Source organism: Flavobacterium phragmitis, assembly GCF_900112575.1.
GTDB classification, from domain to species: domain Bacteria; phylum Bacteroidota; class Bacteroidia; order Flavobacteriales; family Flavobacteriaceae; genus Flavobacterium; species Flavobacterium phragmitis.
Genome location: NZ_FOMH01000001.1, coordinates 493,229 through 550,899 on the forward strand (window position 1 = coordinate 493,229; position 57,671 = coordinate 550,899).

Below are 57,671 nucleotides of genomic sequence, written 5' to 3' on the forward strand. Positions count from 1 at the left end.
AGCCTCAAGAATTTTTTCACCATCCATTAATAGGATGTTTTGGAAAATACCGTGAGTCGCAGGGTGAGTTGGACCTAAATTTAGTACAGAAAGTTCGCTTCCATCTTCGTTTAGTCTCTCCTTAATTATTTTAGCATAACGATGCTCTGGTGGTAATAATAGTTCTGACATTTTATAATGTTGAATTATTTTTTAGCAATTTGATGTTGTTCTTCCGAAGAATCGGTCATCCTTATCTGTTCTTCCGCTGTCTTCCAATGGGAATTCTTTTCGCATTGGGTGAGACTGCATTTCGTCCATATTTAAAATACGTTTCAATTGAGGATGTCCTATAAAGTTAATCCCGAAGAAATCGTAAGTTTCTCTTTCCATCCAGTTTGAACTCAAGAAAATATTTGAAACCGATTTAATTTCTGGTTTTTCACCGTTTAAGAAAACTTTGATTTTTAATCTTTTGTTTTCGTACCAGTTGTGTAAATGATAAACAACTGCAAACTGACGCTCACTTTCATTATCCGGATAATGAATACCGCATAAGTCAGTTAAGAAATGAAATTTTAATTCTGGATCGTTTTTAAGGAATAGAATCAACGGTGTAATTTTATCAGCTGAAGCTTCTAAAGAAAAAATATCTCTTTCTTGCTGAAAGTTGAAAACATCGTTATTAAATGTTTCAGTAAGTTTATCTTGGATCAGGGTGTTTTCTAAAGCCATCTTATGAGATATTATATGAAGCTAATAATTCTTGATATTCTGGTGAGCTTCTTCTTCTTACAGATTCGCTTTTTACCAGTTCCTGAAGTCTCATTACTCCATCAACAATTTGTTCTGGTCTTGGCGGGCATCCCGGAACGTAAACATCAACCGGAATTACTTTGTCAATTCCCTGAAGAACAGAATACGTATCGAATACTCCTCCTGAAGAAGCGCACGCTCCAACAGCAATTACCCAGCGAGGTTCTGACATTTGCTCGTAAACTTGTCTTAAGATAGGTGCCATTTTTTTAGAAATGGTTCCCATAACCAATAACATGTCTGCTTGTCTCGGTGAGAAACTCACACGCTCAGAACCAAATCGAGCTAAATCGTAATGAGATGCCATAGTTGCCATGAATTCGATACCGCAACATGAAGTTGCAAAAGGAAGTGGCCACAATGAATTGGCTCTTGCTAAACCAACAACATCACTAAGTTTTGTAGCGAAGAAACCTTCACCAGTAACTCCTTCTGGCGGTGAAACCATATTTACTTTTGAATCGCTCATTTTTATTTTAGATTTCTGATTTTAGATTTTAGATTTTTTTGAAATCGTAAAAGGTAAAATCAATTTTTTAAATCAGTATTAATTTAATTAAGTTTAAATTCTAAATTTTAATTTCAGACGATTAATCTAAAATCAGAAATCTAAAATCTAAAATCGTTTTATTCCCACTCTAATGCTTTCTTTTTGATGATGTAGAAGAAACCAACTAAAAGTAAAGACATGAAAACAATCATTTTTAACATTCCTTCAATTCCTAAGTCTTTGAAGTTAACTGCCCAAGGATAAAGGAAAATAACCTCTACGTCGAACAATACAAATAAAATAGCAACTAAGAAGTATTTTACAGAGAATGGAATACGAGCGTTACCAACAGATTCGATACCACATTCGAAATTTTGATCTTTAACTTCAGAGGATCTTTTTGGCCCTAATTTTCCAGAAATAATGATTGTTCCTACCACAAAACCAACAGCTAGAATAAACTGCATTAAAATAGGAATGTAACTGTATTGATCAGATTGCATAAGCTTCGTTTTTTTACTTGAAAAGTGAGCCACAAAGATAACTTTCAAGTCTGTAAAACACAAGCTAAAAAAGGTTTTAAGTAGGGTGCAGAACGACGTTTTTGCCTAATTTTTATTGATTATAAATAACGCCCAAGAATTTTAATATTTTTTTAAGAAATAGCTCAAAAAAAAACGTCCCGATACTTCGGGACGTCTTCTGAGACCATTCAGAGGCAAAAAAAATAAATTGCTATATTTTTCTTAGATTACTGCTACTTTAGCAGCAACTTTCCCTTTTCTTCCTTCTTCTTCTTCATAGCTTACACGGTCACCTTCGCGTAATTCTTCCGCGTTAATTCCTGAAGCGTGAACGAAGATATCCTTTCCTGTTTCTTCGTCTGTAATGAATCCATAACCTTTAGACTCATTGAAAAATTTTACTGTACCTGTACGCATTGTAATTGTAATAATAATTTATAATAAAACAAATGTAACATATAAATTCATACAAAAGACATATACCTGTTAAATTTTTGTAAAAATTATTGATTTACAGTGTTTTTACGTAGTTTATTACAGCAATTTGTTTATAGAACACCAATATTTGAGAATCATTAATTGTAAGAATATAAAAAAGACTAAATTGTAAGAATTTAATAATTTGAAAAATGACGCGATTAAGATTTTTCTTAACATTTGGTTAAAGCAAAAAAGACGCTGAAATTTCAGCGTCTTTTTCTATATTTCGATTCAATTTGTAGTTTAAATTGTGTCAATTTTAATTTTTAATTCTTTCAGTTGTGCATCATCAATTGCAGCTGGTGCATCAATCATAACGTCACGTCCAGAATTGTTTTTAGGGAAAGCGATAAAATCTCTAATCGTTTCTTGTCCTCCTAAAATGGCAACTAATCTATCAAGACCAAAAGCCAATCCTCCGTGAGGTGGTGCTCCAAACTGGAAAGCATCCATTAAGAAGCCAAATTGTGCTTTTGCTTCTTCTTCAGTAAATCCTAAATATTTGAACATTAATTGCTGAGTTGCTTTATCGTGAATACGAATAGAACCTCCACCAATTTCGTTTCCGTTTAAAACCATGTCATAAGCATTTGCACGAACTTTTCCTGGTTCTGTTTCCAGTAATGCCATATCTTCTGGTTTAGGAGACGTAAATGGGTGGTGCATTGCATGATAACGACCACTCTCTTCGTCCAATTCCAATAATGGGAAATCTACCACCCATAATGGAGCAAATTCTTCTGGATTACGCAATCCTAAACGGGTTGCCAATTCCATACGAAGTGCAGATAATTGCGCTCTAGTTTTGTTTGCAGGTCCAGAAAGAACAAAAATCATATCTCCAGGATTTGCTTCTGTAGCTTTTGCCCAGTTTGCCAAATCATCATTGTCGTAGAACTTATCTACAGATGATTTGTATGTTCCATCTTCGTTGCATTTTACATACACCATTCCAGATGCTCCAACTTGTGGGCGTTTTACCCAGTCAATTAAGCCATCGATTTCTTTACGAGTATAATTTCCTGCTCCTGGAACTGCAATTCCCACAACTAATTCAGCTGCATTGAAAACTGGGAATTCTTTATGTTGTGCAAATTCGTTTAATTCGCCAAACTTCATCCCGAAACGAATGTCCGGTTTGTCATTTCCGTATGTTTTCATGGCATAATCGTAGGTGATTCTTGGGAATTTGTCTACTTCAATGCCTTTAATTTCTTTTAATAAATGTCTTGTCAAACCTTCGAAAACATTTAAAATATCTTCTTGTTCTACAAATGCCATCTCACAGTCAATCTGAGTAAACTCTGGCTGACGGTCTGCACGTAAATCTTCGTCACGGAAACATTTCACGATTTGGAAATATTTATCCATTCCACCTACCATTAATAATTGTTTGAAAGTTTGTGGAGATTGGGGCAAAGCATAAAACTGTCCTTCGTTCATACGGCTTGGTACAACGAAATCTCTCGCTCCTTCCGGAGTTGATTTGATTAAATAAGGCGTTTCAACTTCGCAGAAATCTAAATTAGATAAATATTTGCGAACTTCCATCGCTACTTTATGACGGAATAATAAACTGTTTTTTACCGGATTTCTACGAATATCCAAATAACGGTATTTCATTCTGATGTCTTCCCCGCCGTCCGTTTCATCTTCAATAGTAAATGGAGGAGTAAGAGCAGTGTTTAAAATTGTTAATTCAGAAACTAAAATTTCGATTTCACCTGTTGGAATATTTTTGTTTTTAGCTTCACGCTCAATAACAGTTCCTTTTACCTGAATAACAAATTCTCTTCCTAGAGTTTTTGCCAATTCAAAAACAGTTTTATTAGTACGACTTTCGTCGAAAATAAGTTGTGTGATTCCATAACGGTCGCGTAAATCGACCCAATTCATAAATCCTTTATCACGTGATTTTTGAACCCAGCCCGCAAGTGTAACTTCGGTATTAATATTTGAAGCGTTTAATTCGCCGCAATTATGACTTCTATACATAATCTCAATTTTAGACTGCAAAAGTAAATACAAAATTCAAGATAATATAGTAAAGTGATAAACTTGATGTATGGAATTTTAAATATTTTGTTAATTCTTAAATTACGAAGCTTTAAATTCTTTAGATTTGAATCACTAATAAACTAATAATAATACCCATGAAAAAACTTTTTGTTGCAGGTTTGGTACTTTTTAATGCTTTGAATGTGATTGGACAAGGCAAAAGTACGGTTAAGTTCACTGCTAAAATCGCAAATAGAAATAGCGACACTTTGGTCATTAAAGGAAAGGATAATTTTAAGCAAGTAATTCCAATAGATAAAAAACAAGTATTTGCAGCAACTTTTGAGGCTCCAAAAGGATTTTATATGTTTTCTGACGGAACAGAATCTTCTAATTTATTCTTAAAACCAAATTCTGAAGTCAATTTGACTATGAATGCGAAAGAATTTGACGAAACGATAGTATATAAAGGTAAAGGAGTAAACGAAAGCAACTTTTTAGCGCAGCAAGCTTTAAAAGATGAAAGTTTTCAAAAAGATGCTTTTTCAAAAGAGTTAGGAGAGTTTACAGCTTTGCTTGATGCAAAATTAAAAGCAGATACCGAAAATCTTGAAAAGGGAGATCTTGATCCAGAATTCAAAGTGGCTATGAGACGAAGCATCGAAGGCTTTAATAAATATGCTGCAGAAGAATATGATAGAGCTGCAAAAGCGAATAAAATGGTTGGGAAAGCTTCTCCAGATTTTGATTACGAAAATTTTAAAGGAGGAAAAACAAAATTATCTGATTTAAAAGGTAAATATGTTTACATCGATCTTTGGGCAACTTGGTGCGCACCTTGTAGAGCTGAGATTCCATATCTTCAAAAAATTGAAGAAAAATATCACGGCAAGAATATCGAGTTTGTGAGTATTTCTATTGATAAATTAAAGGATAATGAAAAGTGGAAAAAATTCGTAACCGATAAACATCTTGGTGGCGTACAGCTTTTTGCTGATAAAGATTGGGAATCTGAATTTGTAGTTAATTATGGAGTAACTGGAATTCCTAGATTTATTTTAATTGATCCTCAAGGAAATGTTGTGAAGTCTGAAGCACCTAGACCATCTGATCCAGAGCTTGATAAACAACTAAGTGCACTATTGAACTAAATTATTTACGAAATTTATAACGTTCTCGTAGAAAACAAGTTTTTTCTAAAACACCAGTAAAACCAGTGCCTAGGCACTGGTTTTTTAGTTTTCTGTAGTTTTCCAATGTTAAGTTTTTAGTCAATGTTACCAAATTGTTAAGTAAAAGTTTTTTTAATGTAAACTATTAATTATATTTGATAACAATTTAGTAACATTCAATAACATTTAATACCTGACGATATGAAAAAGTGTGTGATTTTAGCGGCTGTATTATTCTCTGGAATTCTAACAGCACAAGAAGGTAAACCTGAATTAGAAGCTGTTGGAAATAAAGTAAAAGCAACTTACTATTATGAGAACGGTAAAATACAGCAGGAAGGCTTTTTTAAGGATGGAAAATTGGACGGTATCTGGGTGTATTATGATGAAAATGGAAATAAAAAAACCGTTGGAGAGTACACAGACGGACTAAAAACTGGAAATTGGGTCTACTTTAATGAAAACAGCTTGAAAGAAGTTGCTTATGTAGATAACAAAGTTAGTTCAGTTAAAAACTTACAGAAAAATGCTTTAGCAAACAGAAACTAATCAAGTTTCGAAAATTATAAAGAACCGCTTTTTTTATAAGCGGTTTTTTTATGTCTTTTTTTGAACGAAAAATATAAATCTCACAAAGAAACTAAGTCCGAAGATCATTTTATAGCTTCTGGATTTAGAGTCTTTACGAGATTTAAAAAAAAACTTACTGTCTTTGTGCCTTTGTGGCCAAATACGAATTGGAGTATGTTGAGTTCTTTTTAAGAAACTACTTTTTTAGGTTTTAAATGGTAAGCAACATATAATGAAGTGGAAGCCAAGAAAATCCAGAAAGCGTCAATAAAGAAAATCTGAATTTTGTTGTGCATAAACGATGTCCAAAACCAATCTCCAGAAACAATTCCGTTTGTGATTGGAATAAGGAAACCTAAAATACTTCCAGAAATCAAGCAGAATTTATTGGTAAAGCCATCATTCTTTTTAATGATAAAAAAGATTGTTAGCAATAGCCATCCGCCAAAATAAAGTCTGAATAGATTTGCCTGGCTTAAAGGATAGAAAATCTTGCTTCCAATAAAAGCTAAAGCAGTAATTGGATACATACTCAAACAAATTGCCAAATAAATACGGACAACGGCATTGTTGAAACGTCTTTTCTTTTCGGGCATATTGTTTTTCTGTCTCGCAACCAGCCAAATCATAACTCCGGAAATGATTACAAAGCAAGTTATAATTCCCAGCAAAAAGCTTACTATTCTTAAAGCGTATCCTCCATAATCGCCAAAATGTATTCTGTATAAAACATTTTTTACAACATCTAAATAACTGGTTTGAGAGATGGGATTTTTTTTGGCAATTTCTTTTCCATCAGCAATTCGATAAACTACTTTACCAATTCCAGTAAATTTTTTGTGACTCAAAAGTTCTCCTTCAACCAAAACGTGCATATTGGCATCGCCGTAATTTTGGATAAAAACACGAGTGATTTCAAAATCAGACCAGTTCTTTTTTGTTTTCGCAACCAGTTCGTCGATATTAAATGGATTCGCCAGTTTTTTGTTTTCAAACTTATAATCTGAATCGGTGTATTCTAATTCTTTATATAATTTATCCTGATCGCCATTGTATAAAGTCTTTACAGCTGGCGCTACAAGCAACAGTTTAATCATAAAGAAAGCTCCAGTAACAGCATAAACAAATTGAAAAGGCAGACCAATCATTCCTAGTGCAGTATGTGCATCTGTCCAAAGTGTTTTTAATTTTTCTTTTGGTCGGAAAATATAAAAGTTAGAGACTATTTTATTCCAATGCAACAATACTCCAGTTACAACCGCAAACAAGAAAAACAACGCTACAAAACCAGAAAGATAATATCCTACAGGATACGGAATCTGGGCAAAGAAATGTAAACGATATAAAAGTTCTCCCAAAGAATAAGATTCTTCGTAAGTAAAGGATTTAAAGTTTTTTGGATTTAGGTAGAAAAATTGACTGTCACGTTGTTTTTTGGGAGCTAAAGTATCTTTAGTTCCTTCCATGTAAACATTGACTCTTTCTTCGTTAGAATGTTTAGAGATGGTGATATTTCTGCCGTGTAAAACATATTTTTCATCCAGATGCTTTAACGCTTTATTATAGTCTAATTGGATTTCTCTTGTAATTGCACTAGATTCACTTCTTTCCCAATTGATGATTTCATCTCTAAAAAAAGAAAAAGATCCAGCAAAGAAAATTACAAAAAGAGCCACGCTGATAACGATTCCGCTGACAGTATGTGTGTGAAAATAGATGTTGTAATGACGGTTGTTCATAAAATATTATTGTGCCGTATGGTTATAAGTTTGACCTAAATAAATAAAAAGACAAAAAAGCAGTGTCAACAGAAGGTAAATTCCCCATATTTTCCAACCGCTTTTAGCAAGAAATGCAATTATCATTAACGCTACCCAGAGAATAAAACCAGTAAAAGCCATGGTGATAAGTACATTTGCACGATTAAACCAAGCAGCTAAAGCTAAATGAAAAGTAACAGAAACAAAGTATCCTCCTAAAATAGCAGCTGTAATTTTGGAAAAGCGTGGCCAAAAAGCAGGATTTAAATATTTTGAATTCGCTGGCATATTGTAATTTAAAAATGATATTAGTTATAGTAAAGTTCTAGTAGCGCAACAAAAATTAGCAGGGCTAAAAGTACTTTGCTGTTTACTTTTTTTAATGGTTGAAGAATAACGATTAAGCTTCCAATAGTCATTAACTGAATAAAAAACATCAAAGTACCACAACCTAAAGACTGTGTAAAAAGCCACATTATATAAGCGGTTAATAATAATGTTAATCCGATAATTTTAGTTGGTTTTGGATTTTTCTGCATCCATTTTTCAAAACCCAAATCATAGGACAAAACCGCTCTTTTTGAAGTGTAATAAAGAGTATAAAAAGCTAGAAAAACAAAAAGACTGGCAATTGTAATCATAATCTTTAAAATTTAAAAAACACCTTTCTCCTAAAAGAAAGGTGTTTGAAATGTTTTTTATTAAAATCTGTATGAGAAACTTGCAACCACGCTTCTAGCATCTTTAGGGTGAACTGTTGACCATCCATCGTAAATGTCTTCATTTGCAATGTTGTTGACTTTTAATGTTAAAGTGTATTTCTCAGTTCCATAAAAGATAGAAGAGTTTAGTACTGTATATTCTGGAATTGTAAACACTCCAGCTACAGTTCTGTTCATGATTTTATTGTCGCTTGCATAGTTACCACCAAAACCTAAACCAAATCCTTTTAACTCACCTTGTGTGAATTTATAGCTAGCCCAAAGGTTTGCTAAATTCTGTGGTCCAGCACTTTCAGGTCTGTGATTTACGAAATCTGGCAGTCCTGCAGTTAAAAGAGCATCGTTATAACTGTATCCTAATACAATGTTTAGGCCGTCAATTGGGTTTGCAACAATTTCTGCTTCAAAACCTTTGTTTCTTTGTGCACCGTTATCATAACTAATCGTAGTTGTTGCTCCATAATCGGTGTAAACCATATCTCTTACTTTAGTATCATAGTAGCTAAAAGTAGCGTATAATTTTTCTTTGAATACATTTAATTTTGTACCCACTTCAAATTGAGCGGCATGTTCTGGTGAGAATGTTCTAGGTGTTCTAGTTCCATCAGCAGCGACATCAGTAATTGGTGATGGGTTTACAAAACCATCCATGTAGTTAGCAAAAATTGAAACTTTATCAAGAATTGGCTGGTAAACTAAACCAAATTTTGGAGAGAAAGTAGTTTGGTTAAAATCATCAGATTTTGTTGTTACATCTCCTGAATTCATGAAACGGTCTATACGTAAACTTGCCATAGCAGAAAGGGCAGGCGTGATATTGATTACGTTAGATACATAAGCACTAAAAACTTCTTGTTTTTGTTTGGTGTTGTTTACAGGAACCGTGGATAATGCAGCTTCAGCATGAGCTTTTGATAAATTACCATTGTCTCCATTTGTGATATAGTCATTAGGATCTGTAATTCTATATACATTTTCGTTTACAGTTTGTAAAGGATCATTTCCAATATAAATAAGACTTTCATTGTAAAGATATCCAGATCCATTATCAACTTGCATTCTGTTGAAATAATCTAAACCAGCAACAATTCTGTTTCTTAAGTTTCCAATTTTAAAATCGCCAATAAAATTTTGCTGAATATCGGTTGTTAATGTTTTAGAATCATTATTTGTAAATGATCTTCCAAGAACAATTCCGTCATTAATGCCACTAAAATTGCTTGTGATTTCATATAGATAAGCATAGTATCCTAGTGATTTCGCAGAACTTCTTGCAAGAACTGTTTGTGAAGTCCATTGGTCAGAAATTTTATAATTCATCTGTCCCTGAAGACTATACGATGGTGTTTTAAGTGTTAACTGATTACTAGTGTAAGAACGTTTGTTGTCATATCTCAATTCGTCAATGTTGTGAACGCGAAGAGGAGAAAAACGATCTAAAAACAACATAGTAGGATTTGTACTTTCACTGCTTAAAAACTCAGTATTAACTAAGAATGATAATCTTTCATTCACTTCATAAGAAAGAGAAGGAGCTACAAATAAAGATTTTCTAAAACCTGCATCTTGAAAACTATCCTCATCATGATAAGCAGCATTTATACGAAAGTTTACTTTATGTTCGTCGTCAAGAGGAGTGTTAACATCTGCAGTAACTCTGTTTAAACCGTAGCTTCCGGCAGTATAACTTATTTCTCCTCCAAAATGGTCATAAGGTTTTTTTGTAGTGATGTTGATTAAACCTCCGTAAGAGATTAAACTGCTTCCAAATAAAGTTCCGGATGGGCCTTTGATTACTTCAATTTTATCAATATTAGCAGGGTCTAAACTTCCGTTAGATAAACCTGGAAGTCCATTAATCATAGTTGGTTGAACAGCAAATCCTCTTAGAGAGAAATAACCAGCACCATCTCCGCCACGGCCAGTTGATGCCCAAAGCTGTGTTAAGCCTGGAGAGTTTTTAAGAGCATCATCAAGGTTAGTTACAACTTGTTCTTTTAATAACTCGCTGGTAATAGTAGTGTAAACCTGTGGGTTTTCAAGATTTTTAAGAGGTAATCTTGATACTTGCTGTGTTTCTTTACGTGCCAATGGGTTTTTTCTATTCCCATTTACTACGATTTCATTTAGTTCCTGAGAATTTTCACTGATTCTAAAGTCTTCTATAATAGAATCACCACTATTTAGGCTAACGCTTTTTTCTTTTGAAGAGTATCCAATTCCAGAAACTTTAATTACATAGTTTCCAGGTTTGATGTTTTTAATTTCATAGAAACCATTTGCATCTGTAACTGTTCCTATTTTAGTTCCTTTTAATACTACAGAAACATTGTCTGCAGCTTCATTATTTGTTAAACTAATCTGACCTTTGATGGTTGCTTTTTCTTGGGCTAAAGCTGATACGCTAGTCAATAAAGCAAAACAAAAACTCAAAAAAGAAATGGTAAATCTATATTTCATTTTATTTAGAATTGATTTTAATAGCGCAAATGTAGTAGTTGATTGCTAATAATACAAGCTATCCTTATTTATTCTAAATAAAATTTTTTTCAAAGGGTAAAATTTACGTTAATGTAAAAAATTAACAGCTTAAGCTAAAATTAAGACAGTATTAAGAAAAAAAAACCTGTTCAAATTGATGAACAGGTTTTTGAGTATTGTTGAAAATTATTACAATTACAATTCTAAAGCACGTTTAGCATCGCCATTCATTAATAATTCTACTGGATTTTCTAAAGCTTCTTTAACAGCAACCAAGAAACCAACAGACTCACGTCCGTCAATAATTCTGTGGTCGTAAGAAAGCGCTACATACATCATTGGGTGGATTTCCACTTTTCCATTTACAGCGATTGGACGCTCGATGATGTTGTGCATTCCTAAGATTCCTGATTGAGGAGGGTTGATGATTGGAGTAGATAACATACTTCCGAAAACTCCACCATTTGTGATTGTGAAAGTTCCTCCAGTCATATCGTCAACTGTAATTTGACCGTCACGAGCTCTTAAAGCTAATCTTTTGATTTCAGCTTCAATTCCACGGAAAGTTAATAATTCAGCATTACGAACAACAGGAACCATTAATCCTTTTGGTCCAGAAACTGCGATTGAGATGTCAGCAAAATCATAAGCGATTTTGTAATCACCATCCATCATTGAGTTAACATCTGGATATAATTGTAAAGCTCTTGTAACTGCTTTTGTAAAGAATGACATGAAACCTAAACCAAGACCACCATGTTTTGCTTTGAACGCATCTTTGTATTCGTTACGAATTTGGTTGATTGGCGTCATATTTACTTCGTTGAAAGTAGTAAGCATAGCAGTTTCATTTTTAGCTGAAACTAATCTTTCTGCTACTTTACGACGTAACATTGATAATTTTGTACGCTCAGTTCCACGGCTTCCACCAGTTGGAGTTCCCATAGAAGGTACTGCATTTACAGCATCATCTTTAGTAATTCTTCCGCCTTTACCAGTTCCTGTTACAGTTGCTGGAGCAATATTTTTCTCGTCTAATATTTTTCTTGCTGCTGGAGATGGAGTTCCCGCTGCGTAACTTGTAGCTGCAGGAGCTTGTGCTGGTTCAGCCTTTGGAGCCTCAGCTTTTACTTCAGCTTTAGGAGCTTCCGCTTTTGGCGCTTCTGTTGCTGGAGCTGCTGCTGCACCATCTGCTGGTTTAGCTGCATCTGTATCAATTAAACAAACTACAGCACCTACTGCTACTGTATCACCTTCTTCAGCTTTTAGTGTAATTACACCGCTCATTTCAGCAGGTAATTCAAGAGTAGCTTTATCTGAATCAACTTCAGCAATTGCTTGATCTTTTTCTACATAATCTCCGTCTTTTACTAACCAAGTTGCAATCTCAACTTCTTTTATTGACTCCCCTGGTGATGGGACTTTCATTTCTAAAATCATCTTATTTCTTTGTTTAAGGTTTTTATGGTTTCAATCCCGATAGTTATCGGGATTGAAACTTGAAACATTTTTTTATTATCTGAATAAATTTTTATCGAATACCATTCTAATTGCATCTGCGTGACGACGTTTTGCACGTGTGTAGCTTCCTGATGCAGGAGCAGAATATGCTTTTAATGAAGCTAATCTCCATTTTACAAGATCAAAGTTCATTAACATAAAACTGTAAGCTCCCATGTTCTTAGGTTCTTCTTGCGCCCAAACATAATCATCTGCATTTGGATACTTCGCGATGATTTCTTTAATCTGCTCAACTGGGAAAGGGAATAATTGCTCGATACGAACAACTGCAACGTCATTTCTTCCGTTGTTTTCTCTTTCAGCGACAATATCATAATAGAATTTACCTGTACAGAAAACCAAAGTTTTTACTTTCTTTTTATCTACAGTATTGTCATCAATTGTTTCTTGGAAGCTTCCATTTGCTAATTCATCCACAGTAGATACGCATCTTGGATCACGTAGTAAACTTTTTGGAGAAAAAACTACTAACGGTTTACGGAAGTTTGTTTTCATTTGTCTTCTCAACAAGTGGAAGAAGTTAGCAGGCGTTGTACAATCTGCCACATACATATTATGCCTTGCACAAAGTTGTAAGTAACGTTCCATTCTTGCAGAAGAGTGTTCAGCTCCTTGACCTTCGTATCCATGAGGCAATAACATCACGATACCGTTTTGGTTGTTCCATTTATCTTCTCCACAAGAAATATATTGGTCAATCATGATTTGAGCACCGTTAGAGAAATCTCCAAATTGTGCTTCCCAGATGGTTAAGGCTTTTGGGTTTGCTAATGCATATCCGTAATCAAAACCTAAAACTCCATACTCAGATAAAAGAGAGTTGAATACGCCAAAGTTTCCTTTTTTGTTTTCAATTCCGTTCAACAAAATTACTTCTTCTTCAGAATCTTCCACTTTAACTACAGCATGACGGTGAGAGAAAGTACCACGCTCAACGTCCTGACCAGAAATACGAACATCAAATCCTTCTGTTAAAAGAGATCCGTAAGCCAATGCTTCTGCAGTTCCCCAGTCTAGTGTATTGTTGTCGTATCCAACTTTTCTGTCTGTAACAATTTTAGTGATTTTGTTGATGAACTTTTTGTCTTCCGGTAAAGTTGAGATTGTGTTGATGATAGAATCTAATCCTTCTTTAGCGAAAGTAGTATCCACTTTTTGAAGCATTTGCGTATCTGTTACCTGAACAAATCCTTCCCATTCGTTTTTCATGAATGGCGTAATGATAGTCAAATCTTTTTTACGAGAAGCTTCTAAGTTTTCTTCTAAAGCAGATTTGTATTGTTTTTCTAAACCATTCACATAAGAAGCATCGATTACGCCTTCAGATAATAATTTCTCAGCGTAAATGTCTCTTGGGTTTTTGTGTTTAGCAATGATTTTGTATAAAACTGGCTGTGTGAAACGAGGTTCGTCACCTTCGTTATGTCCATATTTTCTATATCCTAACAAATCAATAAATACGTCACGTCCAAACTGCATTCTGTAATCTAATGCAAAAGATACAGCATGTACAACGGCCTCAGCATCGTCAGCATTTACGTGTAATACTGGAGATAAAGTTACTTTGGCAACGTCTGTACAATAAGTAGAAGAACGAGCGTCTAAATAGTTAGTTGTAAATCCAACTTGGTTGTTGATTACAATATGGATTGTTCCTCCAGTTTTGTAACCGTCTAATTGTGCCATTTGAATGATTTCATACAAAATACCTTGACCTGCGATAGCAGCATCTCCGTGAACGGCGATTGGTAATACTTTAGAGAAATCATCGGCAAAATATTTATCTTGTTTTGCTCTTGTGATGCCTTCAATTACAGCTCCAACCGTTTCTAAGTGAGAAGGGTTTGGTGCTAAATTGATGTTGATGCTTTTTCCTGATCTTGTTTTTCTGTCTGCAGTAAGACCTAAGTGGTATTTTACGTCACCGTCAAAATATTCTTGATCGTAATCTTTTCCGTCAAACTCACCAAAGATATCTTGAGTAGATTTCCCGAAGATGTTTGCCAAAACGTTCAAACGACCACGATGAGCCATTCCCATTACGAATTGTTCAACACCTTTTTCTGCAGCTTGCTCAATTAAAGCATCTAAAGCTGGGATGATAGATTCTCCACCTTCTAATGAGAAACGTTTTTGTCCAACGTATTTAGTGTGAAGGAAGTTCTCAAAAGATACAGCTTCGTTTAATTTATTTAAGATAGTTTTCTTTTCTTCTGTAGAGAAATTTGGCTGATTAACATTTACAGACAATTTATCCTGAATCCATTTTACAACGCCAGGATTTCTAATATACATATATTCAATACCAATATGCTGGCAGTAAATAGTTTTAAGGCGGTTTACAATATCTTGTAAAGAAGATGGTTGCATTCCGATTGTCTGAGCAGCATCAAAAACAGTTGAAAGATCAGCCGCAGATAATCCGAAGTTCTCGATATCTAAAGTTGGCGAAGATTGTCTGCGGTCACGAACAGGATTTGTCTTCGTGAATAAATGCCCGCGCGTACGGTATCCGTCAATTAATTTCAGAACGTTGAATTCTTTTTTTAGTTTTTCTGAAACCTGACTGTAATCTGTGTTATCGCTAGTCACGTACTCAACGATAGTTTGCACTGGATTTTCGTCGTTATAAGTTGTTTGTCCAAAGTCGAAACCTTGAAAGAAACTTCTCCAGCTAGGCTCAACGCTGTCTGGGTTAACTAAATATTGATCGTATAATTGTGCAAAGAACTCGGTATGCGCTGCGTTTAAAAATGAAAACCTATCCATAATATGAGTGAATATACTTTTTGTTATATAGAAAGGCAAAAGTACAACAATCACATTTATTTAAATCTTTTTTTTACGTACTTTTACGTAAAAATTTGTTAAAATAAACGTTAACTATGAATAAAAATCAAATTTCAATCGTTTTCAATTTCTTTTTTGTGATTTTGGCTGTTTTATTTTCAACGAATGTCTCAGGACAGCAAAAATATGTTATAGATAATAGTAATCACTTTTGGGACAAAGTTCAATTTGGAGGCGGATTGGGTCTAGGATTTGGTTCCGGATATACCGATATTTCTGTAATGCCTAGTGCAATTTATAACGTAAACCCAATTGTTGCTGTTGGAGTTGGACTGCAATTTGGCTATTTAAATTCGAGAAATTATTATGAATCGTACGTTTATGGCGGAAGTTTAATCACACTTGTGAATCCCATTCCAGAAATTCAACTATCTGCAGAGTTGGAACAAGTTAAAGTAGATACTAGATACGAATCGAATATTAACAGACCCGCTTTTTCAGATAGTTATTGGAATACTGCATTATATTTGGGCGCTGGTTACAGAACAGGAAATGTTACTATTGGTGCTCGTTACGACGTTTTGTATGATCCGAATAAAAGTCTTTACGGATCTGGATTTATGCCTTTCGTGAGAGTTTATTTTTAAATTGCTATCCCGATAGTCATCGGGACTGAGATACTAAGATTCTAAGTTTTTTAGTATGAATTATTATACTTATTGGTCCATTTCTGAATTGCCATCGAACACAAGGTCTTTTAGCGTATTTTTTTGGGTTGCAATTTTCTCTTTTATTCTTTGGGCTTTGATTAAAAAGTTTAAAAGAGGAAATGATGATTATGAAAAAGTGATATTATTGTGGACAATTGGTCTAGTTTTTAGTATATCAACAATTATGTTTTTCTATCTACAATTTTATACAACAGATACTACAGAGAAAAGAATTCAGAATCTTTTTAATTCTCCCAATGTATTAGTGGTTGAAGGGAAAATTTCCAATTTAGAAAGCTTTAGGCCGATTTCTCGAAGAAAATCTGTTACGATAGAAAAGTTTAAAGTCGATTCTATTGATTTTCAATATGAAGATGCTTTATTAGGAGGTTTTAATACTTTTACTAAAGCTAATAATGGGGTGCTTAAGAATGGTGTAAATGTGAGAATAACTTATGGGAAAAGGTATCATGAGATTTTAAAAGTGGAAATTGCTCAATAAATAAAAAGCCTTTGTCACTTTGTATCTTTCTCACTTATAATAATTCCTAAACCAAACCTTCTGCCATTCTCTTTTTAAAATCAAAAACGCAACTTGTTCCGCTAGAATTACTAAATCTGATCCATCGAGTTGTTTGATTTCGTTTTCGGGAACATCAATAATGTAAAGCAGATTTAAATATTCAGCAAATTTGTACTGAATCATTCTGTAAATCTTTTCATGAAGCTGAATTTTCAGTTCGTCAGGAGAAATGCTTAATGGAAAATCAATTCCTTCATTTGCCAGATTAAAATCTTTATTGATCTGTTCGATTAAGTTTAGATATAAAGTCTCTGCCTGCGCTTGCGCTAATAATGATTCGGTATTTACTGGTGCTACAAACATAATTATTTTAGATTTTAGACTTTAGATTGTAGATTTACTGAAAACTGAACACTAAACTTTACGTCCCATTAAATTTTCGCCAAAAGTCCTTAAAACATCTTTCTTTTCAGCGTTGATTTCCATTTTTTCCAAAGTTTCAAAAGCTTTTAAAGTATACATTTCGATAGCATCTTGTGTTGCTTTTGAAGCTCCTGATGCATTAAAAATAGCTTTTGCAGTTTCTATTTTTTCGGTATTATCCTCTAATTGTAAAGTAAACAATTGCTCTAATTCTGAAGCTTTTTCTTTTGAAGAAAATTCCAGAGCTTTTAGGTATAAATAGGTTTTTTTGTTTTCGATTATATCGCCTCCAACTTGTTTTCCGAAAGTTTCCGGATCTCCAAAAGCATCCAGATAATCGTCCTGTAATTGGAAAGCTAATCCTAAATTCAATCCGAAATCATAAATTAAATCGGCTTCATTTTCAGATGTTTTGGCTACAATCGCGCCCATTTTCATGGCGGCGGCAACTAAAACAGCTGTTTTGTATTCAATCATCTTGAGATATTCCGGAATCGTAACATCTTTACGAGTTTCAAAATCCACGTCCCATTGCTGGCCTTCGCAAACTTCAAGAGCTGTTTTGCTGAATAATTTTGCTAGATTTCTAAAGACATTTGGTTCGTATTGTTCAAAGTATTGATACGCCAAAATCAGCATCGCATCGCCAGAAAGGATTCCTGTATTTAAATTCCATTTTTCATGAACCGTTACTTGGCCTCTTCGCAAAGGTGCATCATCCATTATGTCATCATGAACAAGTGAGAAATTATGAAAAACTTCTACAGCCATAGCTGCAGGAAGAGCAACGGAATAATCAGTATTAAAAACTTCTGCCGCCATTAAAGTTAAAACCGGGCGAATTCGTTTTCCTCCAAGCCCTAAAATATATTCAATCGGTTCATAGAGATTTACAGGTTCTTTGTGAATATTTTGTTTTTTTAAATAATCAATAAAAAAATCCTGGTACTGACTAATATCGTGCATAAAATGAAATTCTGATTTTCGAGCCTCAAAGATACAATTCAATTATGAATTATTGCTTTCTAAATTTTAAATGCTGTTAAAACTTTAAAAGGATTAAATAAAAAGCGCTAAGAATGAATTTGTTAAAATATTTTCTAAAAAACTTGGAAACTTTTTTGGTATTTAGAGTTTCCTGTCTATATTTGCAGCGTTGAATGGAAACTGGAAACACTAAAAAAGTTTCCATTGAGAGTTTAAAACAATTAATAAGCTCATTAAAATCAGATATTTATGAAAACAACATGGACTTTAGATTCTACACAATCAGATGTTTTAATTAAAATGAGACATTCAAAAATTGCTTATTTAGGAGGAACTACAAATAAATTTGGCGGTTATGTGAGTCTTGAAGACAATGAAATTGAAGATGCATCGGTAGAGTTTTCACTTGATATTAATAATAAAAACGAAAGTTTTCAGCAGGTCGATTCTTCTTTACAACTTCAAGATTTTTTTGAAGCAGATGAACATCCTATTGTTAGTTTTAAATCGACTTCATTTCAAAAAGTAAACAACAATATTAACTTCATTAAAGGTGATTTAACGATTAAAGATGTGACAAGGGTGGTTGAACTTGACGCAGAATTTATTGGCGTAAATACGTATAATGGTCAAAAGAAAGTGGCCTTTGAAATTAAAGGAGATATCAAACGTCAGGATTTTGGTTTAAACTATGAATCTTTTAATCATAACAGCGGTTTGGCTCTTGGAAAAGACATCAAGTTAATCGCTAATCTTGAATTTAGCATATAAATCTTACATAATCATTAGTTTAATGTAAAATTATTACAAATATAATGGAAACTATTTTATAGATTTTAGTTTCCTAACTATATTTGTAAGGCAATTGGGAAAATTAAAATGAAAGAGAAAATAATAGCAAAAGCAAGCGAACTTTTTTTAAAGCTTGGTTTTAAGAGTGTTACAATGGATGATATTGCAGGAGAAATGTGTATTTCGAAAAAAACGATTTACAAATATTTCTGTAATAAAGAGGTTTTGATTGAAGAAAGCACTTCTTTGGTTCATGGACAGGTGCACGAAATTATGGATACCATTATCGCTAAGAATTATAATGCCATTCATGAGAATTTTGAGATTAGAGAAATGTTTCGTGATATGTTTAAAAACAACACAGATACTTCGCCAATTTATCAGCTGAAAAAACATTATCCAGAGATTTATCAAAATATCCTTTCTATCGAAATTGATCAATGTACACAATGTTTTAGAGATAATATCGAAAAAGGAATACGTGACGGACTTTATAGAGATGATTTAAATATAGAGGTTTATGTGAAGTTTTATTACACATTGGTTTTTCATATAAACGAAAATACAGTTTCTGAAAGTGAAGCACAACGAATAGAATTAGAAGCATTAGAATACCATACTCGGGCAATGGCTACTCCAAAAGGAGTCGAGGAATTAGAAAAGCAATTGAAAAGAATTAAAAATTAACCATTCCAAAATTAATCGTCATTTTTCGATGTGAGGGTAAAGAAATAATGACGGTCTTATCTCAAATTTAATAAATAGTAACACTTATGAAAAGAATCTTTCTTATAGTTTTGTGTACAATAGGCTTTTCTGCCGTCGCACAAACAACCACTTTAACTCTGAAAGACGCGGTCAATTATGCGCTTCAAAATAAAGCAGATGCTAAAAAGGCAAAACTTCAGGTTGAAAATAGCGAATATAAAATCCAGGAAGTACGTTCAAGAGCGTTACCGCAAATATCTGCAAATGGAAACCTAACGTACAATCCTATTATCCAGACAACAGTTATTGATGGAGCAGGTTTTGGACAACCGGGAACTACAATCCAAGCAGCATTTGGACAGACCTGGACTTCTACTGCAGGACTTTCTTTGACACAGGCAATTTTTGATCAATCTGTTTTTACAGGGTTGAAAGCGGCAAAATCTACTCGTGAATTTTATCAAATAAACGATCAATTGACAGAAGAGCAAGTTATTGAGAGAGTGGCGAATAACTATTATTCTGTATATGTCCAGCAGGAAAGACTCATGCTTTTGGATAGTAATTATGTAAACACTACCAAAGTTCGTGATATTGTAAAAGGTCAGTTTGACAACGGTTTGGCTAAAAAAATTGATTTAGATCGTATTGTCGTTAAAATGTCTAACATCGATACAGAACGTCAGCAGATTAAAAATCAAATTACATTGCAGGAAAATGCTTTGAAATTCTATATGGGTATGCCTATCGAAACTCAAATCGTTTTGCCAAAAGAAGAATTTGAAGTGGTTCCGGCTACCTTAACTCAAGAGCCAAATATCGAAAACAGAACAGAATATCTGCTTTTGAAAAAACAAGAAGAGCTTTTGGTTTACAATAAAAAAGCAATGCAGGCAGGATATTACCCTACGCTTTCATTAACTGCCGGTTACAATTATATTGGTCAGGGTCCTGAATTTCCTTGGTTTGCAAAACCAGATAAAGGAGTTTATTGGTCAGATTTCTCTGCAATTGGGTTAAACTTACATGTGCCAATCTTTACTGGTTTTGGTACTCGTGCAAAAGTAAGACAAGCAGATGTTGAAATTAGATCAATTCAGGAAGACATTAAAGACACTAAATTATCACTTGATCTAGATTATAAAAATGCAATGACTCAAATCAATAATAATTTGGTGACCATTCAGAATCAACAAGAAAATATGCGTTTGGCTAGTGAAATTCTTAGCAATACCAAAAACAATTATCTTCAAGGTCTAGCTTCTTTAACCGATTTGCTTGACGCTGAAAATGCATCACTTGAAGCTCAGAATAATTATACCAGAGCAGTTTTAAATTATAAAATTGCCGAAATATCTCTAATTAAATCAAAAGGCGAACTAAAATCTCTTACTAAATAACAAATTATTACAATGAAAAAAATAATTATAACAATCGTAATCATAGTCGTGGCAATTGTCGGGATTAACTTCATTTTAAATAAGAATAAGGCTGAGAATGAAGGTAAAACTGCAATTGTAGCAGAAAAAAATGCAGCAGTTTCGGTAAAAGTAGCAACGGTAAAAACAGAAGATGTAAATCTTGGTTTTACTGCAAACGGAAACTTTGCACCAATTCAGGAGTTGACTTTCTCTGCTGAAAAATCTGGAAAAGTAATCAGCGTTTTAGTAAAAGAAGGTGATTACGTAAGAGTTGGACAAACTCTTTTGACAGTAAGAGGTGATGTAATCAATGTAAATGCTCAAGCAGCTGAAGCAGCATATCAAAATGCAAAATCGGATTATGCTAGATATGAAAACGCTTTCAAAACAGGTGGTGTTACAAAACAACAATTGGATCAGGCAAAATTAGCTTTAACAAATGCGCAATCTAACTATACTCAAGCTAAAATTAATGTTGGAGATACAAGAGTAAAAGCTCCAATTAACGGATACATCAATAAAAAATATGTTGAACCAGGATCTATTTTAGCTGGAATGCCTGCAACTGCTTTATTTGATATTGTAAACGTTTCTAAATTAAAATTGACTGTTACAGTAAACGAAAGCCAAGTGGCAAGTTTAAGATTAGGAAACACAGTAAACATTACCGCTAGTGTTTATCCTGATAAAACTTTCTCTGGAAAAATTACTTTCATCGCTGCTAAAGCAGATGCTTCTTTAAACTTCCCGGTTGAAATCGAAATTACAAACAATGCTAACAACGACCTTAAAGCAGGTATGTATGGAACTGCAAACTTTGGTTCAAACAACCAAAAACAAAACTTAAAAGTGGTTCCTAGAAATGCTTTTGTTGGAAGTGTGAGCAGTAACGAAATCTTCGTAGTAGAAAACAACATTGCTAAATTGAAAAAAGTAGTTGCTGGAAGAATTTTAGGAGATAAAGTTGAAATCATCAATGGTTTGAATGACGGAGATGTAGTAATTACTACAGGTCAAATCAACTTACAAGACGGAAATACAGTAGAAATTATTAAATAAAAGTAATTAGTGGTTTAGTACTGTAGTACTTAGTCCTTAGTTTTTTAGTGTCTTGATTAGGCACCAGACTAAGAACGAAATGACTAAGGACTAGCAACTAAAAAAACTAATGACTTAATAAAAAAACATATGAAATTAGCCGAAATATCCATAAAACGTCCGTCGTTAGTAATTGTATTGTTTACAATTCTGACTTTAGGTGGATTGTTCAGCTACAGCCAGTTAGGCTACGAGCTGATCCCAAAATTCGAAACCAATGTAATTACGGTTTCAACTACTTATCCTGGTGCTTCTCCGAGTGAGGTTGAAAATACAGTAACAAAGAAAATTGAGGATGCGATTGCTTCTCTTGAAAACATCAAAAAAATCGATTCGAAATCTTATGAGAGTCTTTCGATTGTATCGATTACATTGACCTCAAATGCCAATGTTGATATTTCGATGAACGATGCACAGCGTAAAATCAATGCGATTTTGAGCGACTTACCAGACGATGCAGATCCGCCGTCATTGACTAAATTCTCTTTGAGTGATTTACCAATTATGACCCTTGGAGCAAATGGTAAAATGGACGAAGCGCAATTTTACGATTTGATTGATAAAAAGATTGCTCCAATTTTATCTCGTGTACAAGGGGTTGCTCAGGTAAACATTATTGGTGGTCAAGAGCGTGAGATTCAGGTAAATCTTGACGCTGTAAAAATGCAGGGTTACGGACTTTCAGTTCCTCAGGTACAGCAGACCATTTTGAGTTCAAACTTGGATTTCCCTACTGGAAACATTCAGACTCGTAACCAAAAAATCTTAATCCGTTTAGCGGGTAAATATAAAAACGTTGAAGAATTAAGAAACCTAGTAGTTTCTTCTCAAAACGGAATTCAGGTTCGTTTAGGAGATATCGCTGACGTTCAGGATACACAAAAAATCGCGGAGAAAATTGCGCGTGTTGATCAAAAAAGTGCGATTGTACTTCAAATTGTAAAACAATCAGATGCAAATGCGGTTGCGGTAAGTGAGCAGTTAATTAAAACTGTTAAGACATTAGAGAACGATTACAAGTCGGTTCAGTTAAAATTAGAAGTTGCAAAAGATAGTACAGTGTTTACGCTTGAAGCAGCAGATTCTGTTGTACATGACTTATTAATTGCGGTTATTTTGGTAGCATTTGTAATGTTGTTCTTCTTGCATAGTATTAGAAACTCATTAATCGTAATGGTATCTATTCCTGCCTCTTTGATTGCAACATTTATCGGAATCTATTTATTAGGTTATACGCTTAACTTAATGTCTTTACTAGGTTTATCTCTTGTTGTTGGTATCCTTGTGGATGACGCGATTGTGGTATTGGAAAATATTTATCGACACATGGAGATGGGTAAAAGCCGAATCCGTGCTGCTTATGATGGAACTGCCGAAATTGGTGCAACCGTAACTTCGATTACTTTAGTAATTGTGGTGGTGTTCTTGCCAATTGCAATGTCTACAGGATTGGTGTCGAACATTATTACACAATTCTGTGTTACGGTAATTATCTCTACGATGTTCTCATTATTGGCTTCGTTTACTATTATCCCTTGGTTATCTTCTCGTTTCGGAAAATTAGAACATATTGAAGGTAAAAACCTTTTCGGAAGAATCATTCTTGGATTTGAAAGTTACTTAACTCGTTTTACGGACTGGGTATCTAACTTGCTAAACTGGTGTTTAGATCACTATATTAAAACAATGGTTGCTATTGTGGTGATGTTCTTTGGTACAATCTTCTGGTTAATGGGAGGTGGTTACATTGGAGGAGAGTTCTTCGCATCATCTGATAGTGGTGAGTTCTTGGTACAAATTGAGATGCCAAAAGATGCTTCATTAGAGCAGACCAACTTTATGACGCAAAAAGCAGAAGCTTTCTTAAAAGGAGAAAAATATGTTTTCAGCCAGATTACAACTGTAGGACAAACCAGTGAAGGTTTAGGAGCGGCTCAGGCTACAGCTTACAAAGCAGAGATTGACGTTAAAATGATTGAGCAAAAAGATCGTACAGATGACGCCAACGTTTATGCTGCTAAAACAAAACGTAAATTAGAGAAAATTTTAGTTGGTGCTAAGGTAAAAACAGTTCCGGTAGGTATTTTAGGAACAGCAGAAGATGCTACTTTAGGTTTGATCGTAACAGGTCCAAACGTAGAAAGTGCCATGAAATTTGCAAAAATGGCTGAAGCTGAATTGCGTACTATTCCTGGAACAACTGAGATTAAATTAACAGTTGAAGACGGAAACCCGGAGATTAACGTTCAGGTTGACAGAGATAAAATGGCGGCGTTAGGATTAACACTTCAAACAGTTGGTTTAACAATGCAGACAGCTTACAGTGGAAACACTGATGGTAAATATAGAGCTGGTGAATACGAATATGATATCAACATCAAATACAACGAATTTGATAGAAAAAACATCACAGACGTTAGTAACTTGATTTTTATCAACAACGCAGGTCAGCAAATTAAATTAAACCAATTTGCTACCATTACTGAAGGTTCTGGACCAAGTAAATTAGAGCGTAGAGATAAAACGGCTTCTGTAACGGTACAAGGTCAGAACGTTGGGGTGCCAGCGGGAACAATCGTACAACAATGGCAGGCAAAATTGGATAAATTGAAAAAACCAACAGGAGTTAACTACATCTGGGGTGGTGACCAAGAAAACCAGTCAGAAGGATTTGGTACTTTAGGAATCGCATTATTAGCGGCTATTATTTTGGTTTACCTTGTAATGGTTGGATTGTATGACAGTTTCGTTCACCCGTTTGTTGTATTGTTTGCAATTCCGCTTTCGTTCATTGGGGTTTTATTTGCCTTGGCATTAACAAACAATACTTTAAACATCTTTACCATCTTAGGGGTAATCATGTTGATTGGTCTGGTGTGTAAGAATGCGATCATGCTTGTCGATTATACGAATCAGAGAAGAGCAGCTGGAGAATCAATTCGAAACGCTCTTATTCAAGCGAACCACGCTCGTTTACGTCCGATCTTGATGACAACAATTGCGATGGTGTTTGGTATGTTCCCAATTGCATTAGCATCTGGAGCTGGAGCAGAATGGAAAAACGGATTAGCGTGGGTAATTATCGGAGGTTTGATCTCTTCATTATTCCTAACATTAATTGTGGTTCCTGTAATCTATGATATTATGGAGAAAATCATTAGAAAATTCTCTAAAGGAGAAAAAATCGACTACGAAGCTGAAATGCACGCGGATTATACGCCAGCAGAATTAAGTGAAGATGGTTTTAATCCTAAACATACCCATTAATAGTTTTAATTTTTGATAATGAAATTCCGAACCCGAATTCGGAATTTCAAAATGAAAAATCCCAGATTCCTTCAAATTGGAATTTGGGATTTTTTTATTGATTATCTAAAATCATTCGACGCAGTTAAAGATTTTCTATTCATTACATTAAAACATAACCCGTGGTTTCAACCACGGGTTATGTTAAGCAAAAGGATAAATATTTAAACAGATCAAATTAGAAAAAGATCTGCGTTTATCTGCTAAAATCTTTTTTAATCTGCGTGAAAAAAAAACATTTTCAATTGGAATTTGGGATTTTGAACTTTGGAAATTAACCGTTGAGATTTTGGGTTTTTTTATTGTTAATTGAAAAATCTGTTTATTTGCATCTCCTTACAAAAATAACTATGCTACAAAAAGACAAATCTGCAGCCATTGGTTTTATTTTCATAACCATGTTAATTGACATTACAGGATGGGGAATTATTATTCCTGTGGTTCCAAAATTAATCGAAGAATTAATTCATGGCGACATCAGCGAAGCGGCAAAAATAGGTGGCTGGTTAACTTTCGCCTATGCGATAACTCAGTTTGTATTTGCCCCAGTAATTGGAAATTTAAGTGATAAATTCGGAAGAAGACCAATTATCTTGATTTCGCTTTTTGGTTTTTCGCTAGATTATATTTTATTGGCATTTTCGCCAACTATTGTTTGGCTTTTCATCGGAAGAATTATTGCAGGAGTGACCGGAGCGAGTATTACAACGGCTTCAGCATATATTGCGGATGTTAGTACTCCAGAAAACAGAGCTAAAAACTTCGGATTAATAGGCGCTGCTTTCGGATTAGGGTTTATTATTGGTCCTGTAATTGGAGGACTTTTAGGACAGTATGGATCCAGAGTTCCTTTTTATGCAGCGGCGGTTTTGTGTATGTTGAACTTTCTATACGGATTTTTCATTCTGCCAGAATCACTTAAAAAAGAAAACCGCAGGCCTTTTGACTGGAAACGTGCCAATCCAGTTGGAGCAATTCTAGGTTTAAGAAAACATCCCACTTTAATTGGATTAATTGCTGCAATCTTTTTCTTGTATGTAGGTTCTCATGCGGTACAAAGCAACTGGAGCTTTTTTACTATCTATCAATTCAATTGGGATGAAAGAATGATCGGAATCTCATTAGGAATTATTGGTTTATTGGTTGGCGTAGTACAAGGCGGATTGGTTCGTTTTATTAATCCAAAAATTGGAAACGAAAAAAGTATCTATATCGGTTTGGCTTTATACACAATCGGAATGCTGTTATTCGCTTTTGCAACAGAAAGCTGGATGATGTTTGTCTTTCTAATTCCATATTGTCTTGGCGGAATCGCTGGGCCTGCTCTGCAGTCGGTTGTAGCGAGTAAAGTTGCACCAAGCGAACAAGGAGAAATTCAGGGAACTTTGACTAGTTTAATGAGTGCTTCTTCAATTATTGGCCCGCCAATGATGGCCAATACATTTTACTTTTTCACTCATAATGATGCGCCTTTTAAATTTGCTGGAGCGCCATTTATTTTAGGAGGAGCTTTGATGTTACTGAGTACAGTTATGGCTTATTTTTCACTGAAAAGACATGCATTTGGAAAGACAGAAATGGATAAAATAGAATAAAAATAATAAAGAATATTTTCGAAAAGATTTATGTGTCGCTCCGCAGGAATAGTTTCATAAAAAAAATGGCTGTCTCAATTGAGACAGCCATTTTTTGGGAATTTTTATTTTAAATACAAATAATGATTAAAATAATCAATAATCGCTTTACCTTCTAGTAAAACATCAGCGCCTATAATGCCGTGAACAGGCTTTGCTTTATACGATTCTAAAGCTTCATTGACATGTGAAAGATCAAAAATCACAATGCTGAAATCCTTGTTTTTCCAGCTTCCTAACTGTAATTTATTTTGAGATGAAATCTGAGTTTTCATTCCCGTTCCGCCAGCGCCCGAAGCTTTTGTTTTTGATTTTTTTGCTGCTAATTCAAAGTATTCTATACCTTCGAATCCGATGCAAGTGTTCGATGCGCCTGTGTCTAAAATGAAATTTCCAGAGATGCCGTTAATTTTGGCTTTAATCTGTAAATGCTGAGTTTTAGTGATTTTGAATTTTATTTTTTTGTAATTCTCTATTTTGAGAATTTCGTGAAGATTTTCCATTTCTGTACTGATTGAAACCCAAAAATAAGCCAATTACAGCCAAAAAACTAATGATATAGAAGATATAATTTGTAGGTTTTTCGGTTTCTTCGATAGTTCCATAATAAACAAAAGCACTCCAGTAATAAGGTGATTTTTTAGCATTTGGAATGGTTTCATCTTTTAAAAAATCCCTTTTAGCATTGGCACTCGCTCGTACAAAAGAAACATTGTGTTTGATTTCTTTATAAAAGTAATCCATAAAAACAGAAGTCGTATAATCGTTTACATTCCATAACGAAAATAGCAGATTTTGAGCTCCTGCAAACTGAAAACCTCTTGCAACACTCATAGCACCTTCTGCTTTATATAACTTCCCAATTCCCGTTTCACAGGCACTTAAAACCACCAAATCAGGATTAAGTTTTAAATTATAAAGTTCAGAAAACAAGATTTCTTGATCGTAAAATTTGATGCTGGCAGGAGTTTCCAAATCGCCTGAAGAAGCGTGTGTACTGAGATGTATAATAGATTTTCCTATTGAATTATTTTTAAAGTTTGAAAAACTAGCATTTTCGTTTTCAAAAAACTGTCCTTTAAAATTATGTTTTATGGATTCTAATTCATTTTTTGAAAATCTAAGTGCGTAATTCGTCTTTTTAAAAATCGGAAAAACACCGAGAATGTTTTGTTTTCCTTTTGAAAGGGTATTGGAATTCAAATATAATTCGGCCGAATTGTTGTAAGCAACATCAAATTTGTCCAGCAGATAATGCATTTTGGTAAAGTTGGTCGTATTGGACGTTTCATTGATTAAGGCTTCAAAAGGCAGAAAAGACAGAATACCATCTGGAATTAAGATTAAATTTTTATGTTTTGAAGGATTGGGAATTTGAAGCTTTTTGTAAACCTTATTTCCCAGTAAATTATATTTTTTAGGATTATTAGTAATGGCCGAAGGGTCTTTAAAAAGACCAATAAAAGAAAGCAGTTCTGGAAAAGCGTTTTTTTCGGTTTCTATTTTATGTAGTGTTATTTTATTATTTTCTAAAGTAAAATTATAAATACAATGTGTTCCGAAAAAGTATTCGATTAATAGTGCATTGTCTTTTTCTAATTTGGCATAAAGTGCAGAAAGATCAAAGTTGGTATTCTTTTTTGAACCTGTTTTGCTTTGTTTCGTTTTCAAAAGAAGCATTAATTCATTTTGTTTTTTTACTGCTTCATTGATTTTCGAAATATCCGCCAATTCCAGTTTTTGCTGTTCTTTCAGAATTGTAGTATTCCAATTTTGTAATTGCTGTAAAATCAGTTTTTCTTCTCTTGAAATCGTTTCTGAATTTTTAAGATGATTTTTTAAAACCACCGATTTAGTTTGTTCCGAAAGTAGAAAAGCGCTTTCCATATAGCTCATTTTTCTTTCTTTTTCATAAAGAGAAAGATAGATTTCAATACACTTTTCTGTTCGGTTTCGGTTTCGGACTTGTGTTATAATTTTAGAATTTTCATAAACCAAAAGTGACTGAATCATTTCTTCAATCCCAAAAGAAAGCTCGTAACTTTTCAGCGCCTCTTTAGGTTTATTTTTGGCTAAAAAAATCAAAGCCTGTAAATCCAAAGCATCCAATAAAACCGTTTCCGCATAAAGCGAATTTTGATTGGGCAGTTTACTTTTTGAACTGGAATAAGAAGGAAGAAGTGTTTTAAAAATGAATTCAATATTTTCTTGTGCCTCGGCTAATTTTCCTTCGCTGAAAGCAATAAAAGCGGCTTCATAATAAAACTGTCCTATTTTTCTAGGTTCGCGATTAGAGGTTTTATTGAATTCGGTTTTAGCTTTTTCGAAGTATTCTGATGCTTTTGCAAAATCATTTTCATTGACTTTTAACTGCGCCAGATTTCGATACCCATTAGCTAAAGTTTCCGTTTGTGATTTATCCTTTTTTAAAAAAGAAACAGCTTTTAAAAAGGAAGTTTCAGCTTCGGTTTTTTTAGAAGATAAAACAAAGTTTGTACCTAAATTATTCAGTAAAAGACCTTTTTCTGTGTTGGAGAGTTTTTCGGTTTGAATGGTATTTTCAATTAATTCGATTGCTTTATAAACATTTCCCGTATTCTGATAAACATTCGAAAGATTAAGAATTGCGGCCGTTTTTTGAGCTTTGTTTTTCTCCTGAGTGGCAATAAAATAATATTGTTTGATAGTATTTTCGGCATTTTCATAATCGCCCAAAACCGTATACAAGTTTCCTAAAGGTTTTAAACAGAATTCAACAATATCATAATTTTTCAATTTGTATTTCTGATAAATCATCCAGGCATTTTCATAGCTTTTTACCGCTTTTAAAGTTTGTCCAAATTGATTTTCGTAATAGGCTTTATTGCAGTTTAAAATGACAATCGCCAATAATTCGTCTTTGGTTTTTGGTTTTGCACTTTTCCAAAAATCACTTTCAATATTTCCGAGATTTTGTAACGCTTCCGCGGAAGGATTTGCAGTAAAACTGTCAACAGCATTATATATTTTATCCTCCTGATTTTGCCCGAAAACATTCAGACTCAGGAAAAGGAAGATAAAACCATATAAGTGATGTAAGTTCATATTATGTTGTTTTTTTGCCACGACCCGAGCGATAGCGAACAGGCGAAGCAATTTCACGAATTTTCGCAAATCGAAACTTAATAATAAGTATGATGACTGCTATTAAGCAGACTATTTTTTTAGGCCACTGATTAAAAAGATTTTTAGGGTTTTTTGTTCCGATCTCTAAATGTCGGGATGAGATTGGACTGTTTGTTTTAATCTGTGTTAATCTATATAATCTGTGGCAAAAAATTGTTTAAATCTGAGTTATGAATAGTCATGTAAGTATTATTTAAAATTAGTGGAAATTAGTGAAATTAGTGGCAAGAGATCCTTTGCGTATCTCTGTGGAACCTTCGCGTATCTTTGCGGTATAACCACCTAAAACTTCCAAATTCCATACACCTGAAAATAATTAAAATTCTGTTCAAAATTAATCACATATCGAGCACCAAGACTCGGCCCAATTCTGGCAAAACCTGCCGTTAAATCAAATAACAGACCTGTTTTTACATCTGTAAAACTGTTTTTTACTTTATCTGAAGTGGTTGTCGAACTAATCAAAAAATTCTCTTTATCGCCTTCGTAAGTATCTATTTTAATCGTCTGATTTTGCTCAGAAGAAACATTGATGTTGGCCTGAATCCCCGCACCAACACCAATGTAATTGTTGATGTTGTAGCGAATTAAAACCGGAACTTCCCAATTGATATTTTTATTTTCAGTAGAAGTGGTGGTACGCACCAACTGTCTTGTTCCATTGGCATTGGTATTAAATTCGTCTGTAACATTTACAGCACTGTTATATTGGTTTAAAGCATTTACCCATTCAACCTGCCAATAAAAACGATACGATTTAAAAGGCGAAAGCGTAGCTCCCACAAAATAACTCGTAGATTTATCCAAATCAGGATAAAAATTATAACCTGCTTTTGCACCAATCGAAAGTCCAGGCAGGAATCGGGTAGTGGCATAATTGGTAATTATCGGTTCATTTTTATCAAAAATAATGGCGGTTCGGCTTTTGGTTTTTACCTTATGAAAATCTTCGCCAAACTTCATCGAGTATTTTACAAAACCTTTTGTAGAATCTTTTTCATGAACATTTTTTTGTTCGCTTCCCGGCAGATAAATATTTTTAAAAGTAAAAATGATTTGTTTCTGTTTGATAATCGTATCAAGACAGCTTACAGTTGGTTCTTCGCCTTTTGGACAAATCGGACATTCGGGATACATGCTTTCAATCTGGAAAGTCTTTTTGTCAAACATATCCGGAACGTCTGTTTCTAAACGAATTTTCCTTGCCGGACCTTCACCATTATTCTGAAAACGGGTTTTAAAATTTACTCTTTTAAAACGAACCAGTCTGTAATTCATAAATCTTCCGTTAGAACCCATTTTATTTGGGTCATGAGAAGTCACAATTTCCATTTCCAGATTTTTCACTTTATGGTTTTTATAACTTCTGTTAGGAACAAAAATACCGCGCATGGTAACCGTTGCACTGGTATCTTTAATCATTTCGGGAGTGGTTTTGAAAGTGTAAAAAACATTTCGTGTTTCGCCCGGATTCGCGTCGTCGAATTCTAAAACAGAAACATTATGATAGGTTTTGTTGGCATCTAAAAGAGATGCGTCCAAATCTTCTTCAGTGGTTGTATTTCGGTATTTTTTGGTTTTGAAATTCCCTTCGGCGGAAGCCATAAAATTATTCGAATCATTCAAATCATCTACTGAAGCGACTAAGTTTTCTTTGACCTCACGTTCGCCCGCATAAGTTCGAAAATCACTTAATTCGAAATTATTGTGTTTGAATTGCCTTTCATTATAAAACAAATAAAGTTTGCCACTCGAAACATAATTCTCCAGATTCTGATAACTTACCACGACCACCATTTCCTGTTCCGGAATTGGATCACAGTTTTTTATAATTGCAAAACCGTTCTGATCTGCAATCGAAGCAATATCTTTATAATTAGTATCCGTAATATCATTTACAGCCACTTTTTTAGGGCGTGTTGCAGGTGGTTTCCCGTTGTCGTAATTGTTCGTTACGGCAAGTCTTGTGGTATAAGTGCCTTTCTTTTTGTAAACATGTTTCGGTTCGGCTTCTTTGCTGTAATGTCCGTCGCCGAGTTCCCATAAATAAGAATAACTTGGCTTTGGCGCCCCCGCAATCGGAATCAAAGGCGGTGTCTCGGGTTTATAAGAAACCTGATTTCCGTTTTGAATAAAACTGATGTTAGCTCTTCGGGTTATGGTGTCTTTTACTTTGGTTTGCCCTATTGAGAGAATAGAAAAGAGAATAAAGAAAATACACAGTTGTGGTTTCATAACTAGATAGTTTTGAGGCTTAAAATTTCCTGGGAAAATTTCAAACAGGATTAAATGTAAAAAAAAGTGATGAGCAAATCACCACTTTTTCTTAAAAAAAGCATTTGAAAGTTACTGAATGGCATTAATTGCAGCAACCAGCTGGGCTTCTGTACCGACTGTTGTTTCGGCTAGTGTGAAGTTATAAACGGCATTTGCTGTAGTTGTTACTCCTTTTATTGCGTATCTCCAATTACCATTATCTTCTGTTGCGAAAATGATGTGGCAGGCAAGACCAACCGGAATCTGACCGTAGTGTTCGCTGAATAATCCTTCGGCTGTGTAAGTGTCTAATTTTGCAAGCGCATTGGTACCTTCGCCATCATAAGAAAGATATACAGCACTATTGGTATTATCATATCCTTCAGGAACATCTACCAAAATGGTTGTTTTTGGTCTTGGATCGCTGTAGAAACGGTCAACATTTGTCCATCCAAAGTTTCCAAAAGTCACATAATAATTGTTTCCTTCGCCTTGAACGCCGCCTTTTCCGTCTGCGCCTCTGGCATCTTTCCAAGCCAGTTCGCCATCTTCATCAATAACTCCAGTCCATAAAGTCATTAAATTATCGTAACCATTCGTTAATGCTGTTGGAACAATCATGCTTAACGAACAAGATGTTTGTAATTCGACTCCCCCCTGAGTTGCTTTGATGAAGAATTCTCCTCCAGAAATCAAAAGATTTTTCTTTCCGTCTGGCATAATTCCCATTGTTGGTTTGTTAGTCACTAACATATTTCCTTTGTCAAAAAGCTCGATAAATTCGATATCTACTTGTCCGGTAACAGGATTTCCGTTTTTAGTTAAACAATCTCCGTTAATGTAAAGCTTCACACCCTTTGCGGATGTTAGCGTAACGACTCCATTCCCCGCTGTCATGGTAAAATTTTGAGTGTTTCTTTTTACTCCCTTTTCGTTGATGCTTTTAAAAGCAGCTGCTGTTGGAGGAGAAAGTTTAATATCATCTCCGTCTGTATCGTTGCAGCTTGCGAAAGTTGTCATAGCTAATATTAAAAGTCCGATCTTTTTAAAATTTGTTTTCATAATTTCTAGTTTTTATAAATCTGGCTTGATTGTTTCAAGTAGTTTTCAGATTTGGTTAATTAATTTTTTAGTTAAATCAATTAGGGTTTGATTTTGTTACCCTTGTTTTCAAAAATTATTTTTTAGGCTTTTATATTGTTATATCAATTGGCTTTAAAAATTGTTACCCTATATTTTTGATTTTTTTTTAAAATGACAATTTGCTAAACGAACGAATAATTGGCTAAGCATATAGAGGACGCGGATTTACACAGATTTACTACTTAATTTTTTTAATTTGATTAATAAAAAAATCCGTTTTAATCCGCGTCTTCGTGATAGCGAATCTGCCTAATCCGCGTCTGATTAGACAGGTTGTTTAATTGATTCCTTGTTGTTACGAGTAATGGATGTTTTTTTTTATTTAAATCGAAAGGCATTTATCTTCAAAGAGATTTCCGTCTTCATCAACGGCTACCAAAATGTCTTTTTTACGGGAGAAATTCAGAATCAGATAAATCCAGATAACTAACCAAAAGCCTAAAGTCATCAAACTGATAAATAAATGCAGAGCGTGGTTTATAGCTTTTTTTTCTTTAGACAACACTACATAAGGCAGTTTTTCATTATGTTCTGTAATTACAAAACCGTTGCGGGTTTTGGCAGCGATGATCTCGTAGAACCGGTCTTGGTTTTTCTCATTTACAAATTGGTAACTTTCCATTTCTTTTAATTTTTTAAAGGTTTTTTAAAAGACTTTTGTTTCGTTATATACAATTCGCTGCAATATTGTTACCCCTTATTTTTGAAAATTTCTGAGATTCTTTTTTTAAATTAGCTGTTAAAACATTTTTTTATGGATCAAAACAAAATTCATGCTGACCAAAAATATATTGAAGGACTTGCCGCAAATGATTCGGTAATTATTGAGATGATATATAAGAAGTATGCGCCCAAAGTGGTTTTGTTTATCACCAATAATTCGGGAGATAAAGATCAGGCACAGGATGTGATTCAGGAAATTATGATTTTGCTTTTTAATCAGGCGAAAGCCAATAAACTGCAGCTTACTTGTCCGTTTGATGCTTACTTTTTCTTATTGTGTAAAAGACGCTGGTTGAACGAACTGAAAAAATCATCAAACAAAGGGGTAACAATTTATGAGAACGTGGTATCTAGTAATGAATCTGCGCATGACTTAGTTACTCAAACTGAAGAATTTGACGAAAAACAACAGCTTTTTGATACGATGTTCCAAAAACTGGGAGAGAAATGTCAGGAAGTTTTAAAACTCAGTTTTAGCTTAAAATCGATGGAAGAAGTAGCCGAAAAACTCAATGTGACTTACGGTTATGTTCGAAAAAAGAAATCGTTATGTGTGGGCCAATTGACGCAGTGGATTCAGGAAGCGAAAAATTTTAACTCTTTAAAAAACAATTAATCATGAACGAAGAACGCTATATATTATTTGACCAATATCTTCAAGGCGAACTGACCGTTGATGAAAAAAGCAATTTTGAGAAACAATTAACTGAAGATCCGGAACTGGCATCGGCATTTGAAAGTTTCAAAGAAATGCATTTTCAATTAGACAATAAATTCGGAATAGAAACGGAGCGAGAAGCTTTTAAAGAAAACCTAAACCGAATTTCAGATAAATATTTCCATAAAAAGAAAAGCAAAGTAGTTTCATTGAAACCTTGGTATTTTGCGGCAGCGGCTTCTGTAGCCATTATGTTTGGGTTGTTTTTCTTTGACTATAAAAATTATCCAAATTTTGAAGATTATAACCATCCAGAAAGTGCTTATTTTACAGAAAGAGGTGTTTCTGAAGAAACTTTGAAAAAGGCTGAGGATAATTTTAATGGCAAAAGATATGAAAAGGCAATACCACTTTTTGAAGCTATTTTAAAAGAAAACAATTCAGAAGAAATTAAATATTTCTATGGTGTTTCGTTATTGCAGGTCGGAAAATATGTGAAAGCCGAAACTATTTTTAAAGAATTAGAAGCAGGAAATTCTGTTTATAAAGACAAAGCAAAATGGAATATGGCGTTGTCTAAATTAAAACAAGGGAAATATAAAGAATGTCAGGAAATTTTACAGACCATTTCTCAGGATTTTGAAGATTATGATGACGTTGAACAGCTGTTGGAAGAGTTAAATTAGTTAAAATTTAGCGAGATTGATAAAAAAAATGCGGTCTTTACGTGAAACCTCAATCGAATTTGGAATTTTAGTTCTAAATTCGATTTTCTTTTTATAAGAATTGTCCCAAAACAATTTAAAACTTAACCCTATTAATTGATGCAAAAGATTACTTTATTTCTTTTTATCATATTTTCTCAAACTGTTTTCAGTGCCACTAAAATCGCTGAAACAGAAAAACTTGCTGAGACTTGTGGTTCTGAAAACAAAGATCATTATAAAGGAAAAGTTATTGTTTTGCTTAACGAAGAATCCTTAAGTCAGGCTGAATGGACAATAATGTGTTTTCAGACAGCGGGAAATGTAACCGAACTTGATTTTAAAACTTTTCATACAAGATATACAGGAATTGGCGTTTATTACACAGATAAACGCAAAACCCAAAGAATTGGCATAGTTCCTGATATTAAAGTAAAGCCAACAATTAAAGGCATTCAGGAAGGAAAAGATGAAGTTTTAGACCGTGCTTTATTATTTATTGAAACAGGCAAATGATATTTTATTAATTCAAGTTTGTCGTCCTGAGGAACGAAGGATCACACTAGTTGATCGTCAGAAAAAATGGGGGTTTTCTTTGCGATACTACTTTTGAGATTCTTCGTTCCTTAAGATGATAAAAAAATACAGCGACCTTTGTCAAAGTTTTAAGCTTTGACAAAGGTTTTTCTCATTCTTAGCGTCATTTCTCAAGATGAACAATAGAGAAAAAAACGTTTTATCCGCGGTTTCACAAATTGAATCAGTCAAATCCGCGTCCCGTAATCTCTACAAAATTGGTATTCTTTTAATATTGTCGTAATTTTGACCACTTTAAAATGAAAGCCTTGAATTCAACACCCATTATTACCGATACCCACACGCATTTATATTCTGAAGAATTTGATCAGGATCGTGACGAAATGATGCAGCGTGCTATTAACGCAGGAGTTACCCGTTTTTTTATTCCCGCAATCGATGCAGCAGCAACTCAGTCTATGTATGATTTAGAGAAAAATTATCCCGATAATGTATTCTTAATGATGGGATTGCATCCCACTTATGTAAAAGAGAATTATCTGGAAGAATTAGCACACGTAGAAAACGAATTAGCTAAAAGAAAGTTTTATGCTGTTGGTGAAATCGGGATTGATTTGTATTGGGATAAAACACATTTAAAAGAACAGCAGATTGCTTTTAAGAAACAAATTCAGCTGGCAAAACAATATAAACTTCCAATTGTAATTCATTGCCGTGAAGCTTTTGATGAAATATTTGAAGTATTGGAAGAAGAAAAATCTGAAGATTTGTTTGGGATTTTTCATTGTTTTTCCGGAACTTTAGAACAGGCTTTGCAAGCTATTTCCTATAATATGAAATTAGGAATTGGCGGTGTTGTTACTTTTAAGAACGGAAAAATCGATCAGTTTTTAAATCAAATCGATTTAAAACATATCGTTTTGGAGACAGATTCTCCTTATTTAGCGCCAATTCCGTATCGAGGAAAACGAAATGAAAGCAGCTATTTAGTGAATGTAATTTCAAAACTGGCAGCTATTTATGAAGTTTCTGAAGAGGAAATAGCAGCGATAACAACCCAAAATTCAAAGGACGTTTTTGGGATTTAATCTAATCGTTACTTTAATGTAATTTTTTTTTTGTTCTTTTGCCCACTTAAAATCAATATAAATAATGCAGAAATTTGATGCCATTCGACCTTTTTATGATTCTGAAATAAATGAAGCACTTCATGGTGTTGTCAATCATCCTATGATGAAAACCATGATGAACTTTACATTTCCAGATGTAGAAGATGAGGTTTGGAAGGAACAATTAAAGAAAACACACTCTATTCGTGATTTTCAATGCAACTTTATTTATAATACGATTCAGAAGGTTTTAGAAAAAAGCTCTGAAGGCTTGACAACTTCCGGTTTTGAAAAATTAGAACCTAATACTTCTTACTTATTTATATCGAATCACAGAGATATTCTTTTAGATACGACACTATTAAATGTATGTTTGTTTGAACATGGTTTGGTCATGACAGCATCTGCGATTGGAGATAATTTGGTTAAGAAAGCCTTTTTGGCAACTTTAGCAAAATTGAATAGAAACTTTTTAGTTTTAAGAGGATTAACGCCTCGTGAAATGCTGCAAAGTTCTAAGCTTCTTTCAGAATATATGGGACAATTACTGCTTCGTGAAAATCGTTCGGTTTGGATTGCCCAAAAAGAAGGAAGAACAAAAGACGGAAATGACGAAACTAATCCGGGAGTTTTAAAAATGATCGGAATGGCTTCTGATGAAGAAAACTTAATGGATTATTTTAAGAAATTAAAAATAGTTCCAGTTTCCATTTCATACGAATACGACCCGACCGATGTGTTGAAAATGCCACAATTAATGGCAGAAGCCAACAATGAGGTTTACGTAAAAGATAAAAACGAAGATTTCATGAATATCATTAGTGGTATCATGGGAACTAAGAAAAGAATACACATTTCTGTCGGAGATGTTTTAGATACAGAAATCGATCAGATTGTAGCCGAAAATGATAATGCAAACAAGCAGGTTCTGGCATTGGCACAAACTATTGATGACGTTGTTTTGAAAAACTATCAATTATGGCCGACTAATTTTATTGCTTACGATATTTTAAACGAAACAGACCGATTTGCTGACAAATACAAAGAAAGCGAAAAACAGCTTTTTGAGCGTCGTTTAGAAATGCGGATCGGAAGTGATAATCCTGTGACAAGACAAGGGTTTTTGGCTATGTATGCCAATCCGGTTGTCAATAAATTAAAATACCAAGATGTCATCTAAAGCTAAAATATTATTGATTTATACCGGAGGAACCATCGGTATGAGCAAAGATTTTGAAACGGGAGCGCTTAAAGCCTTTAATTTTGGTAAATTACTACAGAAGATTCCAGAAATCAAACAATTGGATTGTGAAATCGAATCCATTTCATTTGAACATCCAATTGATTCTTCGAATATGAATCCTCAAATGTGGGCAAAAATTGCCACAATTATTGAGGAAAACTACACATCTTTTGACGGATTTGTGGTTTTGCACGGATCAGATACGATGTCGTATTCAGCTTCAGCATTAAGTTTTATGCTGGAAAATTTGTCAAAACCAGTGGTCTTTACAGGTTCGCAATTGCCAATTGGTGATTTGCGCACCGATGCAAAAGAAAATCTTATTACAGCAATTCAGATTGCATCACTTCAGGAAAATGGAAAGCCGGTTATTACAGAAGTTTGCTTGTATTTTGAATACAAATTATACCGAGGCAACCGAACTTCAAAAGTAAATGCCGAACATTTTAAAGCTTTTACAGCGCCAAATTATCCAGAATTGGTAGAATCTGGAGTGCATTTAAAATTGAACAAACATTTATTTCTTCCCATAAACAAAGATGCAAAATTGATTGTCCATAAAAATTTAGACAATCATGTTGCCATTATCAAAATGTTTCCGGGAATGAGCGAAATTGTTTTGGCTTCAATCTTGGCAACTAGTGGTTTAAGAGGAATCATACTCGAAACCTACGGTTCAGGAAACGCTCCAACTGAAGATTGGTTTTTAAACTTAATTGAAAAAGCCATCAAATCAGGAATGTATATCGTAAACGTAACCCAATGTTCAGGCGGAAGCGTAAATATGGGACAATATGAAACGAGTACCGCTTTAAAATCGCTTGGAGTGATTTCAGGAAAAGACATTACGACAGAAGCAGCAATTACAAAATTAATGTACTTGCTTGGACATAAGATTCCGCAAAACGAGTTTAAAGATATTTTTGAAACAGCACTTAGAGGAGAGATTTCATAGTTTCAAAATTCTAATATTTAAAATCCCAAATTCCATACTTTAGTTTTGGAATTTGGGATTTTTTTTATTGAGAATTTAGTTTAACCGTTCCAGTTTGTCATTTCGAGGAACGAGAAATCACACAAGAAACTCCGCAAAGTATGTCGCCAATTTTTGTAGAATCCCGCGTGTGATTTCTCGTTCCTCGAAATGACAAAATTGTGGATAATTGAAATTTAATTTTTGGAATTTTGATATGGAACCGGACAAGTTTCCAAATCTTCTTCCGTTGATTTATGTTTTTTATAATATACGTACACAATCACAGAAAGAATACAGATAATACCCTGAAGCGCAACAGTAGTTCTAACGCCAAGCGAATGAGAAACATAACCAATAATTAAACTTCCCACAGGAATCATTCCTTGATACGCCATCATAAAATAACTGATACTTCTAGAACGCATGCTCACAATACTGTGTGTCTGAATATAAATATTGATAGATGAAGTTTGTCCCATCATTCCGATGCCGCTTAAAGTCATACAGATCAAGGCGATGGTAATGCTGTTTGAAACGGCTAATATGATTACGCTGAAACCAAGAAGCAAACTCGCTGCAATCATCAATTTACCCATATTTTCAGCCGATTTTAGATTGGCTAAATAAACAGCAGATAAAACAGAACCAATTCCGGCAGCACTTTCAAACCAGCTGAAAGTTTCGGCGTTTCCACTAAAAATATCTTTGGCAAAAACGGGCATTAAAGTATTAAAAGAAATTACGAACAAACTGCTGCAGGTTAACATTAAAAGCATTCTCGCCATCTCGGTTTCTTTTTTCACATAATCCAAACCTTCAATAAGATCATCCAGCATATTCAATTTATTTTCGGCTTTAATATGCGGTGTGATTTTCATTAGCAATAACGAAATCAAAACAGGAATATAACTAATGAAGTTCCCAATAAAACAGATATCTTCTCCATATTGATGCAGAATAATTCCCGCAAGCGCAGGTCCCGCAATTCTGGCAAAGTTGTTCATTGTTGAATTAAGCGCAACGGCGTTGGGAAGATCTTCTTTATTATCGACAATATCAATCATCATGGTTTGACGGCAGGTCATATCAAAAGCGTTGATGATTCCCTGAATTAAACTTAATGCCAAGATGAAGTTGATGTTGTATATTTTTAGGTAAATCAGCAGAGCTAAAGTTCCTGCCTGAAGCATGGCAAGAGATTGCAGAAATAATAATGTTTTATGTCTATCATAACGACCAATTATGGTTCCTGCAAGAGGCGCTAAAAATAAAGACGGAATCATACTTAGAAAAGTTGCCAATCCCAATAAAAAAACAGATCCTGTAATACTGTAAACCATCCAGCTCACGGCAGTTTTCTGCATCCAGGTACCAATAACGGAAACAGATTGTCCGTAAAAGAACAACTTGAAATTTTTAGATTTTAAGGCTTTAAACATGATCTTAAATTATTTGATACAAAGTTCGGGATTATGATTTCATTAGAAAAATTAATAATTTTACTTATAATGAGTAGTAAAACTTATCAATATGGAAATCTATCAACTGCAATATTTTATTAAAACGGCTGAGGTACTTCATTTTACCAAAGCAGCAGAATTGTGTTTTGTGACGCAATCTGGGCTTTCGCAGCAAATAAAAAAACTGGAAGAAGAACTCGGTTTGCCTTTGTTTAAGCGAATCGGAAAAAAAGTACAGCTTACAGAAGCAGGTTCTGTTTTTTTAATTCATGCCAAAAAAGTGGTAGAAAATGTAGAAAACGGAAAACAGGCAATCGAAGATTTGAACGAAATGATTGGCGGCGAATTGCGAATAGGCGTAACCTACATTTTCGGATTATTGGTGTTGCCTGTTGTGAATGCTTTCGCTAAAAGATACCAGAATCTAAGAATCATAGTAGATTATGGTACAACCGAATCCTTAGAACAAAAATTGATTAATAATGAATTAGATTTAGTATTAGTGATTTCATCGCATGAAATTGGGCCTCCAATTCAAAAAGTGCCTTTGTTTACGTCAAATATGGTAATGGCGGTTGCAAAAACACATCCTTTGGCTTCTTTAGAAAAAATACCTTTTAAAAAAATAGAAGAAGTTCCGTTGATTCTACCAGGAAAAGGATCGAATTCCAGAGAATATGTAGAAATATTGTTTGTAAAACATCACATGAAACCGAAAATTTCGATAGAATTAAATTCGATTAATGCTTTATTGCAAATGGTAGAAAACAGCGACTGGGCAACTATTGTAGCTGAAAAAGCATTAAAAGGCTGGGAACATAGTCTAAAAGCTATTCAGATTACGGGCGTTGTCACTAAACGAGAATCTTTTATGCTTACGATTGGAAGCTATCAAAAGAAAGCCGTAAAGTTGTTTATGGAAGAATTTAGCAAAAGTATCAACGAATCTTAAAAATTTACGTTGTATAACTCAATTTTTTTTGAGTTCTTTGCAAACCAAAATAAAGAAAGGTGTCCGAGTGGTTTAAGGAGCTAGCCTGGAAAGCTAGTATATGGGTAACTGTATCGAGGGTTCGAATCCCTTCCTTTCTGCGAATTTTAAGTAACCTGTGAATTAATTTTTGCAGGTTTTTTTTTATCACTTAAGAATATAAGGAAACGGAATTACGGAAAACTGTAAAAAATAGGGAGATTTGAATAAAATCTCCCTATTTTTATTTATATTTGTTTTTGTAAAATTGTTCATTATGATCGAAAATGCCCCAAAAGTGCACTTCACTACAAAGATATTTGCATTGGTAAATAAACCAGATATGGTTTTGAAAATCAAGGAGATTAATAATGAGTATTTGTACTGGGATAAACTGAAATATAAAAAAGTTCCAGATTTAGAACCAGAACAATTATGGTCTGCCGTAAAGATGGCTCGTGCAGTAAATTATAAAAACATAAATTTTGATAAATATCAATTTAATTATGTGACTACAGATTATATTCAAAAAATTCTTCATTATTTTGATATGCATATTGGCGGTTATATGGGAGCTAAAAATGTTGTTCCAAATGCTGATAAGACAAGATATTTAGTAAGTGCTATTATGGAAGAAGCAATTTCGAGCAGTCAGATAGAAGGAGCTAATACTACACGTAAAAAGGCGAAAGAAATGCTTCGTAAAGAAGTAAAGCCAAAAACAAAGTCGGAACAAATGATTGTAAATAATTATTTTACAATCAAACATATTACCCAGAATCGCAACGATGAATTAACACCTGAGAAGTTATTATATATTCATGGTTTAATATCTTGCGATACTTTAGAAGATAAAAAAGAAGAAGGAGCTTTCAGAACATCTGATGATGTTCATGTGGTGAATCATGTTGATGGAGAAGTGGTTCATACACCACCCAGTAATAATGAATTGGAAAGTTTGATTAAAGATTTATGTGATTTTTTTAATACTGATACAAAAGAAACATTTATTCATCCAATTCTAAAAGCTATCGTAATTCACTTTATGATAGGATATATACATCCTTTTACTGATGGAAACGGAAGAACTGCACGTGCTTTATTTTACTGGTATTTATTAAAAAAAGGCTATTGGTTAACAGAATATTTATCTATTTCGAAAATTATTCAGGATAGTAAAACTCAATATGAAAAAGCTTATTTATATACCGAAGCCGATGCTAATGATTTGACTTATTTTATGACATATCATTTAAAAGTAATGGATAAATCTTTTGAAGCTTTGAAAGAATATATTCAGCTAAAGCAAAAAGAAAATTTACAAATTGCAAGTTTCATTAGAATTCCCAATGTTAATGAGCGTCAGGCACAATTGTTGAAAATCATTTTTGACGAACCTGAAAGTATATTTACAGTAAAAGAAGTAGAAAATCGTTTTCAAGTATCAAAATATACAGCAAGAACAGACTTGAATATGTTGGTAGAAATGAAATTTTTAGAAGTGATTCAAGTAAACAAGATTAAACAGAATTTTGTACGCTCAGAAAATTTTGATTCCTTATTGGCAAAATATAAAATCAAATAAACCTTGCATTTTGTTTGATGTAACTAAATAAAAAAAGAGATTTCAAACCTGAAATCTCTTTTTACAATATTTTATAAAAGCTTTTATTTCTTATCCAACAACTTCTCCAAATACTCATTTTTATCCTTTTCAGCCTGAATCAAACGCTCATAGAGTTTTTTGTTTTCCTCATAAACTTCGACCAATTTATCTAAAGGATTGAATGAATAATTATTAGATTGTGGAGCAATAACACTTCCACTAATTTCATTATCGTAAATATTATTAAAATAATTAATTACGGCTTCTTCCGAAAAGTTTTTAATGGCTTCAACGGTCATTCCAAGTGCTTTTGCTAATTCTTTTAATTTTTCTTCGTCTATGTTTTCGCTGTTTTCCATGGCTGAAATCGCCTGTTGATTTGTACCTAAAGCTTGTGCAAGAGCTTCTTGTTTCATGTCTTTCAGCTCACGAATACGGCTGATTTTTCGCCCTATATGATAATGGTTTGGATGTTGTGCTCATAAACCAAAGGTATTTAAAAAAAATTGAGAAAAATAAATTTTAGTAAAAAACAGCTTTAATCTTGTAAGATACTGTTTACTTTTTATCTTAATTAAGATACTTCGCTAAAACAGGATCCTTGTCCGGTGCATGATATCCCATAATAATTCTGTCTTTGAATGCTTTCTTTGAAATCACAACCAGCTGACTGCTCACGTAATTTCCGGTTGGAGAAAATGTTAGTTGATAAATGATATCGCCTTTATTCCAAATAAAATGCTCGGGATAAGTAATATAATAATCATCGAAATCATCTTTTATCTTTTTAGTTTCGTTAGGCAGTTTGTCCAAAAGAAGTTTTTGCGACTTATCGATTTCATTATATGGCGTGTTTTCGCTCTTTACAATTTCGGTTGGATTGCCCAGTTTTTTCTTGAGAAAATCGAAAAGTGCAATGCTTTGATCGTTTTTTGGATTGATTCTCATAAAAGCAATTTTATTCTCGTAAACAGTTATTGCCGTTCCCATCACATCATTTATTGGAATTCCTCCGTAGTTAAGCGGTGCCGTGTTTTTTTCGCCCATAAAGACGTAATTGGTAGACTTTTCTCCTTTGTCTACTAAATTTAGACTGGCATCTTCTCCATTAACAACGGCTTCATAATGTCCTTTTTGTTCTGTTTTGGAAGAAAAGGAAAGTCCGTCGAGATAGGTTTCGGCACTTTTGTTGAAATCTATTGAGGATAAATCCTGTGATTTTGGGCTACAGCTCATTAGTATTAGTAAGTTTAATGAAATTAAAATTTTATTTTTCATAACCAAAGTCCTTGATTTAGGTAATTTTTGCTGTTGAAAAAATAGAGTAGATGTACTAAAAATATATATTTTGACTTTTACCAAGATAAAAAATAGTTTGCAATAAAAACCTACAAAATGTAAAAAAACAATTATTAATAGAGCGATTGATTATTGAAAAATAAACTCTAAATTGGTAGTGTAATCTCATTTTAAAGAGTATGAAATCAATGTTATATGCCTTTTTAAGTTTTTTCCTTTTTTCTTCCTGTGCCTCGTTTTCGGACAAAATGGTCAAAAATAACAAGGAGAATTTATCAGAAAATGATTTGTCTAGACTGGAAGGAACTTATGAGCTGTTTCCTGATTTACAATATAACGAAAAAGGAAGTGCAGAATTGATAAATTCTCAAGATTTTAGGGTAAGACGTGATCTAAACTATTTTGTTTCGTTTAAAGAAACAAAACAGGATGGTTTTGGAGTTTATTTGGTTGATATAAAGTTGATTAGTGGAAACAAGTTGAAATTTACCACGAAAAAAGATAATATAGAAATAGAAAGTTTTGAAGTGAGAGGAAAGCTTAAAAATGGACTTTTCTATCTTGACAATAGATATTTAAAACGAAATGGGATTCCGTATCTTGCTGGTGGTTATACTAATTACAAAACCCGAATTGGGCTTGCAAAAGATAACGGCCTTTTGGTTAATTACGCTTATGATAATTCGGGTGCTATTTTGTTTCTTTTTTGGGCAGGTTCGGATTATAATTTAGGTTATCATTACAAAAGAATTGAATAGTTTAAAAATTACAGATGTATAAATACCATTTTCGTCCCGGTTATCAATCCAAAGACCTTTTAATAGATATTTTTAGCGGTGCTGAAAACGAATCTTTTATGTTTGATTTTCTGCACGTCATTCGTGAAATAAACCCCAAAACGACGGACATTCTTGATTTATGGATGAATGACGAAATTTTGATGACTTATAATTCTGAAGTTGGAGAATTTACCATCTCCAAAGATATCTGGGGTTTTGCTTTTATAATGGCAGATCATAATCAGGATGGTTTGTATAAGATTAATTCGATTTTGGAAAAGTCGGAACTGTTTGAAAAAGTTGAAGTTGATTTTGAAAACTACAAATAGAAACGAAAACGCCTACTCTAGCCCCGATAGAAGTGATATCCTTTTGTTCTGGGGTTAAGAACAAAAGATATAACGGATAGCGGGACTAAAGGTTCTTTTGAAAACGAGTTTTTCTGCTCCTTAAAAAAAGAAAAAATCATAAAGACATAGTCCTAAAAAGTTGTTCTTAAATACGGTTTCCCACATTATTTTATTCTGGAAATATTATATATTTGGCCTTTGTGTAATATAAATAACTTGATGGATTTACCTCCTTATTCGCCAGGATTGCATAAACTGGTTACTTTACAGGTCGACGAAATTTCGAAGCTAACCAACAGTGGTGGTTTTGTTGCCGTTACCAATTCTATTTTAGAAAAATACGAATTGGAAAAGGTTGGAGCAGTGGTGCATGATTTTGAAAATAAAAGTTTTACAATCTCGTACTGCCTTAAAGAATCGCATATTTGTATACACACCTGGCCAGAATACAGTCAGTTGACTTTGGATGTTTATTTGTGTAATTATCTTCAGGATAATTCGGAAAAAGTACGTGCTGTAATGGCCGATTATGTAGCCTATTTTGATGCAGCAATTATTAAAGATTTTGAAATTAACCGATAAGATATGAAGATTCCTTGTTACGATTGTAATACAGAAACCGAGTTAGAGGTTGGTTTTGAAGTTATCAATTTTGTGTGCCCGAAATGTCACAGTTTATATGCTCGTGACAACGAAGGACATTTTCGACGAAAAAATAAATACAGTAATATACTCAAAGATTATCCGCTGGAACTTGGCGATGTTGGATTTTTGAATGGAAGTAATTATAAAGTTACAGGGATACTGAAGAAAAAAGTTCATCCTGATTATACCTGGAATGAATTTATATTGCAGAATGAAGCTAAGGAATTTTTATATCTTTCTGTTTCAAACGGGCATTGGATGATGCTTACCGAAATGGAAAAGATTGATCCATTAAAAAAAGGCGTTAAAGTTCTAAATCATAATGATGAAAGATATGAATTATACGAGCATTCGGATGCTCAAATTATAGATGCACAAGGTTTTTTTGATTTTGAACTTCGCGGCAAATTAATTCATTTGGTAGAATTTATAAATCCGCCCTATATCATTTCTGTCGAAAAAATGAATAATGTGGAGACGGCTTTTCATGGAGAATATGTGAGGAAAAGTGTTATCAAAAAAGCTTTTCCTAAAAGAACAATGCCCTATCAGTCCGGAGTCGGTATGATTCAGCCTTCTCGTTTTGACTTGAGAAATACAGCCATTATTTTCTGTCTTTTTGCCTTATTGATTATTACGGCCAATTGGTATATTTATAAAGATCAGGTGGAACAAAATGTGTTTAACAGCGCGATTAAATTCAACGAATTTAATAATAAAGAAATGACTACTCCGTCGTTTGTGCTCAATGGTGCTTCGGCTCCAATGACGATTAAGGTTTCGACAGCTGTCCTTAATTCATGGGCGAACTTAAACATCGCTTTGATTAATGAAGATAATGGTGATGAAATTTATGCCAATAAAGACATAGAATATTATTATGGTACTTCTGATGGAGAATCCTGGACAGAAGGAAGTCAGTCTGAGAAATTTAATATCTGCGGTGTAAAAGCCGGAAAATATCATCTTTCGATCACGCCAATGAAAGCTCCGGAAGATTTTTCGACCAATACAATGAATGTAAGCGTAGTCTGGAATCAGCCTTCGAATCGAAATGTATGGCTGGTTATTATTGGGATGATTGCACTTTATTTTATAATACGATATTTCAAAAATCAATTTGAAAGAAGTAGATGGGCAGACAGTTCCTACTCTAATTTTGACTAAATTACTATGAATAGAATATCTGATTTTTTTGCAAATAATTGGGCTCCGCTAGCAATTGGTTTCTTTTGCTTTGGAGTTTATATGTATTTTACTCTCGCAGGAAATAGAATCTGTGATTGTGAAACTACAGAAAACTACAGATCCACAACGAGCGGAAGCCGCTCATCTTATAATCATTTTTACCACAAATAAAAACAATCAATTATGGAATTAATTCACGCTCAGCCAATAGTAAATTCTATTATCTATTCTATTTTAGGAATTGCCATTTTGTTAGTAGGCTATTTTATTATCGAAAAACTGACTCCGGAAAATACTTGGAAAGAAGTTGCAGAAAAAAGTAATGTTGCTGTTGCGATTGTTTTGGCAGCATTTATCATTGGAATTTCCATGATTATTAGTGCTGCAATTCATGGGTAAAAAGTTTCTTAGGTTTGAATTTCTTTTACTTTTTGCCGTATTTATCATTGCCACCTGCGGCCTTATTTATGAGTTGGTTGCAGGAACTTTGGCGAGTTATTTATTAGGCGATTCGGTAAAACAGTTTTCATTTATTATTGGGGTCTACCTGTTTTCGATGGGTATAGGCTCGTTTTTTTCGAAGTTTTTCAATAAGAATCTGCTGAACACTTTTGTAGAAATCGAAATTCTGGTTGGACTTATCGGCGGTTTAAGTTCGGTGGTTTTGTTTCTGCTTTTTGAAAGTGTGGGTTCATTTCAATTCATTTTATACTTATTTGTTTTCGTAACCGGTTTTTTGGTCGGATTGGAGATTCCGCTTTTAATGAATATTTTGAAGGACAGGGTTGAGTTCAAAGATCTGGTTTCGAATGTTTTTACGTTTGATTATATCGGAGCACTTTTGGCTTCGATCTTATTTCCATTGGTTTTAGTGCCGAAATTAGGCATAATGGGAACTTCTCTTTTCTTCGGAATGATCAATGTCAGCATTGCGATTGCCTTATGTTTTTTACTGAAAAGGGAATTAAAGAAACCATCTTTGTTAAGAGCAAAAGCCGTTTTCTCTTTTTTGTTATTATTGACTGTTTTTATTTTTTCGAATGATATTCTCGCCTATTCAGAAGGGAAATTATATAGCGAAAATATTATTTATACCAATTCAACTCCGTATCAGCGTATCGTTTTAACGCATAATAAGAGCGATTACAGGCTTTATTTGAATAACAACTTACAATTTAGTTCGGCTGACGAATATCGTTATCACGAAGCTTTGGTTCATCCGGCGATGTCGATGGCAAAAAGTGTCGAAAATGTTTTGGTTTTAGGTGGAGGAGACGGACTTGCTGTTCGTGAAATCCTGAAATATAAAGACGTTAAGAAAGTAACTTTGGTCGATTTGGACGAAGGAATGACCAAATTGTTTAAAACCAATTCGGTATTGACGAATTTCAATCAGAATTCGTTGAATAATCCTAAAGTTACCGTAATCAATACCGACGCTTATATTTGGGCAAAAAACAATAAAGAAAAATATGATGTCGCGATAATCGATTTTCCGGATCCGTCCAATTATAGTTTAGGGAAATTGTATTCTTTGAACTTTTATCAAACTATTAAAACCATTTTAAAAGCTGACGCAGCCGTTGTAATACAAACTACGTCGCCTTATTTTGCACCGAAATCTTTTTGGTGTATCAATAAAACGGTGATGCAGGTTTTTCCGCAGGTTGATGCTTATCACGCGTATGTTCCGTCGTTTGGAGAATGGGGATATACGATTGCTGTAAATGGTTTCGGAACCACTTTTAATACCGTAAACCGAAAAGCGGACGGATTGCGATTTTACAATTATCAATTCGACCGATTTAATTATTTTACGAATGATATGATTTCGAACCAAATCGAAATCAATCGTTTAGATAACCAGATTTTAGTACGCTATTTTGATGAAGAGTGGGGAAGACTGCAATAAATCCAGAAGGAGTTTTATAAAAATAGTGGGAGCGGCTTTAATTGCGGTTCCGTTTCTGCAGTTTTGTTCGGATAAAATTGCGGTACTGATGATTCGTTTATCAGGTACAAAATATTTACTAGGACATCGTTTATGGATAAAAGATTTTCCTAAACCGACCAAGCAAATTCAAATTCCGTATTTGATTGTTGGCGGCGGAATTTCAGGTTTAAGCGCCGCGCGACAGTTTCATAAAAAAGGAATTTCCGATTTTTTGATTTTGGAATTGGAAAATCATTTAGGCGGAAATTCTTCCAACGGAGAAAACAAATATTCTAAATATCCTCTTGGCGCACATTATTTGCCTTTACCGAATTTTAAAGACAAAGAACTGCTTCGTTTTCTAGAAGAAGAAAAAATAATTCTGAGTTACGACGAAAAAGGATTCCCAGTTTTTGATGAATTACAGCTGACTTTTGCGCCAGACGAACGTTTGTTTTACAAAAACAATTGGCAGGAAGGCGTAGTTCCAAAAGAAGGAAATTTAGTTTCTGATGATTTGGAGTTTGACAAATTCTTCAAAAAAATGGATGCTTTTAGAACCGCCAAAGGCGAAGATCAGAAATATCTGTTTGATATTCCACTTTATCTTTCTTCATCAGATTCATATAGTAGAGCTTTGGATAAAATTACCATGAAAAAATGGTTTAAGGAAAATCATTTTACATCTGAGCCTTTGTTCAATTATATCGATTATTGCTGTAAAGATGATTTTGGATTAGGAATCGATTATGTTTCGGCTTGGGCTGGAATTCATTATTTTGCCGGAAGAAAACAAGATTCTACGCCTGAAAAGCACGATAGCGTTTTGACTTGGCCAGAAGGAAATTCGCGTTTAGCCAATCATCTGAAAAAATATACGAAAGACAAAACGCTCAAAAATCATTTGGTTTACGAGGTCAAAGTAGAAAACAATAAAGTAATTGCAAAAGCTTTTGATGATGTAAATAAAACGTCGGTCGAAATAATTGCTGATAAAGTGATAATGGCTTCTCCGCAGTTTGTAAATCAATATTTGATAAAAGATCGAAAAACGTTTACTAAAGATTTTCATTATACACCGTGGCTTTTGGCAACTTTAGTCGTTAATGATCTAACGGATAATTTTAGTTTTCCGCTTTCGTGGGACAATGTAATTTATGATGCAAAAGGTTTGGGATATGTTTACGATCAGCATCAGACTGTGAATCAGGTTCAGGATAAAAAAGTCATTACATATTATTATAGTTTCTCTTCGGCTGATTTAAAGAAAACGAGAAAAGAGCTTTATAAAAAAGATAAAGAATATTGGAAACAGTTTGTTTTGAATGACTTAAAAGTAGCGCATCCGGATATTGAAGAATGCACAGAAGATATGGAAGTTTTTATTTTAGGTCACGGAATGATTTCCCCAGCACCAGGTTTTATTTTTGGAGAATCAAAAAAACAGGCCAAACAGAATATTCAAAATTCTATTTATTTTGCACACAGTGATTTATCTGGAATTTCGATTTTTGAAGAAGCTTTTCATCAGGGAATTAATGTTGTAAATGAAATTGTAGATGGAACAACCTTGGATTCATAAAGCCAAAACCGATTGGGCATTTATTATTGGGCCGTCATTTTTTGTCTTGGCGATCATTTTCATTTTTCAGGATTATATTGCTCAAATTGAAGAGAATTATTCTTTTTACACTTGGCTTTTTCTGATTGTTTTTATAGATGTAGCGCACGTTTATGCAACATTATTCAAAACTTATTTTGTTGCTGATGAGTTTCAAAAACAAAAAAGAAGATTGATTCTTTTGCCACTTTTTTGTTTCGTAACTGGAATCGTGCTTTTCTCTTTCGGCAGTTTAGTTTTTTGGTCGTTTCTAGCTTATGTGGCTGTTTTTCATTTTATCAGACAGCAATACGGTTTCATGAGATTGTACGCCAGAAAAGAAACGAAGACCAAAATCTCGGTTTGGATTGATAATCTGGCGATTTATTCTTCAACTGGATACCCAATGCTGTATTGGTTTTTTTCGTCTAAGCGAAAATTCAACTGGTTTGTAGAAAATGAGTTTTTGAGGTTTGAAAACCAAAGAATTCTTGAAATCCTGTTTTGGATTTACATCGGAATTTTGATTCTGTATGTCGTTTATACTACTGTAAAATCTATTCAGAATCAATTTTTTAATATTCCAAAAAACAGCATTATTCTCGGAACGGCTTTGTCCTGGTACTTCGGAATCGTCTATTTTAATGATGATTTGATTTTTACTTTATTGAATGTCGTTTCGCACGGAATTCCATATATGGCCTTGGTTTATTTTAAAGAAATTGACGGAAAATCGGAAACAGAATTGGGGCGTTTGTCTTTCTTAAAACAATATAAAGGTCTTTTAATTTACATTGGAATTTTGCTTTTGATTGCCTTTTCGGAAGAATTTCTCTGGGAACTGTTTGTTTGGAATGAGAATATTAATATCACAAATTTTGATTTTTCGAGCTGGCAGATTTTATTGGTTCCATTGCTTACTGTTCCGCAGTTTACACATTATTTGTTGGATGGGTTTATTTGGAAGTCTAAAAAGTAAATATTTCTCTTTTAAGGTTTGAAAAGATATTTTTAAATTTGAATATGAAAAGACAGTTTATAATTTTGGGTATTCTTTTTCTATTTCTTTGTTGTACTAAAAAAGAAAAGATAGATACATTTCCTTTTGATGAATTTGTTTTTGCTGGTGAAGCTTTGCATTCTGTTTTTTGTATAAAATTTACAAAGAGTGACACTGTTTATTATCAAAGAATATTTCCTGAACCTATAGAAAATTCTTACGCAGTTATTAATCTTGAAGAAAAAGCAGAATTGAACAAATTACTTCGGGAAACAAATTTTGAAAAATTCGATACGGTTTATGCAAATAATGTTATTGAAGATGAACAAACATATCTTATAAATGTTTCAAATCTAGGGAAAAGAAAATCGATATATCTATACGCTAGAGAAGCTCCAAAAAAATTGGATAGATTTATAAAATCTCTAGGTGAAATCAAGGGTAAATTACATTTTATGCCAACTAATAAAAAGGTAGATTTTGGAGATTTGAAATCGATTTTACCTCCTCCACTTCCGCCAATGCCTGTTAAGAAGGTTAATTAAAACGAAGACGTCTAATCTAGCCCCGATAGAAGTGATATCCTTTTGTGTTGGGGTTCAACACAAAAGATATAACGGATAGCGGGACTAAAGGTTCTTTTTAAAACGATTTTTTTCTGCTTCTAAAAAATAAAAAAACTTAATTCTGTAAAGCAGTTTTGATCTTCGGCATCATTCTTTCTACAAACATTTTATAAGCAGTTTCTGAGGGATGCAAACCATCTGAAGCCACAAGGTTTGGATTGCTGAGTCCTAAACGGGTAATATCTGTAATCGAGACAAATGCGATTTGATTGTTGTTACAATAATTTTCTGCAAAGGTGTTGTATTTGTCTATTTCTGCAGAAATTGTAGCGCTTTGATCTCCGGAAAGTGCTTTCCCGTAAGGTGTGTAGGCGTAATCTGGAATAGAAATCACGACCACATTTTTTCGATCGCCTTTTGCCAGTATAATCGCTTTGTTGACCAATTCTGGAAATTCTTTTTCGTAAACCGAAAAACTTCTATGCTGATATTGATTGTTAACGCCAATTAGAAGAGTTACCAAATCGTAGTTAGATTCTGGTTTTTGAGATTCGATTGCCGAAAGTAAATTGGATGTTGTCCAGCCTGTTGTAGCAATTATTTTAAGCGAAATGTTGCTGGAAGACATGGATCTTAAACTGGTTTTGAGCTGTTCTGGAAAGCGACAGGTTTCACAGACGCTCTGACCAATAGTGTAACTATCGCCTAAAGCTAAATAATTAATAGTATTCGGAATGGGTGGATTTGTTGTTACAGGTGGATTTACAAAGGGCGGCATAGTGGTAGTTGGAGTAGTGCCAGTTTCATCTGAACTACAGCTCAGAAGAAATCCTGAAAATATAACAATAACTATTTGTCTAAAATCTAGTTTCATAATTTGCTTAAATTTTGAGGTCGCTTTAAACAAATAGTTACGTTAAATATATGGATTTGGATTTTTTAAACCATTTCGGTTTTCATCACGATATCTTCTTCAATGGCATTCCAAAGTCCAATGCGTTTTTCTAAAGCAAGAATTGAAACCTCTTCTACTTCTTTCCATTTTTGTGCATCGTCTTCACATAATTCTGAAATCATGGTCATTGCCATTGGACCATGTTCATCTGCATCTAGTTCGATATGTCTTTCAAAATAGTATAATAATTTTGTCAAATCAGTTTCTGGAAGATTCTTTTGAAAGTTTTTCAGAATTTCTGTAAACATACTTGGAATCAAATCTTCTCTTCCAAAAGTAAATGCTGCAGCAATTTCGTGTGGTTTTCCTTCTTCGATTACTCTGAAAGTAAAATCTAAGAAAGCTTTCACATTTGGGTGCATCTGGCTTTGTTTGATGGCAACAAATATGTTTTGAAGCGAATGTACTTCTGATAAGAAACTTAAGATTCCAGTGGTATTAGCACCACAAGCTTCCATTGCTTCCAGATACATTTCGTAATGACTTTGTCTTCTTCCATCCAGTGTTAAATCGGTTTCTTCTGCAAGAACAATTTCATTGATTAAATATCTCGTTTCTGGGTTTTTAGTAGCAAACCAAGGTGTCGTTGTACAAGTAAGTTTGGCTTGTAAAGCTTTTAAAAGTGACATAAAATCCCAAACAGCAAAAACGTGTGTTTCTAAAAAGCTGTGTAAGTCGTCTATGTTTTGAATCTTATTGTATAAAGAATGTTTTAATAGTTGATCTTTTTGAGGTTGTATGCTTTTGTTTATCGTTTCGATATTCATTTTTGGAAAAATTTTGATGCAAAGATAAAAAGCTTCTTCGTTAAGAAGAAGCTTTTCGCATTGATTTTATGTATATTTTAATAGTTGCTGTTTATTTAAATGCTGGAATTCCAGTTACATCCATTCCGGTTATCAATAAATGGATGTCGTGAGTTCCTTCATAAGTGATCACACTTTCCAAGTTCATCATGTGACGCATAATCGAGTATTCGCCAGTGATTCCCATGCCTCCGAGCATTTGTCTTGCTTCGCGTGCAATGTTGATTGCCATGTTTACGTTGTTGCGTTTTGCCATCGAAATTTGAGCAGTTGTAGCTTTTCCTTCGTTTCTTAAAACACCTAAACGCCAGGTTAATAATTGTGCTTTTGTGATTTCGGTAATCATTTCTGCCAGTTTTTTCTGCTGTAATTGTGTGCCTCCAATTGCTTTTCCAAACTGAATTCTCTCTTTAGAGTAACGTAAAGCAGTATCGTAACAATCCATTGCGGCACCAATTGCACCCCATGCAATTCCGTAACGAGCAGAATCTAAACAGCCAAGCGGAGCGCCAAGACCAGATTTATTTGGTAAAAGGTTTTCTTTAGGAACTTTTACATTATCAAAAATTAATTCTCCGGTTGCAGAGGCACGAAGCGACCATTTGTTATGGGTTTCTGGAGTTGTAAAGCCTTCCATACCTCGTTCCACGATTAAACCGTGAATTCGGCCTTCTTCATTTTTAGCCCAGACAATGGCGATATCAGCAAACGGAGCATTTGAAATCCACATTTTGGCACCGTTTAAAAGATAATGATCGCCCATATCTTTAAAATTGGTAATCATACTTCCAGGATCAGAACCATGATCTGGCTCAGTTAAACCAAAACATCCAATATATTCTCCTGTAGCAAGCTTTGGTAAATATTTCATTCTTTGTTCTTCATTTCCGTATTTCCAAATGGGATACATTACTAAGGAAGATTGCACAGATGAGGTAGATCTTACACCAGAATCGCCTCTTTCGATTTCCTGCATAATTAAGCCATAAGAGATTTGGTCTAATCCAGCGCCACCATATTCGACAGGAATATAAGGTCCGAAACCACCAATTTCTCCAAGACCTTTAATTAATTGCTTAGGGAATTCTGCTTTTTGAGCATATTCTTCGATAATAGGAGAAACTTCTTTTTTAACCCATGCACGAGCAGATTCGCGAACCAATTTATGTTCGTCTGAAAGTAAATCGTCTAAGTTGTAGTAATCTGGAGATTGAAATAGGTCTGGTTTCATGTTTTTTAATTTTTAACAAAACAAATTTACGCAATAAAAATATAACAAATACAGCTTGTTTTGTTATATTTTTTAAATGTAAAAATAAAATTAATAGGAATTTGGCAAATTAATTGTAGTTTATTGATAATTTATAGACTATTTTTGAATACCAAAAATTAATTAAATGAGGCTGATCATCTCTTTTTTATTTTTATTTCTACTTAATACTACTGTGGCTCAATCTACAAAAGAGTTTACTGAACAAGAGTATATAGAATTTCAAGATAAAATACGTTTCAGTATGAACGGTAATTTTGACGAAGGACTAAAGTATGCAGCCGAACTTCAGAAATCTAGCAAGAATGAACATTTAGCCTTTGCTTATGGAGCAGGATCATATCTGTACCAGTTAAAGAACAACCGAGTTAAATGTGATGAATGGTATAACAAAGCATTAGAATACTATAAAAAAATTCCCGAATCTGTTGAAAAAATAAATATTAGAGCCTACCTATATAATTATAGAGGATTAATCGAGTGGAAAAGAAAAAACTTTGGCGAAGCCTTAAGTAATTATCAGGAAGGAATTAAGCTTTCTATCAAAACATCAGATGTTATACAAACTGTAAAATTTAAGAGCAACATGGCTTTAGTGAATTCTGAAGTCGGGAATTATGCACTTGCAGTTAAAAACCTAAGACAAAATAGTGATTTTTTGGATAAGAATGAAGGTCTTTATGAAAAAGATCAATTTCAAAATAGTAAAAGTAACATTTATACTAATTTAGGAAATGTTTATGAAAGCTATTTTATGAAGAATAGGGATAAACTATTTTTACTAGACTCCGCCGAATATTTTTATAAAAGAGCAGTAAACTTTTCACAAAACTATATAGATAACAAAATGACTGCCACTCTAAGTCTGGGAAATATCTATTTGGTAAAAAAAGATGTTAAAAACGCAGAAAGAGCCTATTTTGATATAGCGATGTATGCTAAGCAAAATAATGATGAAACTTATTATAAGATTGCAAATTATAATCTGGGAGAACTTTATTTTACACAGAAAAAGTATGACAAGGCTTTGGTTTTTTTGAAAAAGAATGATTCAATGGCGGCTCTTAAAGAAAAAAAAATAGACAAAAGTTATTTTCAATCCAATTATATTCAGGCTAAAATATATAATATAAAAAATGAACCAGAATTGGCTTTCAAGTATTCTAAATTATATTTAGATGCCTACGAAAAATATGAAGGAGAATTGCGAGAAGAGGCCTTAGATGTTAATTATAAATTGGGTACTGCTAATCTTAGTGACGAGATGGTAAGTATTCAGGAGAAGTATAAATACGAAGTTTTATGGAATAAAGCACTTAAGGTTTTCTATGTTATTTTAGTAGTAGCAATTGTCTTTTTTCTAATTAAAAACATTCGGGATAAAAATAAAGCACAGAAAAAAATGAATGCTTTGATTGAAGAATTTAAAGCTAACTTAGAGAAGAAAGAAATTGAGAAAACAATTGAAAAACCTGTAGTTTTAGAAGTTCCAGAATTAGAAGAATCTCTGCTCAAAAAGGAAAATGCAAATTTGAGTATTGATGAAGCCAAAGAAAACAAAATTGTAGAAAAACTACTGGCACTGGAAGAAAAGTTAGAATATTTAAATGCTGACTTTACACTATCTTATGCCGCTAAAAAAATCAAAACAAATACTACTTATTTATCTTATGTTGTAAATAAAAGATTTGGTAAATCTTTTGGAGAGTATTCTAACGAATTAAAGATTAATTATGTTATTAATCAGATGATTACCAATCATTTGTATCGTAAATATTCAACGCAGGCGATTGCAGAAAGTGTTGGTTTTAAGAATGCCGTTTCA

The 57,671-nt window shown here is 33.7% G+C and carries 52 protein-coding genes, 1 tRNA gene and 1 pseudogene (2 of these 54 running past the window's edge); 29 read left to right on the forward strand and 25 right to left on the reverse strand.

Annotated features, from left to right (window positions below):
- The 6 genes from BM289_RS02255 to aspS form a co-directional block, all read right to left on the reverse strand.
- On the reverse strand, nucleotides 1–171 hold the beginning of the coding sequence (locus BM289_RS02255) for an NADH-quinone oxidoreductase subunit D (protein WP_091490525.1). 1,068 nt of this gene lie to the left of the window's left edge; only the first 171 of its 1,239 coding nucleotides appear in the window; the start codon lies at nucleotides 169–171; its stop codon lies beyond the left edge, outside the window.
- Nucleotides 172–192: 21 nt separating this feature from the next.
- Nucleotides 193–714 (reverse strand): NADH-quinone oxidoreductase subunit C, encoded by a 522-nt coding sequence (locus tag BM289_RS02260; protein ID WP_091490527.1) that lies wholly within the window; start codon nucleotides 712–714, stop codon nucleotides 193–195.
- Between the two features lies 1 nt (nucleotide 715).
- The gene (locus tag BM289_RS02265) at nucleotides 716–1,264 is read right to left on the reverse strand and encodes an NADH-quinone oxidoreductase subunit B (RefSeq protein WP_091490528.1); all 549 of its coding nucleotides are present in this window, start codon (nucleotides 1,262–1,264) and stop codon (nucleotides 716–718) included.
- 158 nt (nucleotides 1,265–1,422) lie between these two features.
- On the reverse strand, nucleotides 1,423–1,788 hold the full coding sequence (locus BM289_RS02270; protein WP_091490530.1) for an NADH-quinone oxidoreductase subunit A: 366 nt from the start codon (nucleotides 1,786–1,788) through the stop codon (nucleotides 1,423–1,425).
- Nucleotides 1,789–2,031: 243 nt separating this feature from the next.
- Nucleotides 2,032–2,226: a cold-shock protein gene (locus BM289_RS02275; RefSeq protein ID WP_007137066.1), complete on the reverse strand. Its 195-nt coding sequence runs from the start codon at nucleotides 2,224–2,226 to the stop codon at nucleotides 2,032–2,034.
- A gap of 306 nt (nucleotides 2,227–2,532) precedes the next feature.
- Nucleotides 2,533–4,284, reverse strand: coding sequence for an aspartate--tRNA ligase (gene aspS / locus BM289_RS02280; protein ID WP_091490532.1), 1,752 nt, complete (start codon nucleotides 4,282–4,284; stop codon nucleotides 2,533–2,535).
- Nucleotides 4,285–4,442: 158 nt separating this feature from the next.
- Here aspS and BM289_RS02285 point away from each other — a divergent pair, with 158 nt between their 5' ends.
- Nucleotides 4,443–5,438, forward strand: coding sequence for a TlpA family protein disulfide reductase (locus BM289_RS02285; protein WP_091490534.1), 996 nt, complete (start codon nucleotides 4,443–4,445; stop codon nucleotides 5,436–5,438).
- A 222-nt stretch (nucleotides 5,439–5,660) separates the two neighbouring features.
- Entirely contained in the window at nucleotides 5,661–6,008 is a 348-nt protein-coding gene (locus tag BM289_RS02290; protein WP_091490535.1) for a toxin-antitoxin system YwqK family antitoxin, read from the forward strand.
- Between the two features lie 209 nt (nucleotides 6,009–6,217).
- On the opposite strand, the gene BM289_RS02295 is transcribed toward BM289_RS02290, so the two are convergent.
- From BM289_RS02295 to BM289_RS02320, 6 genes are all read right to left on the reverse strand, one after another.
- Nucleotides 6,218–7,768 (reverse strand): PepSY-associated TM helix domain-containing protein, encoded by a 1,551-nt coding sequence (locus BM289_RS02295; protein ID WP_091490537.1) that lies wholly within the window; start codon nucleotides 7,766–7,768, stop codon nucleotides 6,218–6,220.
- A 6-nt stretch (nucleotides 7,769–7,774) separates the two neighbouring features.
- Complete coding sequence (locus tag BM289_RS02300) at nucleotides 7,775–8,077, reverse strand: hypothetical protein (protein WP_091490538.1); 303 nt, start codon at nucleotides 8,075–8,077, stop codon at nucleotides 7,775–7,777.
- A 20-nt stretch (nucleotides 8,078–8,097) separates the two neighbouring features.
- On the reverse strand, nucleotides 8,098–8,430 hold the full coding sequence (locus BM289_RS02305; protein ID WP_091490540.1) for a hypothetical protein: 333 nt from the start codon (nucleotides 8,428–8,430) through the stop codon (nucleotides 8,098–8,100).
- A 60-nt stretch (nucleotides 8,431–8,490) separates the two neighbouring features.
- Nucleotides 8,491–10,971 (reverse strand): TonB-dependent receptor, encoded by a 2,481-nt coding sequence (locus BM289_RS02310; protein ID WP_091490542.1) that lies wholly within the window; start codon nucleotides 10,969–10,971, stop codon nucleotides 8,491–8,493.
- Between the two features lie 216 nt (nucleotides 10,972–11,187).
- Entirely contained in the window at nucleotides 11,188–12,432 is a 1,245-nt protein-coding gene (odhB, locus tag BM289_RS02315; RefSeq protein ID WP_091490543.1) for a 2-oxoglutarate dehydrogenase complex dihydrolipoyllysine-residue succinyltransferase, read from the reverse strand.
- A gap of 75 nt (nucleotides 12,433–12,507) precedes the next feature.
- Nucleotides 12,508–15,282, reverse strand: a complete 2,775-nt coding sequence (locus tag BM289_RS02320; protein ID WP_091490545.1) for a 2-oxoglutarate dehydrogenase E1 component — start codon at nucleotides 15,280–15,282, stop codon at nucleotides 12,508–12,510.
- 116 nt (nucleotides 15,283–15,398) lie between these two features.
- Between BM289_RS02320 and BM289_RS02325 the strand changes: the two genes are divergently transcribed.
- Together BM289_RS02325 and BM289_RS02330 are read left to right on the forward strand one after the other, a co-directional pair.
- Nucleotides 15,399–15,950: a hypothetical protein gene (locus tag BM289_RS02325; protein WP_091490547.1), complete on the forward strand. Its 552-nt coding sequence runs from the start codon at nucleotides 15,399–15,401 to the stop codon at nucleotides 15,948–15,950.
- Nucleotides 15,951–16,005: 55 nt separating this feature from the next.
- A complete protein-coding gene (locus BM289_RS02330; protein ID WP_091490549.1) occupies nucleotides 16,006–16,515 on the forward strand; it encodes a hypothetical protein in 510 nt (169 codons plus the stop codon).
- Between the two features lie 30 nt (nucleotides 16,516–16,545).
- Here BM289_RS02330 and BM289_RS02335 read toward each other — a convergent pair whose 3' ends face one another.
- A complete protein-coding gene (locus BM289_RS02335; protein ID WP_091490550.1) occupies nucleotides 16,546–16,899 on the reverse strand; it encodes a hypothetical protein in 354 nt (117 codons plus the stop codon).
- Nucleotides 16,900–16,950: 51 nt separating this feature from the next.
- The gene (locus BM289_RS02340) at nucleotides 16,951–17,925 is read right to left on the reverse strand and encodes a polyprenyl synthetase family protein (protein ID WP_091490552.1); all 975 of its coding nucleotides are present in this window, start codon (nucleotides 17,923–17,925) and stop codon (nucleotides 16,951–16,953) included.
- Between the two features lie 270 nt (nucleotides 17,926–18,195).
- Here BM289_RS02340 and BM289_RS02345 point away from each other — a divergent pair, with 270 nt between their 5' ends.
- The 6 genes from BM289_RS02345 (at nucleotide 18,196) to BM289_RS02370 (ending at nucleotide 26,866) form a co-directional block, all read left to right on the forward strand.
- Nucleotides 18,196–18,717, forward strand: coding sequence for a YceI family protein (locus BM289_RS02345; protein ID WP_091490553.1), 522 nt, complete (start codon nucleotides 18,196–18,198; stop codon nucleotides 18,715–18,717).
- Between the two features lie 108 nt (nucleotides 18,718–18,825).
- A complete protein-coding gene (locus BM289_RS02350) occupies nucleotides 18,826–19,425 on the forward strand; it encodes a TetR/AcrR family transcriptional regulator (protein WP_091490555.1) in 600 nt (199 codons plus the stop codon).
- Between the two features lie 86 nt (nucleotides 19,426–19,511).
- Nucleotides 19,512–20,846 (forward strand): TolC family protein, encoded by a 1,335-nt coding sequence (locus BM289_RS02355; RefSeq protein ID WP_091490556.1) that lies wholly within the window; start codon nucleotides 19,512–19,514, stop codon nucleotides 20,844–20,846.
- Nucleotides 20,847–20,858: 12 nt separating this feature from the next.
- A complete protein-coding gene (locus tag BM289_RS02360; protein WP_091490558.1) occupies nucleotides 20,859–21,926 on the forward strand; it encodes an efflux RND transporter periplasmic adaptor subunit in 1,068 nt (355 codons plus the stop codon).
- Between the two features lie 129 nt (nucleotides 21,927–22,055).
- Nucleotides 22,056–25,232 (forward strand): efflux RND transporter permease subunit, encoded by a 3,177-nt coding sequence (locus BM289_RS02365; RefSeq protein ID WP_091490560.1) that lies wholly within the window; start codon nucleotides 22,056–22,058, stop codon nucleotides 25,230–25,232.
- 389 nt (nucleotides 25,233–25,621) lie between these two features.
- Nucleotides 25,622–26,866 (forward strand): TCR/Tet family MFS transporter, encoded by a 1,245-nt coding sequence (locus BM289_RS02370; protein WP_091490561.1) that lies wholly within the window; start codon nucleotides 25,622–25,624, stop codon nucleotides 26,864–26,866.
- A 104-nt stretch (nucleotides 26,867–26,970) separates the two neighbouring features.
- On the opposite strand, the gene BM289_RS02375 is transcribed toward BM289_RS02370, so the two are convergent.
- The 5 genes from BM289_RS02375 to BM289_RS02395 form a co-directional block, all read right to left on the reverse strand.
- Nucleotides 26,971–27,408, reverse strand: a complete 438-nt coding sequence (locus tag BM289_RS02375) for a retropepsin-like aspartic protease (protein ID WP_091490563.1) — start codon at nucleotides 27,406–27,408, stop codon at nucleotides 26,971–26,973.
- A complete protein-coding gene (locus BM289_RS02380) occupies nucleotides 27,344–29,989 on the reverse strand; it encodes a CHAT domain-containing protein (RefSeq protein WP_091490565.1) in 2,646 nt (881 codons plus the stop codon). The genes BM289_RS02375 and BM289_RS02380 overlap by 65 nt, the downstream gene beginning before the upstream one ends.
- Before the next feature lie 363 nt (nucleotides 29,990–30,352).
- Complete coding sequence (locus BM289_RS02385) at nucleotides 30,353–32,305, reverse strand: PKD domain-containing protein (protein ID WP_091490566.1); 1,953 nt, start codon at nucleotides 32,303–32,305, stop codon at nucleotides 30,353–30,355.
- Nucleotides 32,306–32,416: 111 nt separating this feature from the next.
- The gene (locus BM289_RS02390; RefSeq protein WP_091490568.1) at nucleotides 32,417–33,388 is read right to left on the reverse strand and encodes a hypothetical protein; all 972 of its coding nucleotides are present in this window, start codon (nucleotides 33,386–33,388) and stop codon (nucleotides 32,417–32,419) included.
- 403 nt (nucleotides 33,389–33,791) lie between these two features.
- On the reverse strand, nucleotides 33,792–34,091 hold the full coding sequence (locus tag BM289_RS02395; RefSeq protein ID WP_091490570.1) for a hypothetical protein: 300 nt from the start codon (nucleotides 34,089–34,091) through the stop codon (nucleotides 33,792–33,794).
- A gap of 132 nt (nucleotides 34,092–34,223) precedes the next feature.
- Between BM289_RS02395 and BM289_RS02400 the strand changes: the two genes are divergently transcribed.
- From BM289_RS02400 to BM289_RS02425, 6 genes are all read left to right on the forward strand, one after another.
- Nucleotides 34,224–34,808, forward strand: coding sequence for an RNA polymerase sigma factor (locus BM289_RS02400; RefSeq protein ID WP_091490572.1), 585 nt, complete (start codon nucleotides 34,224–34,226; stop codon nucleotides 34,806–34,808).
- Nucleotides 34,809–34,810: 2 nt separating this feature from the next.
- Complete coding sequence (locus BM289_RS02405) at nucleotides 34,811–35,536, forward strand: CDC27 family protein (RefSeq protein WP_091490573.1); 726 nt, start codon at nucleotides 34,811–34,813, stop codon at nucleotides 35,534–35,536.
- Between the two features lie 138 nt (nucleotides 35,537–35,674).
- Nucleotides 35,675–36,070: a S41 family peptidase gene (locus BM289_RS02410; RefSeq protein ID WP_244165305.1), complete on the forward strand. Its 396-nt coding sequence runs from the start codon at nucleotides 35,675–35,677 to the stop codon at nucleotides 36,068–36,070.
- A gap of 320 nt (nucleotides 36,071–36,390) precedes the next feature.
- On the forward strand, nucleotides 36,391–37,179 hold the full coding sequence (locus tag BM289_RS02415; RefSeq protein ID WP_208610222.1) for a TatD family hydrolase: 789 nt from the start codon (nucleotides 36,391–36,393) through the stop codon (nucleotides 37,177–37,179).
- A gap of 64 nt (nucleotides 37,180–37,243) precedes the next feature.
- Nucleotides 37,244–38,380: a 1-acyl-sn-glycerol-3-phosphate acyltransferase gene (locus tag BM289_RS02420; RefSeq protein WP_091490575.1), complete on the forward strand. Its 1,137-nt coding sequence runs from the start codon at nucleotides 37,244–37,246 to the stop codon at nucleotides 38,378–38,380.
- The gene (locus BM289_RS02425) at nucleotides 38,370–39,398 is read left to right on the forward strand and encodes an asparaginase (RefSeq protein WP_091490576.1); all 1,029 of its coding nucleotides are present in this window, start codon (nucleotides 38,370–38,372) and stop codon (nucleotides 39,396–39,398) included. Before BM289_RS02420 ends, BM289_RS02425 begins: the two co-directional genes overlap by 11 nt.
- Nucleotides 39,399–39,613: 215 nt before the next feature.
- Here the strand turns inward: BM289_RS02425 and BM289_RS02430 are convergent, their stop codons facing one another.
- A complete protein-coding gene (locus BM289_RS02430; protein ID WP_091490577.1) occupies nucleotides 39,614–40,858 on the reverse strand; it encodes an MFS transporter in 1,245 nt (414 codons plus the stop codon).
- A 91-nt stretch (nucleotides 40,859–40,949) separates the two neighbouring features.
- On the opposite strand from BM289_RS02430, the gene BM289_RS02435 reads away from it, so the two are divergent.
- The 3 genes from BM289_RS02435 (at nucleotide 40,950) to BM289_RS02445 (ending at nucleotide 43,434) form a co-directional block, all read left to right on the forward strand.
- Entirely contained in the window at nucleotides 40,950–41,831 is an 882-nt protein-coding gene (locus tag BM289_RS02435) for a LysR substrate-binding domain-containing protein (protein ID WP_091490578.1), read from the forward strand.
- A gap of 53 nt (nucleotides 41,832–41,884) precedes the next feature.
- Nucleotides 41,885–41,971 (forward strand) — tRNA-Ser (locus tag BM289_RS02440).
- 155 nt (nucleotides 41,972–42,126) lie between these two features.
- On the forward strand, nucleotides 42,127–43,434 hold the full coding sequence (locus BM289_RS02445; protein ID WP_091490580.1) for a Fic family protein: 1,308 nt from the start codon (nucleotides 42,127–42,129) through the stop codon (nucleotides 43,432–43,434).
- Nucleotides 43,435–43,517: 83 nt separating this feature from the next.
- Here BM289_RS02445 and BM289_RS02450 read toward each other — a convergent pair.
- Together BM289_RS02450 and BM289_RS02455 are read right to left on the reverse strand one after the other, a co-directional pair.
- Nucleotides 43,518–43,938: pseudogene (locus tag BM289_RS02450) on the reverse strand (helix-turn-helix domain-containing protein).
- Between the two features lie 87 nt (nucleotides 43,939–44,025).
- Nucleotides 44,026–44,733 carry a hypothetical protein gene (locus BM289_RS02455; protein WP_143102022.1) on the reverse strand — a complete coding sequence of 236 codons (708 nt, stop codon included), beginning with the start codon at nucleotides 44,731–44,733 and terminating at the stop codon, nucleotides 44,026–44,028.
- Between the two features lie 200 nt (nucleotides 44,734–44,933).
- Between BM289_RS02455 and BM289_RS02460 the strand changes: the two genes are divergently transcribed.
- From BM289_RS02460 to BM289_RS02505, 9 genes are all read left to right on the forward strand, one after another.
- The gene (locus BM289_RS02460) at nucleotides 44,934–45,512 is read left to right on the forward strand and encodes a hypothetical protein (RefSeq protein WP_143102023.1); all 579 of its coding nucleotides are present in this window, start codon (nucleotides 44,934–44,936) and stop codon (nucleotides 45,510–45,512) included.
- Nucleotides 45,513–45,526: 14 nt separating this feature from the next.
- Complete coding sequence (locus tag BM289_RS02465) at nucleotides 45,527–45,862, forward strand: hypothetical protein (RefSeq protein ID WP_091490583.1); 336 nt, start codon at nucleotides 45,527–45,529, stop codon at nucleotides 45,860–45,862.
- A gap of 240 nt (nucleotides 45,863–46,102) precedes the next feature.
- A complete protein-coding gene (locus BM289_RS02470; RefSeq protein WP_091490585.1) occupies nucleotides 46,103–46,465 on the forward strand; it encodes an S-adenosylmethionine decarboxylase family protein in 363 nt (120 codons plus the stop codon).
- A gap of 3 nt (nucleotides 46,466–46,468) precedes the next feature.
- Nucleotides 46,469–47,695, forward strand: coding sequence for a DUF4178 domain-containing protein (locus tag BM289_RS02475; RefSeq protein ID WP_091490587.1), 1,227 nt, complete (start codon nucleotides 46,469–46,471; stop codon nucleotides 47,693–47,695).
- A gap of 204 nt (nucleotides 47,696–47,899) precedes the next feature.
- A complete protein-coding gene (locus BM289_RS02485) occupies nucleotides 47,900–48,115 on the forward strand; it encodes a DUF350 domain-containing protein (RefSeq protein ID WP_091490589.1) in 216 nt (71 codons plus the stop codon).
- Entirely contained in the window at nucleotides 48,108–49,628 is a 1,521-nt protein-coding gene (locus BM289_RS02490; RefSeq protein WP_091490592.1) for a polyamine aminopropyltransferase, read from the forward strand. Before BM289_RS02485 ends, BM289_RS02490 begins: the two co-directional genes overlap by 8 nt.
- Nucleotides 49,603–51,231, forward strand: a complete 1,629-nt coding sequence (locus tag BM289_RS02495; RefSeq protein WP_091490593.1) for a flavin monoamine oxidase family protein — start codon at nucleotides 49,603–49,605, stop codon at nucleotides 51,229–51,231. Before BM289_RS02490 ends, BM289_RS02495 begins: the two co-directional genes overlap by 26 nt.
- On the forward strand, nucleotides 51,209–52,228 hold the full coding sequence (locus tag BM289_RS02500; RefSeq protein ID WP_091490595.1) for a hypothetical protein: 1,020 nt from the start codon (nucleotides 51,209–51,211) through the stop codon (nucleotides 52,226–52,228). The genes BM289_RS02495 and BM289_RS02500 overlap by 23 nt, the downstream gene beginning before the upstream one ends.
- Nucleotides 52,229–52,272: 44 nt before the next feature.
- On the forward strand, nucleotides 52,273–52,794 hold the full coding sequence (locus BM289_RS02505; RefSeq protein ID WP_091490597.1) for a DUF6438 domain-containing protein: 522 nt from the start codon (nucleotides 52,273–52,275) through the stop codon (nucleotides 52,792–52,794).
- A 136-nt stretch (nucleotides 52,795–52,930) separates the two neighbouring features.
- On the opposite strand, the gene BM289_RS02510 is transcribed toward BM289_RS02505, so the two are convergent.
- The 3 genes from BM289_RS02510 to BM289_RS02520 form a co-directional block, all read right to left on the reverse strand.
- The gene (locus BM289_RS02510; protein WP_091490599.1) at nucleotides 52,931–53,689 is read right to left on the reverse strand and encodes an SGNH/GDSL hydrolase family protein; all 759 of its coding nucleotides are present in this window, start codon (nucleotides 53,687–53,689) and stop codon (nucleotides 52,931–52,933) included.
- A 65-nt stretch (nucleotides 53,690–53,754) separates the two neighbouring features.
- Nucleotides 53,755–54,537: a DUF3050 domain-containing protein gene (locus BM289_RS02515; protein WP_091490601.1), complete on the reverse strand. Its 783-nt coding sequence runs from the start codon at nucleotides 54,535–54,537 to the stop codon at nucleotides 53,755–53,757.
- Between the two features lie 91 nt (nucleotides 54,538–54,628).
- Nucleotides 54,629–55,807 carry an acyl-CoA dehydrogenase family protein gene (locus tag BM289_RS02520; protein ID WP_091490603.1) on the reverse strand — a complete coding sequence of 393 codons (1,179 nt, stop codon included), beginning with the start codon at nucleotides 55,805–55,807 and terminating at the stop codon, nucleotides 54,629–54,631.
- Between the two features lie 1,570 nt (nucleotides 55,808–57,377).
- Between BM289_RS02520 and BM289_RS25820 the strand changes: the two genes are divergently transcribed.
- On the forward strand, nucleotides 57,378–57,671 hold the 5' portion of the coding sequence (locus BM289_RS25820; RefSeq protein ID WP_379786692.1) for a helix-turn-helix domain-containing protein. Its footprint extends 63 nt past the window's final position; the window shows 294 of its 357 coding nt (coding positions 1–294); its start codon is at nucleotides 57,378–57,380; its stop codon lies off the right edge, out of view.

Coding starts and splice junctions, on each gene's coding strand:
- odhB (WP_091490543.1), bottom strand. CDS start 12,432: ATGATTTTAGAAATGAAAGTCCCATCACCAGGGGAGTCAATAAAAGAA.
- BM289_RS02260 (WP_091490527.1), bottom strand. CDS start 714: ATGGCTTTAGAAAACACCCTGATCCAAGATAAACTTACTGAAACATTT.
- BM289_RS02285 (WP_091490534.1), top strand. CDS start 4,443: ATGAAAAAACTTTTTGTTGCAGGTTTGGTACTTTTTAATGCTTTGAAT.
- BM289_RS02500 (WP_091490595.1), top strand. CDS start 51,209: ATGGAACAACCTTGGATTCATAAAGCCAAAACCGATTGGGCATTTATT.
- BM289_RS02350 (WP_091490555.1), top strand. CDS start 18,826: ATGAAAGAGAAAATAATAGCAAAAGCAAGCGAACTTTTTTTAAAGCTT.
- BM289_RS02360 (WP_091490558.1), top strand. CDS start 20,859: ATGAAAAAAATAATTATAACAATCGTAATCATAGTCGTGGCAATTGTC.
- BM289_RS02305 (WP_091490540.1), bottom strand. CDS start 8,430: ATGATTACAATTGCCAGTCTTTTTGTTTTTCTAGCTTTTTATACTCTT.
- BM289_RS02400 (WP_091490572.1), top strand. CDS start 34,224: ATGGATCAAAACAAAATTCATGCTGACCAAAAATATATTGAAGGACTT.
- BM289_RS02510 (WP_091490599.1), bottom strand. CDS start 53,689: ATGAAACTAGATTTTAGACAAATAGTTATTGTTATATTTTCAGGATTT.
- BM289_RS02295 (WP_091490537.1), bottom strand. CDS start 7,768: ATGAACAACCGTCATTACAACATCTATTTTCACACACATACTGTCAGC.
- BM289_RS02290 (WP_091490535.1), top strand. CDS start 5,661: ATGAAAAAGTGTGTGATTTTAGCGGCTGTATTATTCTCTGGAATTCTA.
- BM289_RS02460 (WP_143102023.1), top strand. CDS start 44,934: ATGAAATCAATGTTATATGCCTTTTTAAGTTTTTTCCTTTTTTCTTCC.
- BM289_RS02415 (WP_208610222.1), top strand. CDS start 36,391: ATGAAAGCCTTGAATTCAACACCCATTATTACCGATACCCACACGCAT.
- BM289_RS02300 (WP_091490538.1), bottom strand. CDS start 8,077: ATGCCAGCGAATTCAAAATATTTAAATCCTGCTTTTTGGCCACGCTTT.
- BM289_RS02365 (WP_091490560.1), top strand. CDS start 22,056: ATGAAATTAGCCGAAATATCCATAAAACGTCCGTCGTTAGTAATTGTA.
- BM289_RS02345 (WP_091490553.1), top strand. CDS start 18,196: ATGAAAACAACATGGACTTTAGATTCTACACAATCAGATGTTTTAATT.
- BM289_RS02455 (WP_143102022.1), bottom strand. CDS start 44,733: ATGAAAAATAAAATTTTAATTTCATTAAACTTACTAATACTAATGAGC.
- BM289_RS02485 (WP_091490589.1), top strand. CDS start 47,900: ATGGAATTAATTCACGCTCAGCCAATAGTAAATTCTATTATCTATTCT.
- aspS (WP_091490532.1), bottom strand. CDS start 4,284: ATGTATAGAAGTCATAATTGCGGCGAATTAAACGCTTCAAATATTAAT.
- BM289_RS02505 (WP_091490597.1), top strand. CDS start 52,273: ATGAAAAGACAGTTTATAATTTTGGGTATTCTTTTTCTATTTCTTTGT.
- BM289_RS02380 (WP_091490565.1), bottom strand. CDS start 29,989: ATGAACTTACATCACTTATATGGTTTTATCTTCCTTTTCCTGAGTCTG.
- BM289_RS02375 (WP_091490563.1), bottom strand. CDS start 27,408: ATGGAAAATCTTCACGAAATTCTCAAAATAGAGAATTACAAAAAAATA.
- BM289_RS02495 (WP_091490593.1), top strand. CDS start 49,603: ATGAAGAGTGGGGAAGACTGCAATAAATCCAGAAGGAGTTTTATAAAA.
- BM289_RS02370 (WP_091490561.1), top strand. CDS start 25,622: ATGCTACAAAAAGACAAATCTGCAGCCATTGGTTTTATTTTCATAACC.
- BM289_RS02490 (WP_091490592.1), top strand. CDS start 48,108: ATGGGTAAAAAGTTTCTTAGGTTTGAATTTCTTTTACTTTTTGCCGTA.
- BM289_RS02465 (WP_091490583.1), top strand. CDS start 45,527: ATGTATAAATACCATTTTCGTCCCGGTTATCAATCCAAAGACCTTTTA.
- BM289_RS02520 (WP_091490603.1), bottom strand. CDS start 55,807: ATGAAACCAGACCTATTTCAATCTCCAGATTACTACAACTTAGACGAT.
- BM289_RS02385 (WP_091490566.1), bottom strand. CDS start 32,305: ATGAAACCACAACTGTGTATTTTCTTTATTCTCTTTTCTATTCTCTCA.
- BM289_RS02275 (WP_007137066.1), bottom strand. CDS start 2,226: ATGCGTACAGGTACAGTAAAATTTTTCAATGAGTCTAAAGGTTATGGA.
- BM289_RS02435 (WP_091490578.1), top strand. CDS start 40,950: ATGGAAATCTATCAACTGCAATATTTTATTAAAACGGCTGAGGTACTT.
- BM289_RS02355 (WP_091490556.1), top strand. CDS start 19,512: ATGAAAAGAATCTTTCTTATAGTTTTGTGTACAATAGGCTTTTCTGCC.
- BM289_RS02320 (WP_091490545.1), bottom strand. CDS start 15,282: ATGGATAGGTTTTCATTTTTAAACGCAGCGCATACCGAGTTCTTTGCA.
- BM289_RS02425 (WP_091490576.1), top strand. CDS start 38,370: ATGTCATCTAAAGCTAAAATATTATTGATTTATACCGGAGGAACCATC.
- BM289_RS02310 (WP_091490542.1), bottom strand. CDS start 10,971: ATGAAATATAGATTTACCATTTCTTTTTTGAGTTTTTGTTTTGCTTTA.
- BM289_RS02270 (WP_091490530.1), bottom strand. CDS start 1,788: ATGCAATCTGATCAATACAGTTACATTCCTATTTTAATGCAGTTTATT.
- BM289_RS02410 (WP_244165305.1), top strand. CDS start 35,675: ATGCAAAAGATTACTTTATTTCTTTTTATCATATTTTCTCAAACTGTT.
- BM289_RS02395 (WP_091490570.1), bottom strand. CDS start 34,091: ATGGAAAGTTACCAATTTGTAAATGAGAAAAACCAAGACCGGTTCTAC.
- BM289_RS02475 (WP_091490587.1), top strand. CDS start 46,469: ATGAAGATTCCTTGTTACGATTGTAATACAGAAACCGAGTTAGAGGTT.
- BM289_RS02420 (WP_091490575.1), top strand. CDS start 37,244: ATGCAGAAATTTGATGCCATTCGACCTTTTTATGATTCTGAAATAAAT.
- BM289_RS02335 (WP_091490550.1), bottom strand. CDS start 16,899: ATGTTTGTAGCACCAGTAAATACCGAATCATTATTAGCGCAAGCGCAG.
- BM289_RS02430 (WP_091490577.1), bottom strand. CDS start 40,858: ATGTTTAAAGCCTTAAAATCTAAAAATTTCAAGTTGTTCTTTTACGGA.
- BM289_RS02515 (WP_091490601.1), bottom strand. CDS start 54,537: ATGAATATCGAAACGATAAACAAAAGCATACAACCTCAAAAAGATCAA.
- BM289_RS02470 (WP_091490585.1), top strand. CDS start 46,103: ATGGATTTACCTCCTTATTCGCCAGGATTGCATAAACTGGTTACTTTA.
- BM289_RS02340 (WP_091490552.1), bottom strand. CDS start 17,925: ATGCACGATATTAGTCAGTACCAGGATTTTTTTATTGATTATTTAAAA.
- BM289_RS02325 (WP_091490547.1), top strand. CDS start 15,399: ATGAATAAAAATCAAATTTCAATCGTTTTCAATTTCTTTTTTGTGATT.
- BM289_RS02265 (WP_091490528.1), bottom strand. CDS start 1,264: ATGAGCGATTCAAAAGTAAATATGGTTTCACCGCCAGAAGGAGTTACT.
- BM289_RS02405 (WP_091490573.1), top strand. CDS start 34,811: ATGAACGAAGAACGCTATATATTATTTGACCAATATCTTCAAGGCGAA.
- BM289_RS02445 (WP_091490580.1), top strand. CDS start 42,127: ATGATCGAAAATGCCCCAAAAGTGCACTTCACTACAAAGATATTTGCA.
- BM289_RS02390 (WP_091490568.1), bottom strand. CDS start 33,388: ATGAAAACAAATTTTAAAAAGATCGGACTTTTAATATTAGCTATGACA.
- BM289_RS02330 (WP_091490549.1), top strand. CDS start 16,006: ATGAATTATTATACTTATTGGTCCATTTCTGAATTGCCATCGAACACA.